At 72.3% G+C, this 55,542-nt stretch carries 52 protein-coding genes, 1 tRNA gene and 1 pseudogene (2 of these 54 running past the window's edge); 16 read left to right on the top strand and 38 right to left on the bottom strand.

Annotation, left to right across the window (positions count from 1 at the left end; translation table 11 throughout):
* The 3 genes in view from ACQSSQ_RS03550 to ACQSSQ_RS03540 are tightly spaced (at most 54 nt apart) and all read left to right on the top strand, a layout consistent with a single transcriptional unit that may run on beyond the window.
* A protein-coding gene (locus tag ACQSSQ_RS03550; RefSeq protein WP_431325655.1) for an LLM class flavin-dependent oxidoreductase crosses the window boundary here: on the top strand, positions 1-774 show its 3' portion. The gene continues 261 nt to the left of window position 1, outside the view; the window shows 774 of its 1,035 coding nt (coding positions 262-1,035); its start codon lies beyond the left edge, outside the window; the stop codon is at positions 772-774.
* Positions 774-1,265 carry a GNAT family N-acetyltransferase gene (locus ACQSSQ_RS03545; RefSeq protein WP_431325654.1) on the top strand — a complete coding sequence of 164 codons (492 nt, stop codon included), beginning with the start codon at positions 774-776 and terminating at the stop codon, positions 1,263-1,265. The genes ACQSSQ_RS03550 and ACQSSQ_RS03545 overlap by 1 nt, the downstream gene beginning before the upstream one ends.
* 54 nt (positions 1,266-1,319) lie before the next feature.
* Complete coding sequence (locus ACQSSQ_RS03540) at positions 1,320-2,615, top strand: glycosyltransferase (protein ID WP_431325653.1); 1,296 nt, start codon at positions 1,320-1,322, stop codon at positions 2,613-2,615.
* On the opposite strand, the gene ACQSSQ_RS03535 is transcribed toward ACQSSQ_RS03540, so the two are convergent.
* The gene (locus ACQSSQ_RS03535) at positions 2,612-3,217 is read right to left on the bottom strand and encodes a TetR/AcrR family transcriptional regulator (protein ID WP_431325652.1); all 606 of its coding nucleotides are present in this window, start codon (positions 3,215-3,217) and stop codon (positions 2,612-2,614) included. The genes ACQSSQ_RS03540 and ACQSSQ_RS03535 overlap by 4 nt on opposite strands.
* 94 nt (positions 3,218-3,311) lie before the next feature.
* Here ACQSSQ_RS03535 and ACQSSQ_RS03530 point away from each other — a divergent pair, with 94 nt between their 5' ends.
* A complete protein-coding gene (locus tag ACQSSQ_RS03530) occupies positions 3,312-4,355 on the top strand; it encodes a hypothetical protein (protein WP_431325651.1) in 1,044 nt (347 codons plus the stop codon).
* A gap of 13 nt (positions 4,356-4,368) precedes the next feature.
* Here the strand turns inward: ACQSSQ_RS03530 and ACQSSQ_RS03525 are convergent, their stop codons facing one another.
* Positions 4,369-4,725 (bottom strand): hypothetical protein, encoded by a 357-nt coding sequence (locus ACQSSQ_RS03525; RefSeq protein ID WP_431325650.1) that lies wholly within the window; start codon positions 4,723-4,725, stop codon positions 4,369-4,371.
* A 117-nt stretch (positions 4,726-4,842) separates the two neighbouring features.
* Between ACQSSQ_RS03525 and ACQSSQ_RS03520 the strand changes: the two genes are divergently transcribed.
* Positions 4,843-5,955: a sensor histidine kinase gene (locus ACQSSQ_RS03520; RefSeq protein WP_431325649.1), complete on the top strand. Its 1,113-nt coding sequence runs from the start codon at positions 4,843-4,845 to the stop codon at positions 5,953-5,955.
* A complete protein-coding gene (locus ACQSSQ_RS03515) occupies positions 5,952-6,626 on the top strand; it encodes a response regulator (protein ID WP_431325648.1) in 675 nt (224 codons plus the stop codon). Before ACQSSQ_RS03520 ends, ACQSSQ_RS03515 begins: the two co-directional genes overlap by 4 nt.
* 8 nt (positions 6,627-6,634) lie before the next feature.
* Here ACQSSQ_RS03515 and ACQSSQ_RS03510 read toward each other — a convergent pair.
* Both ACQSSQ_RS03510 and ACQSSQ_RS03505 read right to left on the bottom strand, forming a co-directional pair.
* A tRNA-Arg gene (locus ACQSSQ_RS03510) sits at positions 6,635-6,707 on the bottom strand.
* A gap of 26 nt (positions 6,708-6,733) precedes the next feature.
* Complete coding sequence (locus tag ACQSSQ_RS03505; RefSeq protein ID WP_431325647.1) at positions 6,734-7,303, bottom strand: protein-L-isoaspartate O-methyltransferase family protein; 570 nt, start codon at positions 7,301-7,303, stop codon at positions 6,734-6,736.
* A gap of 22 nt (positions 7,304-7,325) precedes the next feature.
* Here ACQSSQ_RS03505 and ACQSSQ_RS03500 point away from each other — a divergent pair, with 22 nt between their 5' ends.
* Entirely contained in the window at positions 7,326-7,670 is a 345-nt protein-coding gene (locus ACQSSQ_RS03500) for a hypothetical protein (RefSeq protein WP_431325646.1), read from the top strand.
* A gap of 1 nt (position 7,671) precedes the next feature.
* On the opposite strand, the gene ACQSSQ_RS03495 is transcribed toward ACQSSQ_RS03500, so the two are convergent.
* From ACQSSQ_RS03495 to ACQSSQ_RS03485, 3 genes are all read right to left on the bottom strand, one after another.
* A complete protein-coding gene (locus tag ACQSSQ_RS03495) occupies positions 7,672-8,253 on the bottom strand; it encodes a PGPGW domain-containing protein (protein ID WP_431325645.1) in 582 nt (193 codons plus the stop codon).
* 78 nt (positions 8,254-8,331) lie between these two features.
* Positions 8,332-10,677 (bottom strand): putative bifunctional diguanylate cyclase/phosphodiesterase, encoded by a 2,346-nt coding sequence (locus tag ACQSSQ_RS03490; protein ID WP_431325644.1) that lies wholly within the window; start codon positions 10,675-10,677, stop codon positions 8,332-8,334.
* 130 nt (positions 10,678-10,807) lie between these two features.
* Complete coding sequence (locus tag ACQSSQ_RS03485; RefSeq protein ID WP_431325643.1) at positions 10,808-11,509, bottom strand: iron-dependent transcriptional repressor DtxR; 702 nt, start codon at positions 11,507-11,509, stop codon at positions 10,808-10,810.
* Between the two features lie 55 nt (positions 11,510-11,564).
* Here ACQSSQ_RS03485 and ACQSSQ_RS03480 point away from each other — a divergent pair, with 55 nt between their 5' ends.
* From ACQSSQ_RS03480 to ACQSSQ_RS03470, 3 genes are all read left to right on the top strand, one after another.
* Positions 11,565-12,911 carry a cryptochrome/photolyase family protein gene (locus ACQSSQ_RS03480; protein WP_431325642.1) on the top strand — a complete coding sequence of 449 codons (1,347 nt, stop codon included), beginning with the start codon at positions 11,565-11,567 and terminating at the stop codon, positions 12,909-12,911.
* 43 nt (positions 12,912-12,954) lie between these two features.
* The gene (locus tag ACQSSQ_RS03475; RefSeq protein WP_431325641.1) at positions 12,955-13,686 is read left to right on the top strand and encodes a hypothetical protein; all 732 of its coding nucleotides are present in this window, start codon (positions 12,955-12,957) and stop codon (positions 13,684-13,686) included.
* A gap of 96 nt (positions 13,687-13,782) precedes the next feature.
* The gene (locus tag ACQSSQ_RS03470; RefSeq protein WP_431325640.1) at positions 13,783-15,399 is read left to right on the top strand and encodes a glycoside hydrolase family 13 protein; all 1,617 of its coding nucleotides are present in this window, start codon (positions 13,783-13,785) and stop codon (positions 15,397-15,399) included.
* Here ACQSSQ_RS03470 and ACQSSQ_RS03465 read toward each other — a convergent pair.
* The gene (locus ACQSSQ_RS03465) at positions 15,360-16,271 is read right to left on the bottom strand and encodes a hypothetical protein (protein WP_431325639.1); all 912 of its coding nucleotides are present in this window, start codon (positions 16,269-16,271) and stop codon (positions 15,360-15,362) included. The two genes, ACQSSQ_RS03470 and ACQSSQ_RS03465, sit on opposite strands and share 40 nt — an antisense overlap.
* Before the next feature lie 201 nt (positions 16,272-16,472).
* Between ACQSSQ_RS03465 and ACQSSQ_RS03460 the strand changes: the two genes are divergently transcribed.
* Positions 16,473-17,084 (top strand): PadR family transcriptional regulator, encoded by a 612-nt coding sequence (locus ACQSSQ_RS03460; RefSeq protein WP_431325638.1) that lies wholly within the window; start codon positions 16,473-16,475, stop codon positions 17,082-17,084.
* Here ACQSSQ_RS03460 and ACQSSQ_RS03455 read toward each other — a convergent pair whose 3' ends face one another.
* The gene (locus tag ACQSSQ_RS03455) at positions 17,085-18,353 is read right to left on the bottom strand and encodes an MFS transporter (RefSeq protein ID WP_431325637.1); all 1,269 of its coding nucleotides are present in this window, start codon (positions 18,351-18,353) and stop codon (positions 17,085-17,087) included.
* 310 nt (positions 18,354-18,663) lie between these two features.
* Here ACQSSQ_RS03455 and map point away from each other — a divergent pair, with 310 nt between their 5' ends.
* Complete coding sequence (map, locus tag ACQSSQ_RS03450) at positions 18,664-19,431, top strand: type I methionyl aminopeptidase (RefSeq protein WP_431325636.1); 768 nt, start codon at positions 18,664-18,666, stop codon at positions 19,429-19,431.
* Between the two features lies 1 nt (position 19,432).
* Here the strand turns inward: map and pdxH are convergent, their stop codons facing one another.
* Complete coding sequence (pdxH, locus tag ACQSSQ_RS03445; protein ID WP_431325635.1) at positions 19,433-20,074, bottom strand: pyridoxamine 5'-phosphate oxidase; 642 nt, start codon at positions 20,072-20,074, stop codon at positions 19,433-19,435.
* A 52-nt stretch (positions 20,075-20,126) separates the two neighbouring features.
* Between pdxH and ACQSSQ_RS03440 the strand changes: the two genes are divergently transcribed.
* The gene (locus tag ACQSSQ_RS03440) at positions 20,127-21,245 is read left to right on the top strand and encodes a citrate synthase 2 (protein ID WP_431325634.1); all 1,119 of its coding nucleotides are present in this window, start codon (positions 20,127-20,129) and stop codon (positions 21,243-21,245) included.
* A gap of 80 nt (positions 21,246-21,325) precedes the next feature.
* On the opposite strand, the gene ACQSSQ_RS03435 is transcribed toward ACQSSQ_RS03440, so the two are convergent.
* The 6 genes and pseudogenes from ACQSSQ_RS03435 to ACQSSQ_RS03410 all read right to left on the bottom strand — a co-directional run bounded on the left by ACQSSQ_RS03435 (position 21,326) and on the right by ACQSSQ_RS03410 (position 29,281).
* Positions 21,326-22,231: a DUF559 domain-containing protein gene (locus tag ACQSSQ_RS03435; RefSeq protein ID WP_431325633.1), complete on the bottom strand. Its 906-nt coding sequence runs from the start codon at positions 22,229-22,231 to the stop codon at positions 21,326-21,328.
* Between the two features lie 117 nt (positions 22,232-22,348).
* On the bottom strand, positions 22,349-23,338 hold the full coding sequence (gene meaB / locus ACQSSQ_RS03430; protein ID WP_431325632.1) for a methylmalonyl Co-A mutase-associated GTPase MeaB: 990 nt from the start codon (positions 23,336-23,338) through the stop codon (positions 22,349-22,351).
* Positions 23,338-25,425: pseudogene (gene scpA / locus ACQSSQ_RS03425) on the bottom strand (methylmalonyl-CoA mutase); the annotation flags it as partial. The gene meaB and the pseudogene scpA, both read right to left, overlap by 1 nt.
* 92 nt (positions 25,426-25,517) lie before the next feature.
* Positions 25,518-27,365: a methylmalonyl-CoA mutase family protein gene (locus ACQSSQ_RS03420; protein ID WP_431325631.1), complete on the bottom strand. Its 1,848-nt coding sequence runs from the start codon at positions 27,363-27,365 to the stop codon at positions 25,518-25,520.
* A gap of 84 nt (positions 27,366-27,449) precedes the next feature.
* Positions 27,450-28,274, bottom strand: coding sequence for an ABC transporter permease (locus ACQSSQ_RS03415; RefSeq protein WP_431325630.1), 825 nt, complete (start codon positions 28,272-28,274; stop codon positions 27,450-27,452).
* Positions 28,271-29,281, bottom strand: a complete 1,011-nt coding sequence (locus ACQSSQ_RS03410) for an ABC transporter ATP-binding protein (RefSeq protein WP_431325629.1) — start codon at positions 29,279-29,281, stop codon at positions 28,271-28,273. The genes ACQSSQ_RS03415 and ACQSSQ_RS03410 overlap by 4 nt, the downstream gene beginning before the upstream one ends.
* 56 nt (positions 29,282-29,337) lie before the next feature.
* Here ACQSSQ_RS03410 and ACQSSQ_RS03405 point away from each other — a divergent pair, with 56 nt between their 5' ends.
* Positions 29,338-30,189 (top strand): TetR/AcrR family transcriptional regulator, encoded by an 852-nt coding sequence (locus ACQSSQ_RS03405; protein WP_431325628.1) that lies wholly within the window; start codon positions 29,338-29,340, stop codon positions 30,187-30,189.
* Here the strand turns inward: ACQSSQ_RS03405 and ACQSSQ_RS03400 are convergent.
* The 5 genes from ACQSSQ_RS03400 to ACQSSQ_RS03380 form a co-directional block, all read right to left on the bottom strand.
* Positions 30,180-31,064 (bottom strand): alpha/beta fold hydrolase, encoded by an 885-nt coding sequence (locus ACQSSQ_RS03400; RefSeq protein WP_431325627.1) that lies wholly within the window; start codon positions 31,062-31,064, stop codon positions 30,180-30,182. The two genes, ACQSSQ_RS03405 and ACQSSQ_RS03400, sit on opposite strands and share 10 nt — an antisense overlap.
* A gap of 73 nt (positions 31,065-31,137) precedes the next feature.
* Positions 31,138-31,764: a response regulator transcription factor gene (locus ACQSSQ_RS03395; protein WP_431325626.1), complete on the bottom strand. Its 627-nt coding sequence runs from the start codon at positions 31,762-31,764 to the stop codon at positions 31,138-31,140.
* Entirely contained in the window at positions 31,761-32,900 is a 1,140-nt protein-coding gene (locus ACQSSQ_RS03390) for a sensor histidine kinase (RefSeq protein ID WP_431325625.1), read from the bottom strand. The genes ACQSSQ_RS03395 and ACQSSQ_RS03390 overlap by 4 nt, the downstream gene beginning before the upstream one ends.
* A 14-nt stretch (positions 32,901-32,914) precedes the next feature.
* Positions 32,915-33,694, bottom strand: a complete 780-nt coding sequence (locus ACQSSQ_RS03385; RefSeq protein ID WP_431325624.1) for an ABC transporter permease — start codon at positions 33,692-33,694, stop codon at positions 32,915-32,917.
* Positions 33,691-34,635: an ABC transporter ATP-binding protein gene (locus tag ACQSSQ_RS03380; protein WP_431325623.1), complete on the bottom strand. Its 945-nt coding sequence runs from the start codon at positions 34,633-34,635 to the stop codon at positions 33,691-33,693. Before ACQSSQ_RS03380 ends, ACQSSQ_RS03385 begins: the two co-directional genes overlap by 4 nt.
* Before the next feature lie 95 nt (positions 34,636-34,730).
* Here ACQSSQ_RS03380 and serC point away from each other — a divergent pair, with 95 nt between their 5' ends.
* The gene (serC, locus tag ACQSSQ_RS03375; protein ID WP_431325622.1) at positions 34,731-35,843 is read left to right on the top strand and encodes a phosphoserine transaminase; all 1,113 of its coding nucleotides are present in this window, start codon (positions 34,731-34,733) and stop codon (positions 35,841-35,843) included.
* Here serC and ACQSSQ_RS03370 read toward each other — a convergent pair.
* The 5 genes from ACQSSQ_RS03370 to ACQSSQ_RS03350 all read right to left on the bottom strand — a co-directional run bounded on the left by ACQSSQ_RS03370 (position 35,840) and on the right by ACQSSQ_RS03350 (position 40,998).
* A complete protein-coding gene (locus ACQSSQ_RS03370) occupies positions 35,840-36,739 on the bottom strand; it encodes a hypothetical protein (protein ID WP_431325621.1) in 900 nt (299 codons plus the stop codon). The two genes, serC and ACQSSQ_RS03370, sit on opposite strands and share 4 nt — an antisense overlap.
* 97 nt (positions 36,740-36,836) lie before the next feature.
* Positions 36,837-37,601 carry a maleylpyruvate isomerase family mycothiol-dependent enzyme gene (locus ACQSSQ_RS03365; RefSeq protein WP_431325620.1) on the bottom strand — a complete coding sequence of 255 codons (765 nt, stop codon included), beginning with the start codon at positions 37,599-37,601 and terminating at the stop codon, positions 36,837-36,839.
* A 53-nt stretch (positions 37,602-37,654) separates the two neighbouring features.
* Complete coding sequence (locus ACQSSQ_RS03360) at positions 37,655-39,028, bottom strand: MFS transporter (RefSeq protein ID WP_431325619.1); 1,374 nt, start codon at positions 39,026-39,028, stop codon at positions 37,655-37,657.
* On the bottom strand, positions 39,025-39,438 hold the full coding sequence (locus tag ACQSSQ_RS03355; protein WP_431325618.1) for a MarR family winged helix-turn-helix transcriptional regulator: 414 nt from the start codon (positions 39,436-39,438) through the stop codon (positions 39,025-39,027). The genes ACQSSQ_RS03360 and ACQSSQ_RS03355 overlap by 4 nt, the downstream gene beginning before the upstream one ends.
* 108 nt (positions 39,439-39,546) lie before the next feature.
* Positions 39,547-40,998: an NCS2 family permease gene (locus ACQSSQ_RS03350; protein ID WP_431325617.1), complete on the bottom strand. Its 1,452-nt coding sequence runs from the start codon at positions 40,996-40,998 to the stop codon at positions 39,547-39,549.
* A gap of 157 nt (positions 40,999-41,155) precedes the next feature.
* Here ACQSSQ_RS03350 and ACQSSQ_RS03345 point away from each other — a divergent pair, with 157 nt between their 5' ends.
* Positions 41,156-41,608 carry a DUF2530 domain-containing protein gene (locus tag ACQSSQ_RS03345; protein WP_431325616.1) on the top strand — a complete coding sequence of 151 codons (453 nt, stop codon included), beginning with the start codon at positions 41,156-41,158 and terminating at the stop codon, positions 41,606-41,608.
* 67 nt (positions 41,609-41,675) lie between these two features.
* Here ACQSSQ_RS03345 and ACQSSQ_RS03340 read toward each other — a convergent pair whose 3' ends face one another.
* The 12 genes from ACQSSQ_RS03340 to ACQSSQ_RS03285 form a co-directional block, all read right to left on the bottom strand.
* Complete coding sequence (locus ACQSSQ_RS03340; RefSeq protein WP_431325615.1) at positions 41,676-43,247, bottom strand: MFS transporter; 1,572 nt, start codon at positions 43,245-43,247, stop codon at positions 41,676-41,678.
* Positions 43,248-43,299: 52 nt separating this feature from the next.
* Positions 43,300-43,800 (bottom strand): MarR family winged helix-turn-helix transcriptional regulator, encoded by a 501-nt coding sequence (locus ACQSSQ_RS03335; protein WP_431325614.1) that lies wholly within the window; start codon positions 43,798-43,800, stop codon positions 43,300-43,302.
* Positions 43,801-43,930: 130 nt separating this feature from the next.
* Positions 43,931-44,746 (bottom strand): DUF3027 domain-containing protein, encoded by an 816-nt coding sequence (locus ACQSSQ_RS03330; RefSeq protein WP_431325613.1) that lies wholly within the window; start codon positions 44,744-44,746, stop codon positions 43,931-43,933.
* Positions 44,747-44,799: 53 nt separating this feature from the next.
* A complete protein-coding gene (locus ACQSSQ_RS03325; RefSeq protein ID WP_431325612.1) occupies positions 44,800-45,195 on the bottom strand; it encodes a cold-shock protein in 396 nt (131 codons plus the stop codon).
* A 56-nt stretch (positions 45,196-45,251) separates the two neighbouring features.
* Entirely contained in the window at positions 45,252-45,893 is a 642-nt protein-coding gene (locus tag ACQSSQ_RS03320; protein ID WP_431325611.1) for an HAD family hydrolase, read from the bottom strand.
* Positions 45,894-46,177: 284 nt separating this feature from the next.
* The gene (locus ACQSSQ_RS03315; RefSeq protein WP_431325610.1) at positions 46,178-48,793 is read right to left on the bottom strand and encodes an ABC transporter permease; all 2,616 of its coding nucleotides are present in this window, start codon (positions 48,791-48,793) and stop codon (positions 46,178-46,180) included.
* Entirely contained in the window at positions 48,790-49,524 is a 735-nt protein-coding gene (locus ACQSSQ_RS03310) for an ABC transporter ATP-binding protein (protein ID WP_431325609.1), read from the bottom strand. The genes ACQSSQ_RS03315 and ACQSSQ_RS03310 overlap by 4 nt, the downstream gene beginning before the upstream one ends.
* Positions 49,521-50,078, bottom strand: a complete 558-nt coding sequence (locus tag ACQSSQ_RS03305) for a PadR family transcriptional regulator (RefSeq protein ID WP_431325608.1) — start codon at positions 50,076-50,078, stop codon at positions 49,521-49,523. The genes ACQSSQ_RS03310 and ACQSSQ_RS03305 overlap by 4 nt, the downstream gene beginning before the upstream one ends.
* Positions 50,079-50,226: 148 nt before the next feature.
* Positions 50,227-52,563 (bottom strand): endopeptidase La, encoded by a 2,337-nt coding sequence (lon, locus tag ACQSSQ_RS03300; RefSeq protein ID WP_431325607.1) that lies wholly within the window; start codon positions 52,561-52,563, stop codon positions 50,227-50,229.
* A gap of 31 nt (positions 52,564-52,594) precedes the next feature.
* Complete coding sequence (locus ACQSSQ_RS03295) at positions 52,595-53,677, bottom strand: YihY/virulence factor BrkB family protein (protein ID WP_431325606.1); 1,083 nt, start codon at positions 53,675-53,677, stop codon at positions 52,595-52,597.
* 62 nt (positions 53,678-53,739) lie between these two features.
* Positions 53,740-55,401: an AMP-binding protein gene (locus tag ACQSSQ_RS03290; protein WP_431325605.1), complete on the bottom strand. Its 1,662-nt coding sequence runs from the start codon at positions 55,399-55,401 to the stop codon at positions 53,740-53,742.
* A gap of 21 nt (positions 55,402-55,422) precedes the next feature.
* On the bottom strand, positions 55,423-55,542 hold the 3' portion of the coding sequence (locus tag ACQSSQ_RS03285; RefSeq protein ID WP_431325604.1) for a VOC family protein. Its footprint extends 270 nt past the window's final position; only the last 120 of its 390 coding nucleotides appear in the window; its start codon lies off the right edge, out of view — the gene reads right to left on this strand; the stop codon is at positions 55,423-55,425.

Below are 55,542 nucleotides of genomic sequence, written 5' to 3'. Positions count from 1 at the left end.
TCCGACGACCCGATCCGGGTCTACGAGCGGTTCGCCACGCTCGACGCGCTCTCGAACGGGCGGGCGGAGGTCATCCTCGGCCGCGGGTCGTTCATCGAGTCCTTCGGGTTGTTCGGGTTCGACCTCGGCGACTACGAGGTCCTCTTCGACGAGAAGCTCGACCTGTTCGCGCACCTGCTGGAGGAGAAGCCGGTCACCTGGTCGGGCACGATCCGTCCGCCGCTGACCGACCAGCCCGTCTACCCGCCGACCGAGTCCGGGCGGCTGCGCGCGTGGATCGGCGTGGGCGGCACGCCGGCGTCGGTGGAGCGGGCGGTGCGCTACCGGATCCCGATGATGCTCGCCATCATCGGCGGTCCCCCGCTGCAGTTCGTCCCCTACGCCGACTACTACCGCCGCCGGCTCGAGGAGGAGGGCGTCGCGCCGCTCCCGGTGGGGATGCACTCGCCCGGCTACGTCGCCGAGACCGACGAGCAGGCACGCGAGGAGCTGCACGACCACTGGCTCGCCCAGCGCAACCAGATCGGCCGCGAGCGCGGGTGGCCGCCCGCGACCCGCAACGACTTCGCGCAGGCAGCCGGTCCGGACGGCCCGCTCTACGTCGGCTCTCCGGAGACGGTCGCCCGCAAGATCGCGCGCAACGCCGCCGCGCTCGGCGTGAGCCGGTTCGACCTGAAGTACGCCAACGGGGCGATGCGCCACGAGCAGCTGCTGCGGTGCATCGAGCTGTACGGCTCGCGGGTCGCACCGCTCGTGCACGACATGATGACCTGATGCAGGTCAGAGACGCCTCGACGGCAGACTGGGACCGGATCTGGCCGTTCTTCGAGGCGATCGTCCGTGCCGGGGACTCCTACGCCTACCCGCTCGACCTCGACAGCGACGCCGCCCGCGCGCTCTGGATGGAGCGGCCCCCGGGCCGTACGACGGTGGCGGTCGACGCCGACGGCACGGTCCTCGGCTCCGCCAAGATGGGACCCAACCGACCGGGACGCGGCGCGCACGTCGCCACCGCCAGCTTCATGGTCGACCCGGACGCGCGCAGGAGCGGAGTCGGGCGGGCGCTCGGCGAGGACATGATCGCCTGGGTCGGCGCGCAGGGCTTCCGCGGCATCCAGTTCAACGCCGTGGTCGAGACCAACACCGCGGCAGTCCGGCTCTGGCGCGACCTCGGGTTCGAGGTCGTCGGCACGGTCCCGGCCGCGTTCGACCACGCGACGCTCGGCCTGGTCGGGCTGCACGTCATGTACAAGCCTCTGGGGTAGGCCGTTCGCAAAGCCGGCTCTGCGGGCGGCGGTGCGGGCGTAGCGTGCGAGATCATGGCATCACTCGTCATCGGGACGGTGCCGATCCACGGGCACGTCACGCCGCTGCTGGCGGTCGCGCGATACTTCGTCGACCGGGGTGACCGCGTGCGGTTCATCACCGGCGCGCGATTCGCCGACGTGGTCGAGGCGACCGGCGCCGAGCACCTGCCGCTACCGCCGGACGCCGACTTCGACGACCGCCAGGACCTCCAGGACACCTATCCCGAACGCGCCCGGCTCAAGGGCGCCAAGGCGGTCGCGTTCGACATCGAGCACGTCTTCATCGCGCCGGGGCGCGGACAGCACGACGCCGTCATGGCGGCTCATGACGAGGAACGCGCCGACGTGGTGCTCACCGACCCGGCCTTCACCGGTGGCGCCCTCCTCTTGGGCCACCCGCTCGGTTCACGTCCTCCGCTCGTCGTGTGCGGAGTCGTCCCGCTCCCCATCGCGAGCCGTGACACCGCTCCGTTCGGCATGGGCCTCGCTCCCCTGCGTGGACCTGTCGGCCGCCTCCGCAACGCGGCGCTCAGGGTCGTCGCCGCCCGGACGGTGTTCCGACGGGCCGAGGAGGTGGCACAGCAGACCAACCGCGAGCTGCACGGACGGCCGCTGCCGTTCGCGGTGCTGGACTGGCCGCGCCACGCCGAGGCGATCGTGCAGTTCACCGTCCCAGAGTTCGAGTACCCGCGCTCCGACGCACCCGCGACGCTGCACTTCGCCGGCCCGATCTCGGCGAGCGGGTCACGCGCCCCCCTTCCGCCGTGGTGGGACGACCTCGACGGCTCCCGGCCTGTCGTGCACGTGACGCAGGGGACGATCGCCAACCGCGACTACCGCCAGGCCATCTCGCCGACCCTGGAAGCGCTCGCGGACAGCGACGTGCTGATCGTCGTGTCCACCGGCGGCCGGCCGCTCGACACGCTGCCGCCGCTGCCCGCGAACGCCCGCGCGGCGGAGTACCTCCCGTACGACGACCTGCTCCCACGGACGTCCGTGCTCGTGACCAACGGTGGCTACGGCGGCGTGCAGTACGCCCTGCGGTACGGCGTCCCGATCGTCACCAGCGGCGGCAAGGAGGACAAGCCGGAGGTCGCCGCGCGCGTCGCGTGGTCGGGAGTGGGCCGGAGGATCAGGTCGGAGACGCCGTCACCGGCCGCGGTCCGCAGGGCGGTCCTCGCCGTTCTCACCGAGCCCCGCTACCGCGAGGCAGCCCGGCACGTCGCTTCGCGCATGGCCGTCGCCGGCGGGATGAGCCAGCTCGCGCAGGTCGTCGACGACCTCGCGGGCGCCGGCGCGACCAGCTAGGTCGAGGCGGCCTGCGACAGGATCGCCTCGGCCGCCGCGAAGTAGGCCTCACGGTCGAAGCCGGCCACGAGCGCGGAGTGGACGATGTAGCCCTGGCACACCCCGACGTAAACCGGGTACTCCGCCACGGCCCGCGCCCGCGCCGCGTCCGCCTCCAGACCGCGCGCGGCGTACCAGGCCTCGAGGTAGTCCCGGAAGAGCCCGCCGATCTCCTGCAACCCCCCGGAGACCGTCTCGTGGAGCTGGGGGTCGAGCTGCGCGGTCGACCACACCTGGAGCACCATGCCGGGCTCCTGCGCCGCCACGTCGGACACGCTGCGCAGGAACTGCACGAGGAGCTCGCCCGGCGGCGTCACGGCCTCGCCGGCGCGGGCTGTCTCGAGCTCGGTGAACCGGCCGACGACGACGCTGCGCATGGCCTCGCGGACGAGCTCGTTCTTGTTGGCGTAGTAGCCGTAGATCGCCCCGGCCGACAGCCCGGACTCGCGGATGATGTCGGCCATCGAGGTCCCGGCGTACCCCTTGCGTCCGAAGCAGCGCAGGGCGGCTCTGACGATCTCCTCGCGGCGCGCGACCTTGTGCGCCTCCGACACCTTCGGCATGCCGCCCACCGTAAAACGAACGAACGTTCTTGACAAAGGGACGCGGCGGCGCGAACATCAAAGAACGATCATTCGTTTTTCTTTGGAGGCCACCATGCCCGCCACCACCCCCATCTCCGACGCCCGTGCGTGGGGCCGCGCGGCGGGCGCCGCCACCCTGGCCGCGTTCGTCGTCACCCTCGTGGTCGCCGCCTTCGTGTGGCCCGCGGCGACCACCACCCCGCACGACCTCCCGGTGGCCGTGACCGGACCGGCCGCAGCCGTCGACGGCGTGACCGCGACGCTCGCCGACTCCGCTCCGGGCCGCTTCGACCTCACGACCGTGGCCGACCGCGACGCCGCGGTCGAGGCGATCCGGCAGCGCGACGTCTACGGCGCGGTCGTGCTCGGCGCCGATCCCGAGGTGCTCACCGCCTCCGCCGCGAGCGGCCCGTCCCACCAGGCCATGACCCGCCTCGCCGACGAGCTCGGGACCGCGCTCGCCGCGCAGTCCGGGGCGGCGACGCCCGCACCCTCGGTGACCGTCACCGACGTCGCGGGCCTGTCGGCCGACGACCCCCAGGGCATCGGCATGACGGCGACCGCGTTCCCCCTCGTCATCGGCGGCATCGCCGGAGGCGTCGTGATCGCGCTCCTCGTCACCGGCCGCGCTCGGCGCCTGGCGTCCCTCGGTCTGTACGCCGTCCTGGCCGGCGCGTCGACGACCGCCGTGCTGCAGGGCTGGTTCGCGATCCTGCAGGGCAGCGCGCTCGAGAACGCCGCCGCGATCGGTCTCGCCTTCCTGGCCACGAGCGCCCTGCTGGTCGGCCTGTCGAGCGTCCTCGGCCGCGCCGGGATCGGCGTCGGCGCCCTGCTCACCCTGCTGGTCGCCAACCCGATCGCGTCCGCGGCGCAGCCCCCCGAGTTCCTCCCGGGCGCGTGGGGCGAGATCGGGCAGCTCTTCGTCCCGGGCGCCGCGGTCAGCCTGCTGCGGAGCCTGTCGTACTTCCCGGACGCCGACCTCGCGCAGCCCCTCCTGGTGCTGAGCGCATGGGCGGTCGTCGGGATCGCGCTCACGCTCGTCGGCCGACGCGGGGACGCCGCGCGCGACGCCGCCGCGCCGGCGGAGGAGCAGTCCCCCGCGTACGCCGCCGCGTGATCGGCGGTCGGACCTACGCCGTGCGCCCGCGCCGCGCCGCGCGTACGGCGTAGGCGCACGCGACCAGCCCGACCACACCGAGCACGAGCGCGACGATCTGGGTCGTCCAGTCGAAGGCCGTCTCGCGGGCGAAGAACGGGAGGAAGGCGAGCTCGATCGCCACGAGGACGGTGACGAGGACGACACCCCCCATGCCGGGGCGGCCGGCCCACCAGGCGCCGATCCCGAACAGCACGCCCATGAGCGCGGCGGCGAACGGGAAGTCCATCCACGCGGTGATCGCGAGCTCGAAGACGGCCCACGCGGCGGCGGCGGCCTGGACGGGGAGTCGGGGGTTGCGCTCGAGGACTGTCGCGGTGTTGTCGGTCATGGCACCAGCGTCTGCGCGGAGACGCCGGCGTCGCGTCTGCCGTACGGCCGAAACGGGCGACTCGATGTCTGCCGCAAGACGGACATCGCCCGCGGGAGACTGCCCTAGATTGCCGCTATGGCCCTCCGCCCCCAGGTGGTCGATCGGCTGCTGGCGACCGGCATCGGAGTCGCCGGCGTGGTCGAGGCCGTCACCGGCAGCCACGGCAGCCGGATCTGGCTGGGCGTCGCCGCCAGCACGATCCTCGCCGTCCCGCTCGTGTGGCGGCGGGTCGCGCCGCTGCTGCCGGTCTTGGCGCTGGCCGGGGTGTTCGTCACGGTCATCGAGGTCACCGGCGCGATCCCGACGTCGGCCGCGATGCTCGTGGTCTGGCTCGTCGCGTCCTACTCCGTGGCGGCGTTCGGCGACCTCCGGACCGCGCTCGCCGGCCTCGCGGTCTCGGTGGCGCTGCCGGTGGCGGCGGTGCTCATGGGAGCGCTCGAGGACGGGGAGCTGACCCCGGCGAACGTCGTCGTCCCCGTGGTGCCGTGGGCCGCGGGTCGCGCGATCCGCGGCTACCGCGCCCAGTCCGTGCGGCTCGCGGAGGCGACGCGCCGCCTCGAGGAGGAGCGTGAGGAGCGCGCCCGGAGCGCCGTCGCGCTCGAACGCGCCCGCGTCGCACGCGAGGTGCACGACGTCGTCGCGCACACCGTCAGCGCCATCGCCGTCCAGGCCGACGCCGCGGCTGCTGCACTGCCTGCCGACACCCGCACGGCGACGCAACGGCTCGAGCGCATCCAGGCAGCGGCCGCGGCGGCCGTCGACGACCTGCGCGCCGTGGTCGGGGAGCTGCGCGGCACCGACGGGGCCGTGTCCCCTCAGCCGGGGCTGCACGACCTGGCCGCGCTGGTCGAGCACGCCCGTGACGGCGGGCTCGACGTGGAGATCACCGTCGCCGTCGCGGGGCTGAGCGACGGCCGCGCGCTGGCGGTCTACCGGATCGTCCAGGAGGCGCTGACCAACGTCCGTCGTCACGCCGGCGCGAGCCGTGCGTCCGTCGAGGTCTCGGAGGTGGACCACGCGGTCCGGGTCCAGGTGTGCAACGACGGGGTCAGCTACGACGGGACGCGACCGGGCCACGGCCTGACCGGGATCCGCGAGCGGGCCGAGGCGTACGGGGGGTGCCTCCAGGTGGAGGCCGTCCCCGGCGGTACGCGGCTGGTGGCCGTGCTGCCGGAGCGGCCCCGATGATCCGGGTGGCCCTGGTCGACGACCAGGAGCTCGTCCGTGACGGGTTCCGCGCGATCCTCGACCTCGAGCCCGACATCGCCGTGGTGGGCGCGGCCGCCGACGGGGTGGAGGCGCTCGACGTCATCGCGACGAGCGCACCGGACGTCGTGCTCCTCGACGTCAGGATGCCGAGGCTCGGTGGCCTCGACGTCCTCCGCCACCTCAGGGAGTCGGGCTCGACGGTCAAGGTCCTGGTGCTCACGACGTTCGACCTCGACGAGGACGTCAGCCGCGCCTTCGCCGCCGGCGCGAGCGGCTTCCTCGTCAAGAGCTGCGGCCGCGCCACGCTGGTCGCCTCCGTACGCGCCGTCGCGACCGACGACGAGCTGGTCGCACCCCAGCTGACGCGGCGGCTGGTCGAACGTTTCGTCGCGACCACCGCGGACGTGACGCCGGACCCGCGGATCGAGACCCTGTCGGCGCGCGAGCGGGAGGTGCTCGCGCTGATCGCGACCGGGATGTCGAACGCGGAGATCGCCGAAGCACTGATCGTGTCGACGGGCACCGTGAAGACGTACGTGGCCCGGCTGCTGCCGAAGCTGGGAGCGCGCGACCGCCTCCAGGCAGCCGTCCTCGCCTACGAGCTCGGGCTGGTGCGCCCCGGCCGACGCGGAGCAGCCGACGCGCGGTGATGGAGAAGTGCCCCCGGCAGGATTCGAACCTGCGACACCCGCTTTAGGAGAGCGGTGCTCTATCCCCTGAGCTACGAGGGCGCACGGGGCAAGACTAGCGGGCGCGATCACCAGTCGAGCAGCGGCACGAACCGGTAGCCGCCGTGCTCGCTGACCGCGGTGCTCCCCTCCTCGTCGCGCACGACCCGCGTCATCCGGCCACGCACCGGGACGACCATCACGCCGCGCTCGCCGAGCTGGTCGACCAGCGGCGTCGGCAGGGAGCGCGCCTGGGCGGAGACGAGCACCCGGTCGTACGGCGCGTCGCTGGGCCACCCGAGGACGCCCCGCTCGGCGAGCTCCACGCGCGCGTGCACCAGACCGAGCGCGGCGAGGGCCGCCACCGCCCTCGTACGCAGCTGCGGCACGACCTCGACCCCGACGACCTCGCCCTCGGGCCCGACGAGACCGGCGAGCAGCGCGGTCGTCCACCCGGAGCCGGCCCCCACGTCGAGCACGCGCATCCCCGAACGCACGTCGAGGAGCCGCAGCATCGCCTCGACGGTCCGCGGCTGAGAGCTGGTCTGCCCCCACCCGATCGGCAGCGGCCCGTCGACCGCGGCGAAGCGCTTCTGGTCGTCGGGGAGGAAGTCCTCCCGACGGACCTGGCCCATCACCTCGCTCACCCTGTCCCCCATACGCTCCAGTATGGTTCGGGCCATGGACACGCTCCGCCTGATCCTGCTGGCGATCCATCTGCTCTCGTGGGCCTTCGTCGTCGGCGCCTGGGCGTCACGGCTGCGGACGCCGGTCCCGATCGCGAAGGGCGTCCCGCACGCCGCCGCCACGGCACTGCTCACCGGGCTCCTGCTCGTCGCCGTCCGTCAGATGGACGACCTCGAGGTCAACAACACCAAGATCGGCATCAAGCTGGTCGTGGCGCTGGCGGTGACCGTCCTGGCGTTCGTCGCCGACCGCAAGGGCGACCGTGCCCCGGTCTGGATGGCGCACGCCGTCGGCGGCCTCGCGGTCGTCAACGTGCTCATCGCCGTCCTCTGGCAGTAGCTCAGCCCCGCTCGAGCGGATCCGGGCCCGTCTGCTCGTCCTCCGCCTCGAGCGCCACCGCCTCGACCAGCTCGGGGTCGTGCAGCTCGGCCGCGAGCGGAGCACCGTCGACGAGGTCCCCCTCGGCGGGCGCCTGGTCGTCGTCGCGGCCGTAGCGGAAGCGCGCCATGCTGTAGCCGAGCAGGGCGAACGCGATCAGCGACGAGACCATCATGCTCAGCCCGGTCCCCCAGCCGCTGAACGGCAGCTTCGGCCCCAGCGGACCGACCTCGGGGACGTCGGGGCTCATCCACCAGATGAAGCCGAAGGCCATCACCGAGAGCGCCCCCAGCGCGCTGAGCGCGATCCGGGGCCACGTCGCCACCCCGTAGCGCGCCGCCTCGAACGCCTTCGCCTTGACGGGTTCGACCCGGCGCCCTGCCCACTCGTAGCGGTTGGACAGGATCGCGAGCCCGGCGAACATCATCAGCAGGCCCGGGCCCGGGAGCACCAGGGCGGCGATGCCGGTGACGATCAGCAGCCAGCCGAGCATCTCGATCCCCGTGGCGCGCAGCCACGACGCGAACCCGCGCACCGACGTCATGACCCTCCCTCGTCCCACGGCACCAGCATGCCAAAGCCGGCGAAATCGAGGGTGGACGACCGCCACGCAACCATCCCGTCACCGCCGCCGCATGGAGGCCGCCCGCGAGCGCTGCGCCGCCCAGCGCACCAGCGTCGCCGGGCTCATCGGCCCACCGAAGTAGTAGCCCTGGAAGGCGAGAGTCCTGCTGCGACCTGCCTTCAGCACAGCCAGCACGGCGTCGACCTGGGCCTGGCGCTCGATCCCCTCGACGACGGTCCGGAGATCCATCGCCGCCGCCATCTCGAGCATCGAGGCGAGGAACGCGGACTGGCCCTCGTCGGTGTCGACCTCGCGGGAGAAGATCCGGTCCAGCTTGAGCACCTGGACGGGCAGCCTCATCAACCGCTCGAGCGACGAGAACCCCACCCCGAAGTCGTCGACGGCCAGCACGGCGCCGCGGTCGATCAGGTCCTCCATCACCCGCGACGCGATCGCCTCCTCGCTGATCGACTCGGTCTCGGTGATCTCCAGCGTCAGCGGATGCGGAGCGAGGAGACCGACGGCGCGGTGGACGCGGGTCAGGAACTGCGGCGACCCGAGCTGACGTGCCGACAGGTTGACCGCGATCGCCGTGTCGGGCTCGAGGGCGTGGTCGAGCTGCTCCAGGTCGTCGCAGACCTGGTCGAGCACGAGCGCACCGATCGACTCGATGAGGTTGGCCTCCTCGGCGAGCGGGATGAACTCCTCCGGCGCGACGACCTCGCCGTCCTCGGTCCAGCGCGCGAGCGCCTCCACGGCGAGCAGGCGCTGGTCCTCGGCCGACACGATCGGCTGGTAGACGACGCGCAGCCGGCGCTCCTCGATGGCGCGTCGCAGCCGGTCGACCAGCTCCAGCGAGCGCACCCGCTCCTCTCCCATGGCGGCACGGTAGACGACCACCCGGTCACGCCCCTCTCTCTTGGCGACGTACATCGCGATGTCGGCGTTGCGCAGCAGCTCCGACGCCGACACGGGCTCCTCGTCGGTCGACGCGACGCCGATGCTGACGGTGATCTCGATGGTCCGGGTGTCCACGACGATCGGCCGGGAGACGGTCGTGCGGACCTGGGCCGCGACCTCGTGGGCATGCTCGAGCAGACCTGGGGATCCCGACGCCGGGGTCGTCACGAGGATCGCGAACTCGTCACCGCCCAGCCGCGCCACGTGCACGTCGTCGGGCAGCTCGGCAGCCAGCCTGCGGGCCACCTCGATCAGGGCGGCGTCGCCGCTGGCGTGACCGTACTGGTCGTTGACCTTCTTGAAGCCGTCGAGGTCGCAGAACAGGATCGCGCACGGCTGCGTCCTCGGGCCCTCGCCGGCGATGACCTCGTCGACGGTCGCGAGGAACACCGAACGGTTGCTCAGCTTGGTGAGCGCGTCTCGCTGGGCGTTGTCGACCAGGTCGCGGTTCATCCGCATCCGCGAGAGCGCCTCCTCGGCCTGCTGGGCGATCGACTCCAGCGCCTCGGTCCGTCCCAGCGTGCCGGCCTGCGGGCCGCCGTTGCCCTGGATGACGAGCCAGTAGACGTCGTCGCCGGAGATGAAGAGCCGCCAGAGGTCGTGCGGCTCCGGCAGCTCGGTCCGCAACCCGGAGCCGGGCGACTTGCCGAGCTGGCGCACGCCCGCGTCGAGGACCGCCAGCACCTGCCCCTCGGTCGAGGCCGAGTGCAGGGAGTTGGCCGTCTCGAAGAGCACGTTGAGGCGGCGAGCGGTCTCGCGCTCCCGCGTGAGCCCCTTGACCGCGGCGAGCACGATCACCAGCGCCGGCAGCACCGCGAGCAGCGCCCACGGCGACTCGGTCCGGTAGAGCAGCACCGACACGTAGCCCAGCGCGTTCACCCCGGCGTAGACCGCGTAGAGGGTGAGGATCTCGTACGCGCGTCCCGCGAGGCCCTCCTGGGCCGGCGGGGCGGCCACGTGGACGCGCAGCAGCGAGGCGCCCACGTCGACGAGGAACGCGAGGGTGAACGCGACGACGACGGCCGCGACCTCCACCGAGCCGAACGTGCCCGTGTCGAACGCCGAGACCACCGCGACCGCGACGCCGCCGGAGACGATCGCCAGCGCGGCGTCGAACAGGCGCGGCCCACGGGCCACCGGGACCATCTGGGCGAGCCCGATGCCGATGATCCACAGGGCGAGCGCCTGGGGCCACGGCAGCGTCAGCGCCAGGAGCACCAGCACGCACGACTCGATCCCGACGACGAGCCAGTCGTCGTACCGGTCGAGGTACAGCGGGGCGGAGCCGGCGAGGACGATCGCGGGGACGGCGAGCAGCCACCACGGGTCGAGGGACTCGTCCTCGACGAGGATCCCCACCACCGTGACCACGACGACGGCGGCCGCTGCGGCGACGACCGCAGCGGTCAGGAGCGCACGTGCCGGCGGCGGCGCTGCGTTCATCGACGTCCCCCCTGGTCGTCCGCCGACAGTGACGTCCGCCGACCTCCTGAGCACCATGCAACAACACCCGGGGTCGCGCCGCTTCGGAGTTGTCCTCCCCGCGGGTCGACCGTCGGGCGTCGCAGGGACGTCAGGGGCGCGACACGAAGATGTGGCTGGCAGCCTCGGCGTCGATCTCCGCGGTCTCCCCGCCCCGTGCGACCACGACCCCACCGTCGGGCGCGGCCGAGACGAGCACGTCGTTGCCGGGCAGGACCCCGACGCGGCGCAGGACCGACATCGCGGTCGTGTCCTTCTGGAGCTCCTCGCCGATGCGGCGCACGAGCAGGCGCGACGCGTCGCCGTTGGTCGACAGCGCGGCCGTCAGGTGCATGACGCCGGCGCCGAGGAACGCCTCGTCGGGAGCCTCGGCCTCGCCGAGCTCGCCGAGACCGGGGATCGGGGTGCCGTACGGGGACTCGGTCGGGTGCTCCAGCAGGTCGACGAGCTTGCGCTCGACCTGCTCGGAGATGACGTGCTCCCAACGGCACGCCTCCTCGTGGACGTACTCGATCTCGAGCCCGATCACGTCGGTGAGGAGCCGCTCGGCGAGGCGGTGCTTGCGCATGACCCGCGTCGCGAGGGCGCGTCCCTGGTCCGACAGCTCGAGGTGGCGGTCCCCCTCGACAGTGAGCAGCCCGTCGCGCTCCATCCGGGCGACGGTCTGGCTGACCGTCGGGCCGCTCTGGTGCAGCCGCTCGGCGATGCGTGCGCGGAGGGGGACGATCCCCTCCTCCTCGAGCTCGTAGATGGTCCGGAGGTACATCTCGGTGGTGTCGATCAGGTCGCTCACGTGCTCCATTGTTCCAGATCGGACGGACAGCTCGTGCACCGTCGATGATGGGCGGATGCCGACCTCGCTGATGTGGTTCCGCCGGGACCTGCGCCTCGGCGACAACCCCGCGCTCCGCGACGCCGTGGACGCCGGCGGGGACGGCGTCGTACCCCTCTTCGTCCTGGACCCGAGGCTGTGGGACGCGGCTCCGCCGGCCCGGCGCGCGTACCTCGCCGGGTCCTTGAGCGACCTCTCTGCGCGCCTGGGAGACGCCGGGCTCCACGTCGTCCGTGGCGACCCGGCCACGGAGGTCGTCCGGGCCGCGCGACAGGTGGGCGCGGCGAGCGTCCACGTGGCGGGCGACCACACGCCGTACGGACGCCGGCGCGACGCGGAGGTGGGCGAGGCGCTCGCCGCCCACGGCGTCCCGCTGGTGCGGACCGGGTCTCCGTACGCGGTCGCCCCGGGCCGGGTGACCAAGGGGGACGGGGGCCGCTACCGGGTGTTCACGCCGTACTACGCCGCCTGGCGGGCGCACGGCTGGCGCGATCCCGCGCCCGGGATCCGCGCCGTCCCCTGGCTGTCGCCCGGCGGCCGCACCCACCGGATCCCGGAGGTGGCGGTTCCGGACGGCCTGGCACTGCCGACCCCCGGTGAGGCGTCCGCGCGGCGACGATGGCGCGCCTTCGTCGCCGAGGACCTCGACGACTACGGGAGGCAGCGCGACCTGCCGGGCGAGGACCGGACCTCGCGGATGTCGGTGCACCTGCGCTGGGGCGAGATCCACCCGCGGACGCTCCTCGCCGACCTCGGCGCGGGCGCGGGGGCGGAGGCCTACCGGCGCGAGCTGGCGTTCCGCGAGTTCTACGCCGACGTGCTCGACCAGCGTCCGGACTCGGCGTGGGACTACTACGCGCCCGCGTTCGCGTCGATGCAGTACGACCGGCCCGGGGGCGACCTCGAGGCCTGGCAGCAGGGGCGTACGGGGATCCCGATCGTCGACGCAGGGATGCGCCAGCTCCTCGCCGAGGGCTGGATGCACAACCGCCTGCGGATGATCGTGGCGAGCTTCCTGGTGAAGGACCTCCACCTCGAGTGGCAGCACGGCGCACGCCACTTCGCCGCGCACCTGGTCGACTTCGACCTCGCGTCCAACCAGCACGGCTGGCAGTGGGTGGCCGGGTGCGGGACGGACGCGGCGCCGTACTTCCGGATCTTCAACCCTGTCGCGCAGGGCCGCAGGTTCGACCCGGACGGCACCTACGTACGCCGCTGGGTGCCCGAGCTCGCCGACGTCGCGGCACCGGCGGTGCACGAGCCGTGGCTCCTGCCGGACCCGCCGGCGGGCTACCCGCCGCCGCTGGTCGACCACGACGCCGAACGCCGCGAGGCCCTGCGCCGGTACGAGGCGATCCGCTGACACCGCGGTCCCTCGCGTCCGTCCGGCATGAGAGCGTGGCCGCATGAGCACCACGACGATCGCCCGGCAGTTCAACGGACCCGACCGCTCCGGCAACGGCGGCTACGTCGCGGGCCTGGTCGCCCGTCCCGTGGCCGAGGCCGCCGGTGGCGACGCCGTGACCTCGACCCTGCGGGTCCCACCGCCGCTGGAGGTCCCGCTCGACCTCGCCCTCGACGGCACCAGGTCGGTCCTGGCCGACGGTGCGACCGTCGTGGCGGAGGCGGCCCCGGGCGTGTTCGACGTCGACCCGGCGCCGTTCGTCGGCGAGGACCTCGCCCGCAAGGGTTACGAGGCGTACGCCGGTCGCGTCGAGCACCCGTTCCCGCACTGCTTCACCTGCGGCACGGCGCGGACGCCGGGCGACGGACTGCTGGTGTTCACCGGGCCGGTCGACGATCCCGCCTTCCCGGCGACGGTCGCGGCGACCTGGACGGCCCACGGCGCCTTCGCCGACGCCGACGGGCACCTCGGGCCGGAGGTCACCTGGGCGGCGATCGACTGCCCGGGCGGATGGGCTGCCGACATCGACGCGACGCCGATGGTCCTCGGCCGCATGACCGGGCAGATCTTGTCCCCGGTGAGTGCCGGCCGGGAGTACGTCGCGGTCGGCACCAAGCGGGGCGTCGACGGCCGCAAGCACCGCACCGGGACGGCGCTCTACACCCTCGACGGCACCCTCGTCGCCCGGGCGGAGCAGACCTGGATCGCGATCGACATCACCGACTTCCGCTGACGGCGCGCGTTTCCTCCGGCACCTAGACTGGAGGGGTCGTGCTCGCAACCGACGCGGGCCGCGGAGACGACCGCCGCCCTCCGGAGGAACCCACTCGTGACCTATTCCTCGGACTCCGTCGCGCCCTGGTGGCGCGACGCCGTCTGCTACCAGATCTACGTCCGCTCGTTCGCCGACGGCAACGGTGACGGGATCGGCGACCTCGCAGGGATCACGTCCCGGCTCGACTACCTCGAGAGCCTCAACGTCGATGCCCTCTGGCTGACGCCGTTCTACCGCTCACCGCAGGCCGACCACGGCTACGACGTCTCCGACTACCGCGACGTCGACCCGCTGTTCGGCACGCTCGCGGACTTCGACGAGATGCTCGCCGGGGCGCACGAGCGCGGGCTCAAGGTGATCGTGGACCTCGTCCCCAACCACACCGCCGCCGCCCACCCCTGGTTCGAGGAGGCCGTGGCGGCGGGACCCGGGAGTCCCGAGCGCGGGCGCTACATCTTCCGCGACGGCCGCGGCCCCGACGGCTCGCTGCCGCCCAACAACTGGCAGTCGGTCTTCGGCGGTCCCGCGTGGTCGCAGGTGCCCGACGGCCAGTGGTACCTCCACCTCTTCGACGCCAGCCAGCCCGACCTCAACTGGGACGACGCCGAGGTCGGCGACGAGTTCGAGTCGATCCTGCGGTTCTGGCTGGACCGGGGCGTCGACGGCTTCCGCGTCGACGTCGCGCACGGCCTGTTCAAGGCGTCCGGCCTACCCGACGTCGAAGGGATCGGCCCCGGCGGCGAGACCCTGGACGCCACGATGTCCCAGTGGGACCGCCCCTACTGGGACCAGCCCGGGGTGCACGACGTCTACCGTCGCTGGCGCAAGGTCCTCGACTCCTACCCCGGCGACCGGATGATGATCGGTGAGGCGTGGGTCGGCTCGGCCGAGTCGATGGCCCGCTACGTCCGCCCGGACGAGATGCACCAGGTCTTCAACTTCCACTGGCTCTCGACGCCGTTCTCGGCGCCCGCGCTGCGACGCGTCATCGACGAGTCGTACGCCGCCGTCGCCCCCGTGGGCGCCACCCCGACGTGGGTGCTCTCCAACCACGACGTCGTCCGCACGGTGACACACTACGGCGGAGGCGACCTCGGTCTCTCGCGCGCGAAGGCGTCGATGCTGACGATGCTCGCCCTCCCCGGGTCGGCCTACGTCTACCAGGGTGAGGAGCTCGGCCTGCCCCAGGTCGACGTCGCCCCGGAGGACCGGCAGGACCCGACGTGGCTGCGCGGCGGCGGCGTCGGCCGCGACGGCTGCCGGGTCCCGCTCCCGTGGTCGGGCTCGGAGCCGCCGTTCGGGTTCTCCCCCGGCGCTCCCGGCGAGGTACGCACGTGGCTCCCGCAGCCGGCATGGTTCCGCGACTACACGGTCGACCACGAGACGGGCGACCCGTACTCCACGCTCGCCTTCCTCCGCTACGCGGTGGCGCGCCGGAGGAGTCTCGTCGGGGAGCTGTCGCAGACGATCACGATGCTCGAGCGCGGCGACGACGTGGTGGCGTTCCGCCGCGACGGCGTCGACGGCGCCCCGGGTCTGGTGTGCGTCGTCAACTGCGGCACGACCGACCATGCCGTGGACGACCTCGGGGAGCCGGTCGTGCTCTCCGCCGCGCTCTCCGAGCACGGCGGTCAGCTCCTGCCGAACTCCGCGGCGTGGTTCCTCGCCTGACGCGCGTGTCGGACCACCTCGTCGAATCGCTCGAGGTTCCCCACGAAGTAGTCGCCCAGCCCCGCTGACGCTGCCCCCTGGACCGCCGTACGGCGGCGGAACCGGGCGGCGTCGAGGACCAGCACGGCGTCGGTGTCGCCCGAGCGGAGCACGCTGTGCTCGACCCGGAGCGGGCCGGCGAGGAGGCGCCGTCGGCCCTCTCGGGTGAGGTCGCGGTGCGAGAGCCCGGGACCGAGTCGGCCGAGCCCGGTCACGACGAGGTCCGCCCGCACCTCGGCGGCGGCGCGCTCGAGCTCCAGGGACCCGATCCGCTCGGGAAGCCGCACGTAGTCGGTGGGCAGCTCGTACTTGTCCCGCAGGACCGCCGCCAGGTCGGCGTCCGCACCCCGGACGCCCGGTCGTACCCGCTCGTCGGCTCGTCCCCCGACCACGAGCTTCGTGAGGGTGGCCCCGTTGAGCAGCGCGGCGAGCGTCGCGACGAGCAGCAGTGCTCCCGAGGACTGGCCGTGGCTCGCCACGACGAGCACCTTGCCCACCGAGTGACGCGGCGCCCCCCGAAGGGCCTGGACGGCGACCGCGGGCCACGCGTCGGTCGCGAGACGGGCGACGGCGTCGACGCTGGAGAGCAGGATCCGCTCCGCGGAGAACAACGACGACGGGATCGTGACGTACGGGGCCCGCACGTCGCGCGCCTTGCGGAGGATCCGGTCGACCGTGAGCGCCGACACCGGCTCCTCGACGGCCTCGGCGACGTCCTCGTCAGGTGGTGGTGTCGCCGCACGGAAGATGACCACGGTCTCCTCGGTGAACGTCCGGACCCGGTCGTACGCGAGGTGCGCGGCCTCGGAGCCGTCGTGGGCGATCACGTGCACCAGCGGCAGTCGAGGTTGCTCCCCTCCGGGCACCCGTGCCACCCCCTGGACTCACGCTCTCCTCATCGTAAGTCGCGTCACAGGGATCGGCCTGGGTTGCGTAACGATATATCGCGATCTATCATCGAGGTATCGCGAGATTCGATCGCGAGGTGACGGACACTCGCCACCACCCGACATACCGACGAAAGGACGCCCTTCATGCGTACCCCAGACTTCGATCCCCGAGAGACGTTCGACCCGACCTCCGGTCGACGACGGCCCCGCCCGGGCCGCCGCGACCCCCGAGGGCGCGGGCACGGCCGCGGACCCGGCATGGGTCCCGACTTCGGCCCCGGCTTCGGGCCCGGCTTCGGCGAGCGTCGCCGCGGCGGGGGCCGTGCCCGACGAGGTGCGGTGCGCCTCGCCGCGCTGTCGGTCATCGCCGAGAACCCGACCAACGGCTACGGCCTCATCAACGCCTTCGGTGAGCGCACCGACGGCAGGTGGCGCCCCAGCCCCGGATCCATCTACCCCGTGCTGCGGCGCCTGACCGAGGACGGTCTCGTCGAGCCCGTCGACGAGGAGGCCACGCAGTTCCGGATCACCGAGAGCGGCACCGCCTACCTCGCCGACCGCGCCGACGAGGTCGCGCAGGCGTGGGAGAGCACCCGTCCCGGCTCGCCGAGCCACGAGGAGCTGCACTCCAGCGCCCGCAAGCTCGTCCGGGCCGCACGGCAGCTCGCCGAGGACGGCTCGGACGACCAGCGCGAGCGGGCCACCGAGATCCTCGACGAGGCGCGCCGCAGGCTCTACGGCCTGCTGGCCGAGTGACTACGGACGCGGGTGACGTGCGTCGTAGGAGAGGAAGCCGCGCTGGAGAGCGACGGCGACCGACGCCCCCACGATGCACGCCACCCCGCCGTAGAGCATCGCCATCCCGGTCGTGGTGAGCTCGGCGACCGACCCGGCGAGGAAGTCGCCGAGGCGCGGACCGCCGGCCACCACGACCGTGAACACCCCCTGCAGCCGGCCGCGCAGCGCGTCCGGCGCCGCCTGCTGGAGCATCGTGCTCCGGTACGCCGAGCTCACCATGTCGGCCGAGCCGGAGAACGCCAGCATCGTGACCACGAGCCACATCACCCCGGGCGCACCGATCGCGCTCACCCCGGCCAGCGCGATCGACGCCCCGTACGCGAGGACGGCCACCAGGATCGCGACCCCGTGCCGGTGCACGCGGCTGATCCAGCCCGACAGCGCGAACGCGACCAGCGACCCGATCGCCGGCGCCGCCTGCAGCAGCCCGAGCGCTGACGGCCCGCCCGCGTAGACGGTCAGCGCCAGCGCCGGGAACAACGCCCGCGGCTGCGCGAGAACCATCGCGCACAGGTCGAGCACGAACGTCATCCGCAGGTTCGGCGCCCTGCGCAGCCACGTGATGCCTTCGACGACCGACCGGAACCCGGGCACGCCCGGCGGCGCGTCGAGCGGCGGGATCGACGGCAGCCGCACCAGCGCGTACACGGCCGCCGTGAACGTCACCAGGTCGATCGCGTACGTCGCGGCGACGCCCACCCAGGCGATCACGACACCGCCCAACAGCGGCCCGACGGTGAAGCCGAGGTTGAAGGCCGCCATCCCGAGCGCGTTCGCCGCGGGGAGCAGGTGTGCCGGGACCAGCCGCGGGATGATCGCGGAACGGGCCGGGTTGTTGACCGCGAAGAGGCCGGACTGGACGGCCACCACCCCGTACAGCAGTGCCACCGACTCGAGGTCCAGGAGCGCCTGGCCGAGGAGCACGGCGGTGCAGAGCCACAGACCCAGTGCCGTCACCAGCGCGACCTTGCGGCGGTCGAAGTGGTCGACGAGCGCTCCGCCGTACAGGCCGAGGACGACCAGCGGCACCAGCGCGACGATCCCCACGACGCCGACGGCGAAGGGCGAGCCGGTGATGACGAAGATCTGGTAGGCCACCGTGACGGTCGCCATCTGCTGCCCGAGCTGCGACACGGTCTGCCCGATCCACAGCCGGCGGTAGTCGGCCGACTCCTGCAGAGGGCGGATGTCGGTGAGGATCCGCCCGAGCCCTCGCCGTGCCGCCACGAACCGATTGTCCTCCGCAACCAGCCGCCGCTCCGGAAGGGGTCCAGATAATGGGTTGGCCCGCTTGACGAGCCGGCGTACCGTCGGGGGTACACGGGAAGGAGGTGGTCCGAAGAATGAGTGACTTCAGGACATGTGAGGTGGCTGCCAGCTAGCCACGGTGCCGGGGATCAACCGCACCGTGCGGCTAATCCCAGGCAGCCACCCGACCCGCGGGGGCCGAGACGATGTCCGCTCGGCACGCAACCCCGCGGGTCGTTCCTTTTCTCCGGCGCGGTCCCGCTGGTCAGCACCGCCGTACGCTGACCCCGTGATCGAGATCAAGACGCCTGCTCAGGTCGCCCGCATGCGCGAGGCGGGGCGCGTGGTCGCCCTGGCCCTGGCGGCGATGCGCGAGGCCGCCGCGGTGGGCGTCACCCCGCAGGATCTCGACACGGTCGCGGCGCGCGTGCTGACCGACGCGGGGGCGACGTCGCCGTTCCTCGACTACCACCCGCGCTGGGCCCCGGTCCCCTTCCCCGCAGTGTTGTGCGCGAGCGTGAACGACGCCGTCGTCCACGGCATCCCGGACGAGGTCCCGCTCGTCGACGGCGACGTCGTCAGCCTGGACTTCGGCGCGACGCTCGACGGCTGGACCGGCGACGCCGCGACCACGTTCGTCGTCGGCGACGGCGACCAGGGCGACCTCGATCTCGTCGCCACCACGGAGCGAGCCCTGAACGCCGGCATCGCGCAGGCGGTCCCGGGCAACAAGCTGGGCGACGTGGCCCACGCGATCGGCGCGGTCGCCCGCGAGGCCGGCTACGGCCTGCTCGCCGACCACGGCGGGCACGGCATCGGTCGCACCATGCACGAGCCTCCGCACGTCCCGAACGACGGTCGGCCGGGGCGCGGACTCACCCTGCGCGCGGGGCTCGTGATCGCGATCGAGCCGATGCTGATCGCCGGCGGCACCGACGAGTACGCCACCGACGCCGACGGATGGACGCTGCGGACCGCGGACGGCACCCGCGCCGCGCACGCCGAGCACACGGTCGCCATCACCGAGGACGGCCCGCAGATCCTGACCCTGGTCTGACCTACGGCGCCAGGCGCTCCCGCAGCCAGTGCCCGTCCACGGCGCGGAACCGGATGCGGTCGTGCATCCGCCCGACGCGCCCCTGCCAGAACTCCACGGACTCCAGCGACACGCGGTAGCCGCCCCACCACGGCGGACGCACGACCTCGTCCGGGAACGACGCCTCTGCCGCGTCGTACGCCCGCTCGAGCGCGACCCGGTCGGCGACCACGCGCGACTGGTCCGACGCGACGGCCCCGAGCTGGGACCCGCGCGGCCGCGACGCGAAGTAGGCGTCGCTCAGCTCGTCGTCGACCCGCGTCACCGTCCCCTCGATCCGCACCTGCCGCTGCAGGGGGTGCCACAGCAGGACCAGGGACGCGTGCGGGTTGACCTCGAGCTCCTCGCCCTTGCGCGACTCGCGGTTGGTGTAGAACACCGCACCGTCGCCGTCGAAGCCCTTCAGCAGAACGATCCGCACCGACGGTCTCGCCCCCGGTGTCGCCGTGGCCAGCGCCATCGCGTTGGGGTCGTGGATCCCGGACGCCACGGCCTCGTCGAACCACCTGCCGAAGAGGGCCACCGGGTCGTGCCCGGCCTCCGCCTCGCTCAGTCCGGCTGCCTCGTACTCCTCGCGCAGCGCGGCGATCGCGTGAGACTCCATGGACAGCACCCTACGAGACGCCGACGGGCAGATGAGGGGCACAATGACGGGCATGACTGACGTACCCGAGAAGGTGAAGGTCCACGAGGGCCTCGAAGGCGTCGTGGCCTTCGCCACCGAGATCGCCGAGCCGGACAAGGAAGGCTCCGCGCTGCGCTACCGCGGCGTCGACATCGAGGACCTGGTCGGCCGCGTGCCGTTCGAGAAGATCTGGGGCCTCCTGGTCGACGGCACGTACGAGCCGGGCCTGCCGCCCGCCGAGCCGTTCCCGATCCCGGTCCACTCCGGCGACATCCGTGTCGACGTCCAGAGCGCGATCGCGCTGACGGCGCCGGCGTGGGGGCTGCGCCAGCTGTACGACATCGAGCCCGAGCAGGCGCGCGACGACCTGGCCCGTACGGCGGTGATGGTGCTGTCGTACGTCGCCCAGGCCGCCCGCGGCATCGGCCAGCCGATGGTCCCGCAGTCCGAGATCGACAAGGCCAGCACGATCACCGAGCGGTTCCTCACCCGGTGGCGCGGCGAGGCTGACCCGGCGCACGTCAAGGCCATCGACGCGTACTGGGCCTCCGCGGCCGAGCACGGCATGAACGCCTCGACCTTCACCGCGCGCGTCATCGCCTCGACCGGGGCCGACGTGGCGGCGGCGCTCTCCGGAGCGGTCGGAGCGATGTCCGGGCCGCTGCACGGCGGTGCGCCGTCGCGCGTGCTGGGCATGATCGCTGACGTCGAGAAGACCGACGACGCACGCACCTACGTCAAGGGGCTGCTGGACTCCGGCGAGCGCCTGATGGGCTTCGGGCACCGCGTCTACCGCGCCGAGGACCCCCGCGCCCGCGTGCTGCGCCGTACCGCCCGCGAGCTGAACGCTCCCCGCTACGCGGTCGCCGAGGCGCTCGAGGAGGCGGCGCTCGCCGAGCTCCGTGAGCGTCGCCCCGACCGCGTGCTCGAGACCAACGTGGAGTTCTGGGCGGCGATCGTCCTCGACTTCGCCGAGATCCCGCCCCACATGTTCACCTCGATGTTCACCTGCGCCCGCACGGCCGGGTGGAGCGCGCACATCCTCGAGCAGAAGCGCACCGGCCGCCTGATCCGCCCGTCGGCGATCTACACCGGTCCCGCCTCGCGCAAGCCCGAGGACGTCGACGGCTGGAACCCCGCCTGGGCCTAGCCCGCCCCGCCCCAACCCGCCCCGCCCCACGATTCGACGCCTTGTCCACCTTCTCGGCACCCCGGGAGGTGGACAAGGCGTCACATCGTGGGGGTGCGGTCGAACCAGGTGGCCCACATGGCGTTGAACGCCGGCGCGGGCCCGTCGTACCCGCGCTCGCGCAGCGCCCGGTGGACCCGCCACGCCACCTGCCGGAGTCGCGGCAGGTCGTCGTCGAGCACGACGATCACGATCCACCCGTCGCGCTCGAGGTTCTCCCGACGCGTGCGGTCGTACGCCCGCTGCTTCCGCGAGCGCTCGTGCCACGCGCCGTCGTACTCCACGACGACGCGGTACGACCGGTAGACCAGGTCGCACCGTCCGAGGAACCGTCCCGCCCCGTCGACCAGCGTGAGGTTGACCTCTGGCTCGGGGAGACGCGCGAACACCAGCGCGAGGCGCACCAGGGTCTCCATCGGGCTCTCGGCGCCCTCGCGCACGAGCGCGAAGGCGCGGCGCGCCCGCAGGACACCGTCGATGTGGGTCCGCTCGAGATAGGCCTTCATGTCGTCGTACGACGTGTGCGCCGCGTGCAGGAGATGCTCCGCGGCCTGGACGAGCTCGACGACGCCGAGGATCGTCGCGCAGTCGACGTAGGTCCGGTCCGGGCCGAGGCACCGGACGCCATGACGGAACAGCACGTTGAGCAGTCCGCGGCGCCGGTGGAGCGTGATGCCGCGACGGCGTCGGTGGCGCGTCGTGTTCGTCGAGAAGTGGAGCGGGAACAGCCCGCGCAGCTCGAGGCCGTACAGCCTCAGTGCGGTGAGATGGCTCGCCGCGGCATCTGCGGGAAGCAGCAGGAGAGCCGCCTGGATCCAGCAGAGCAGATCAGGCTCCACGTCAGCAGCGACGTAGACGCCGCGGAAGAGGCGACGGAACCCCGGTCCCCCGAGCCGGCGGTCGGTGATGCCCGCTGAACGGGCCTGGGCGGCGGTGAACGGCGGCACCCCCGAAGGATGGCCAGGTCGACGCCCGCCCCGTCACGGTCGTCCACAGGGGTCCCCGCCGCCCCACGATTCGACGCCTTGTCCACCGTTCCGGCGCCGATCCACGTGGGCGAGGCGTCAAATCGGGGGGCGGGGAGGGTCGTCGTAGGCGGCGAGGATGGCGTCGGCGGCGTTCGTGGCCGGCATGTCGCCCGCCAGGACACCGGCACGCACCTCGTCGAGCACGGCGCGCACCGCGTCCGAGCGTCGCAGCCGCTGGTCGAGCTCGTCGCGCACCAGCGCCCACATGAACTCCAGCTGCTGCGCCGCTCGCTTGTCCCGCAGCCCCGTGGCTCCGAGGAACTCGCGGTGCCGCAGCACGCGCAGCCACACCGTGTCCACGTCGGTGCCCTCGAGCCCGGAGCACGTGAGCACCGGGGGCACCCACCCGGTCGTCCCCGCGTGCACGAGCCGGATCGCGCCCGCGAGGTCCTTGGCGGCGACCCGGGCCTCGGGCTCGCGGTCGCCGTCGGCCTTGTTGACCGCGATCACGTCGGCGATCTCGAGGATGCCCTTCTTGATGCCCTGCAGCTGGTCGCCGGTCCGCGCGAGCGTGAGGAAGAGGAAGGTGTCCACCATCCCCGCCACCGTGACCTCGGACTGGCCCACGCCGACCGTCTCGACCAGCACCACGTCGAACCCGGCGGCCTCGAGGACGAGGATCGCCTGGGTGGTCGCGCGTGCGACACCGCCGAGGGTGCCCGCCGACGGCGAGGGCCGGATGTACGCCCGGGGGTCGGCCGCGAGCTCAGGCATCCGCGTCTTGTCCCCGAGCACCGAGCCGCCGGTCCGTACCGACGACGGGTCGACGGCGAGCACGCCGACCTTGTGGTCGGTCCCGGTCAGGTGCGTCCCGAGCGCCTCGATGAACGTCGACTTCCCGACGCCAGGAACGCCCGAGATACCGACGCGCACCGCGCCACCGGCGCCCGGCGTCAGGACCGCGAGCAGCTCGCGAGCCGCGTGCCGGTGGTCCGGGCGACGCGACTCGACCAGCGTGATCGCGCGCGCGACCGCGGCGCGCTCCCCGGCCCGTACGCGCTCGGCGAGCTCCGCGACGTCGACCATCAGTGCTGCAGGGTCGTCCGGAGCTTGTCGAGCAGCTCCAGCGCCGACTCGGCGATGACGGTGCCCGGCAGGAACACCGAGGCCGCCCCCATCCCCTTCAGCGTCTCCACGTCGTCCGGAGGGATCACGCCGCCGACGACGATCAGCACGTCGGGGCGTCCCAGCTCGGCCAGCGCGTCACGCAGCGCAGGCACGAGCGTGAGGTGTCCGGCAGCCAGCGACGACACGCCCACGACGTGGACGTCGGCGTCGACCGCCTGCTGGGCCACCTCCTCCGGGGTGGAGAACAGCGGGCCCACGTCGACGTCGAACCCCATGTCGGCGAAGGCGGAGACGATGACCTTCTGGCCACGGTCGTGCCCGTCCTGGCCCATCTTGGCCACCAGGATGCGCGGGCGGCGCCCCTCCGCCTCCTCGAAGGCGTCGGTCGCCGCGATCACGCGCTCGACGTTGTCGGCCTTGCCCGCCTCGGATCGGTACACACCAGAGATCGTACGGATGACGGCCTTGTGGCGTCCGTACACCTTCTCGAGCGCGTCGGAGATCTCGCCGACCGTGGCCTTCGCGCGTGCTGCGTCGACCGCGAGCGCGAGCAGGTTGCCGTCGAGCGACCCGTCCTTGCTCGCCCCGCGCCCGGCGGACGCGGTGAGCGCGTCCAGGGTCCGGCGCACCTCGTCGGCGTCGCGCTCGGCGCGCAGCCGCTCGAGCTTGGCGACCTGCGCGGCGTACACCGCGCGGTTGTCGACCTTGAGGACCTCGAACGGCTCCTCGGAGTCGACCCGGTAGGTGTTGACGCCGATCACGGCCTGCTGGCCGGAGTCGATCCGCGCCTGCGTCCGGGCAGCGGCCTCCTCGACGCGCATCTTGGGGATGCCCGCCTCGATGGCCTTGGCCATGCCGCCGGCCTTCTCGACCTCCTCGATGTGCGCCCACGCGCGACGCGCGAGGTCGTGGGTGAGCCGCTCGACGTAGTACGAGCCACCCCACGGGTCGATCGTCGCTGTCGTCCCCGACTCCTGCTGGAGCAGGAGCTGTGTGTTGCGGGCGATGCGGGCGGAGAAGTCGGTCGGGAGCGCGATCGCCTCGTCGAGGGCGTTGGTGTGCAGCGACTGGGTGTGCCCCTGCGTCGCGGCCATCGCCTCGATCGCGGTGCGCTGCACGTTGTTGAAGACGTCCTGCGCCGTGAGGGACCAGCCCGAGGTCTGCGAGTGGGTCCGCAGCGAGGCCGACTTCGGGTTCGCAGGCTCGAACTCCGACACGAGCCGCGACCAGAGCGCACGCGCGGCGCGCATCTTGGCGACCTCCATGAAGAAGTTCATCCCGATCGCCCAGAAGAACGACAGCCGCGGCGCGAACGCGTCGATGTCGAGTCCCACGTCGAGGCCGGCGCGGATGTACTCCACGCCGTCGGCCAGCGTGTACGCGAGCTCGAGGTCGTTGGTCGCCCCGGCCTCCTGGATGTGGTAGCCGGAGATCGAGATCGAGTTGAACTTCGGCATCTTCTGCGCGGTGTAGGCGAAGATGTCGGAGATGATCCGCATCGACGGCGCCGGCGGGTAGATGTAGGTGTTGCGGACCATGAACTCCTTGAGGATGTCGTTCTGGATCGTCCCCGCGAGCTGCTCCGGCTTCACCCCCTGCTCCTCGGCCGCGACGATGTAGAGCGCGAGCACCGGGAGCACCGCGCCGTTCATCGTCATCGAGACGCTCATCTTGTCCAGCGGGATGCCCTCGAACAGCGTGCGCGTGTCGTAGATCGAGTCGATCGCGACCCCGGCCATGCCGACGTCGCCGACGACGCGCGGGTTGTCGGAGTCGTAGCCGCGGTGGGTCGCGAGGTCGAAGGCGACCGACAGCCCCTTCTGACCCGCTGCGAGGTTGCGCCGGTAGAAGGCGTTCGACTCCTCGGCGGTCGAGAAGCCCGCGTACTGGCGGACCGTCCACGGCTGCGTCGTGTACATCGTCGGGTACGGCCCGCGCAGGAACGGCGCCAGACCCGGGTAGGTGTCGAGCGCGTCGAGGCCCTCGAGGTCCGCGGCGGTGTAGAGCGGCGCGACGTCGATGCCCTCGGGCGCGGCCCACGGCTCGGCACCGTCGACGCTGCGGTCGTACGCGGCGCGGTCCGCGGCGTACGGCTGCTCGGGATCGAGGGGCAGCCCGGAGAAGGAATCGGGGATGCTCATGCGTCTGCTCCGTTCTCGCCGGCGGTCGCTCCGGCCGCGCGCGCGGCGCCGAGGTGGCCGCGCGTCTCGTGCAGGAAGGCCAGCGCGTCGACGCCCATGGCCGCGGTGGCGTCCGCCTCGACGCCCTCGACGGGCTTCCCGGCCAGGATCACCCACTGGGCCCCGGCCTCGCGGAGGGCGGCGACGAGGTCGGCGCCCCACTCCCTGTACGCGCTGTCCGGGCCGGCGAGGCACACCACGGGCGCGCCGTCGTACGAGGCCAGGACTCCGTCGACGCCGGTCGTGGGGCCGGCCGCCACCGTCTCGATGCCGCCTGCGGCAAGCAGGTTCGCGATGAAGGTGACCCGTGCGGTGTGGGCCGAGATGGGGCCCATCGTCGCCAGGAAGACCGGGGTCGCGACCGGGTTGTCGCGCAGCGCCTCGAACGCCGCGCCGTAGCGCTGCACCGGCTCGGCGCCCTCGGGGTACGGGGTGCGCTCGGGCAGCACCTCGCGCAGGTTCGGGAACTCCGAGAGCCCGGTGAGCGGGCGCTTGCGCTGGGCGACCTGGTGCTCGCGCTCGCGGGCGACCGCCCGGTGCCGGGCGACCAGGGAGCCGTCCTCGATCGCGTCGACGACGCCGCCTGCGTCCTCGATCCGGCCCAGCTCCTCCCACGCCGCGCGGGCGAGGTCGTCGGTGAGGCGCTCGACCGCGTACGCGCCGCCCGCCGGGTCGGTCACGGCGCCGACGTGCGACTCCGCGACGAGCAGGGAGGAGGTGTTGCGGGCGATCCGGCGGCTGAAGGCGTCCGGCAGGCCGAGGGGGGCGTCGAAGGGCAGCACCGTCACCGAGGAGGCGCCGCCGACGCCGGCCGCGAACGCCGCGACGGTGGTCCGCAGCATGTTGACCCACGGGTCGTACTTGCTGAGCATCACGCGCGACGTCACCGCGTGCTGGACCTGTCCGCGCGCGACGTCGGCGGCACCGGAGAGCTCGGCGAGCCGGTTCCAGGCGCGGCGGGCGGCACGGAGCTTCGCGATGGTCGTGAACTGCTCGTCGGTCGCGGCGAACCGGAACTCGACGAGCGCGAGCGCGTCGTCGACCGGGAACCCTGCCGCATCGAGGAGGCGCAGGTACGCCGCCCCGACCGCGAGCGCGTAGCCCACCTCCTGCGCGTCGGAGGCCCCTCCGTCGTGGGCCGCGGTCGCGTCGACGACGAACGCGGCGATCCCGCGCTCGGACGCCTTGCGGGCAGCCTCGACCACGACCGTCTCGAGGACCATCGCGCTGGTGTAGCCGCGCAGGGCGGCACCGATCGGGTCGAGACCCAGGTTCGTGCCGGGGGCGGGGGTGACGGCCCGCTCGTCGAGGTAGCGGCAGAACGCGTCGGCCGCACCCATCGCGTCGGAACGGGCCTCCAGGACGACCGGGGCGAGATCCACGAACACCCGGTCGAGCACGGTGGCGAGCGCCGCCGGGTCGATCGCCTCGGGACCCAGCCGCAGCCACACGGAGGTGGCGCCGTTCTCCAGGTCGGTCAGGATCGCCTCGGCCGTCTTGGCGGCGTCGGGGTCCTCGTGCAGGACGCGCACGTCCCACGAGCCGTCGTCGCGGCGGGCCCGCGTCCCGCGGACGTACGGCGCCTGGCCGGGGAGGCCGGGGTCGGGGAGGTCCGCGACGAGCTCGGGGGTGCCGAGCGGCGTGACCGCGATGTCGTCGAGGGTGCGGGTCGCCAACGCCTCCCACACCGCGGCGTCGGGCTGGTCGTCCGACAGCCGTCCGGACTTGCGGAGGACGGCCGCCGCGGACTTCTCCCACGCTTCGCGGGAGGAGGACGCGTCGCCGTTCAACGACAACTGGCTCATGCTGCGCATCGTACGGATGACGCTCGTGTTACAGCCACCCGCCGGGGCGCGGTGTGACGTACCGCACCCCCGCGGGCGGACGGGTCAGATCGTGCGCTTGACCTTCCAGATCCCGACCCACAGGCCGACGGCGCAGGTCGCGAGCGCGGCGAGCAGGCCCCAGGCGACGGTGGAGTCCCACATCGTCCCGGCGAACAGCGTCCGCTCGGCGTCGACGATGTAGGTCAGCGGGTTGAACTTCGACACCGCCTGCATCCACTCCGGCCCCGCCTCGAGCGGCAGCATCATGCCCGCGAGGAGCAGGAGCGGGAAGATCAGCGACTGCTGGACCCCCCAGAACACCCACTCGCGGTTCTTCGACGCCAGGCCCAGCGCGTACGACAGGGAGCCGAGCCCGATGCCGAAGATGCCGAGGATGAGCAGCCCGAGGAGCACGTGCGCCGGGTAGAACGCGAGCCCGAACGGGATCGCGACGACCGTGATCAGCAGCGCCTGCACCACCAGCGGCGCGAACTCCTTCAGAGCGCGGCCGACCAGGATCGACGAGCGGTCCAGCGGGGTGGCGAGGATCCGCTCGTACGCGCCGGTCATCAGCTCGTACAGCAGGTTGCCGCCGACCATGCCGGTCCCGAAGATCGCGATCATCACGAGCACGCCGGGAAGGAACCACTGGAGGGCGGACTCGCCGTCGATGGACCCCTCCCCCAGCATTCCGTCGAGCAGCGGTCCGAACAGGCCCAGGAAGACCAGCGGCTGCAGCAGGGAGAAGATCAGCGTGAACGGGTCCCGCAGCACCACGAGGATCTCGCGCACGAAGACGGCCGAGGTGTCGTGGACCCACTTGGCGACGCGGCTGCGCTGCGGGAGCGGGCTCGCGACGGGCGTCAGGGTCTCGGCGGTGGTGGTCATGCTGCCTCCTCGCGCAGGCTCCGGCCGGTCAGGTTCAGGAAGACGTCGTCCAGGGACGCCTGCTTGACGTCCGCCGAGCCCACGGTCACGCCGACCGCGTCGAGCGAGCGCAGGACGCCGGGGACGAGGTCCGGGCCGTGGTTCGTCGCGAGGACCAGCCGCACCGACCCGTCCGGGTCGACGTGGTCCTCGACGCGGCTGACGTCGTCGGGGAGCACCGAGCGGGCCTTCTCCACGACGACGGCGGCGGTGTCGTCGCCGAGGTCGAGCCCGAGCGTCACGACGTCGTCGGCGAAGTCCCGCTTGAGCGCGGTCGGCGTCGCGTCGGCGATGACCGTGCCGTGGTCGATGAGGACGATGCGCTCAGCCATCGAGTCGGCCTCGTCCAGGTAGTGCGTGGTGAGCAGCATGGTCATGTTGTTCTCGACCCGCAGCCGCATGATGTGTTCCCACAGGTTGGCCCGCGCGTGCGGGTCGAGGCCGGTGGTGGGCTCGTCGAGGAACAGCAGCGTCGGGTGGTTCATCAGTCCCATGGCGACGTCGAGCCTGCGTCGCTGGCCGCCGGAGAGCGAGAGGACGGTGCGCTTCTCCATGCCGGAGAGCTCGAGCGCCACGAGCAGGTCGCCCGCCCGCTGCTTGGCCACGTCGGCGGGCACCGAGTAGAAGCGGCCCTGGTTCTGCAGCTCGTCGCCGACCCGGTAGGAGTAGCCACCGGCGTTGCCCTGCCCGATGTAGCCGATCCGGGCGCGCACCTCGGCCGGGTCGCGGACCACGTCGTACCCGGCGACGGTCGCGGTGCCGGCCGTCGGCTTGAGGAGGGAGGTGAGCATCCGGAGGGTGGTGGACTTGCCCGCACCGTTGGGGCCGAGGAACGCGACCAGCTCCCCGTCGGCGACGTCGAGGTCGACCGCCTTGACGGCCTCGACGACCTCCTTCTTCCGCGTGAACGTCTTCGTGAGACCTCGCGCGGCGACCATACTTGTCGTACGGCGTACTGAATCTGTCATGAGCACAACGGTACGCTGTACGATAAAAAGAGGCAAGTCCCTTTCGAGGAGGACGGATGGACGACGCGGATGCACCCGTCGAGGCAGCAGCGGCCCGACCACCGTCGCGTGACCGGTTCGCTCCCCTGTGGGAGCCGCCGGCGGTCTCGCGGCGCGGTCGCCCGCCCCGGGTCAGCCGTGACCAGGTCGTCGACGCCGCCGTCGCGATCGCCGACAGCGACGGGCTCGACGCCGTCTCGATGAGGACGGTCGCCCGGTCGCTCGACGTCGGGGCCATGACGCTCTACTCCCACGTCCCCGGCCGCGACGAGCTCGTCGACGCCATGGTCGACCGGGCGTACGCCGACCTCGCGCTCCCCGACCACGACCTCCCGTGGCGTCCCGCGCTCGAGCAGTACGCCCGCGGCTACTGGACGCTGCTGCGCGCCCACCCGTGGCTGCTCGACCTCAACACGTGGCGCCTGCCCCTGGCCCCGCACGTCTTCGACGCCGAGGAGGCCGCGTACCGCATCCTGCTCGACACCGGCCTGTCCGGCACCCGCGTCGTCGAGACCGTCCGGATCGTCAACAGCACGGTCGCCGGGTTCGCGCGCGCGGCCGCGGCGGAGGACGCCGACGCGCAGGCGCACGGCACCGACTACGCGAGCTACTGGGAGGCGTCGGCCGACTTCTGGGAGCACCTCTTCGACCCCGACCGCTACCCGTCGATGACCCGGTTGTGGAGCGTCGGCGCCTTCGACAGCTCGTCGATGCCCTTCGACCTGCACATCTCCGGCCTCCTCGACACGCTCGCGCTCCTGATCGACCGCGCGCAGGCCGAGGGGCCGGCGCACATCCCGTCGTACGAGGAGTGCATGGCCGGGTACGACGAGCGGGTCGCGGAGGAGCTGCACCCGCCTCAGGACTGACCGTCGAGCACCTCGCGCAGCGTCTTGGCGAACGCCTCGGGCTCGCCGGTCTGCCCGTACTCGCCTCCCATGAAGCCCCCGTGGTCCCCGGGGAACACGGTCGGGGGTGTGCCGAGCACCTCGCCCAGGGCGTACGTCGCCCGCGAGGCGAGCTGGCCCTCGGACCCCGCGCCGACGGCGAGGACCACGCGCGTGGGCGCCGAGCGGATCGCGTCGGTGTCCTGCTCGTAGTGGGTGCAGGAGAGCAGGTTCTGCCCCAGCAGCACGTCGTCCCGCGAGCCGTCGTCCTCGGTCGGCAGCCCGAACTGCTCCGGGCTCGGCGCCGGGGCTGCGACGAAGTCCTCCGGGACGGGGCCCTCGTGGGAGACGAGGAGGATGAACTTCACCATCGCCGGTCCGGTGCCCTCGGCGAGGTAGAGGCGGTGGATGCCCTCGGTGGCGGCGAGCGCCTGCTCGCGGTCCGCGACCAGCGGGGCGAGCGGCGGCTCGTGCGCGACCAGGGTGCGGACGTCCCCCGGGTGCTGCGCGACGAGTGCCAGCGCGTTGATCGCGCCGCCGCTGGTCGCGAACGCGTCGACGGGCCCGCCGATCTCCGCGATGATCCGGTGGAGGTCGTCAGCGTGCTCCTCGGGCGTCGACTCCGTCGCGGGGTCGCCCTTCGTGCTGCGCTCGGCGCCGCGCGGGTCGTACGTCACCACCGTGCGGTCGGGGAAGTGACGGGCCAGCGTGCCGAACCCCGAGGCGGCCATCGGCGAGCCGAACAGGAGCAGCGGCGGAGCCGTGGCGCCGGCCGACGGACGCACGTCGTACGCCAGCTCGGCGCCGGGCACGGCGAGGCGGTGGGTCTCGGGCTGTGTCGTCTCGGGCTGCGTCATGGCGTCTCCTCGTCGGTGGTTCCTCACCCCTCCGACCGGGCCGGTCCGCGGAACTCATCGCTGTGCCTGCAGGTCACTCGTCTCCCAGCAGCCAGCCGTTCTCCACCGCGACGCGGACGGCCTCCGCGCGGGTACGCGCCGCCGTCTTGCCGATCGCGCTCGACAGGTGGTTGCGCACGGTGCCCTCGGAGAGGGAGAGCGCCTTGGCGATGTCGGCGACCGTCCCGCCGTCTCGGGCGGCACGCAGGACGTCGGTCTCGCGCTCGGTCAGGGGCGAGTCCCCGTACGCCAGGGAGTCGGCGGCGAGCGCCGGGTCGACGACCCGCAGTCCCGCGTGCACCCGGCGCACGGCGTCGGCGAGCTGGCGTGCCGGCGTGTCCTTGACGACGAAGCCGGACGCTCCAGCCGCCAGCGCGCGCCGGAGGTAGCCCGGGCGCCCGAACGTCGTCACCATGAGGACGCGGCAGGCGGGGAGGGCCTCGCGGAGCGCGGCAGCCGCGGCGACGCCGTCCATGCCGGGCATCTCCACGTCCAGCAGGGCGACGTCCGCGTCGTGCCGGGTCGCCGCGGTCACCACCTCGGTCCCGTCCCCCACCTCGGCCACGACCTGGAGGTCCGGCTCCAGGTCCAGGAGGGCGGCGAGCGCTCCGCGGACCAGCGCCTGGTCGTCCGCGAGCAGGATCTTGATCGGCTCGGTCACGAGACCTCCTCTTCCGTCCGCCCGGACGGCACCACGACCGCCACCGCCGTACCCTCCCCACCGAGCCCGGGACCGACCACGAGGGTGGCGCCGGCCGCGGCGGCACGCTGGCGGAGGCCGACCATGCCACTTCCCCCGGTGAGGTCGGACACGATGCCGCGCCCGTCGTCGGCCACGGAGACGCCGTCGGCGCCGAGGCTGACGACGCACCGCGACGCGCCGCTGTGGCGGATGACGTTCGTGACGCCCTCACGGACGGTCCACGCGAACAGCTCGCGCCACCGCGTCGGGACCTCGTCGGCCACGGTCGGGAGATCGGCGTCGATTCCCGCGGACCGCAGCGCCGACCGCGCGGCGGCGATCTCCCCGGGCAGCGACACGCCCCGCACGTCGCGGACGGTCGCGCGGACGTCCCTCAGGGCGTCGCGCGTCAGGCTGCGCACGTCGGCGAGCTCGGCACGCGTGCGTTCGGGATCGACGTCGAGCATCCGCTCGGCGAGCTCGGCCTTCACCGAGATCACGGTCAGCGAGTGGCCGAGGATGTCGTGCAGGTCGCGCGCGATCCGGGCGCGCTCCTCCTCGAGCCGCGCGTCCCCGAGCTCGCGCTCCGCCGCCACGAGCGCGCGCTGCCGGGTGATCGCCGCGCGGAGGAAGAAGACCGCCATCGCGGCGAGGATCAGGGCGAAGCCGTTGCCGTCGTCGGACCACCCCGGCACCACGCGGGTGGAGACCTCGACGACGACCAGCAGGACCGCGACCCAGCCCCACGCCCACCGCGGTGGCAGCGTGCTCATCGCCGCCGCGGCGACGAAGACGAGCGAGGTCAGCGCCTTGTCGCCCGCGCCCGGGATCATCGCGACCGTGCACGCCAGCAGCGTCAGCAGCCACGGCCACGTCTCCCAGCGGGGCCCGCGCGCGTCGAGGTCCACGAAGCGGCGGTTGCGCCCGATGAGCATCAGGTACGTCGTGACGAAGACAGCGACCGCCAGCAGCCCCAGGACCCGCTGCCACCCCTCCGACCCGGTGATCGCGACGACCGGCGACCACAGGTAGACGAGCCAGACCCCGGCGGCGACGAACCGCCACCACGGCGGCCCCGGAGCGGGGCCGCCGTGGGGGGCCTGCGGTGGCGTCACACCGCTCAGCGTATTCACACCCGGGCCGTGTCCCGCCGGAACCGCCACACCGCGCCGGCGGCGAACACGACGACCCACACGAGCACGTTCAGCGCCGCGACCCACAGGTTGCCGTGGTCGCCGAGCGGCGCGCGGACGATCTCCGCCGCGCCGTACACCGGGGTGAACGTCGCGATCGTCGAGAAGACGTCCCCGAGCTGGTCGACCGGCACGAAGAGGCCGCCGGCGAACGACAGCACCGCCAGCACCGGACCGAGCACCTGCATGACGTTCTCGCTCGGCAGCAGGTAGCCCATGAACAGCCCGAAGGCGGCGAAGACCAGCGAGCAGACCCACGCGAGCAGCGCGCAGGCGAGCGTCCGGTCCCACGGCAGGCTCGCCCCGGACAGCCGTCCGACGACGTTGACCACGACCACCGACGCCCCGCCGAGCACCATCGCGACGCAGACCTTGACCGCGACGTACGCAACGGGGTCGAGCGGCGAGAGCCGCAGCTGCCGGCTCCACCCCAGCGCACGCTCGGTCGCCACCATCGCGCCTCCGCTGGTCGCCGCCACCATCGCGCCGTACAGCGCGAGGCTCACCATCACGTACGCCGTCACGTTGCCGGCTCCGGCCGACTCGTCCCGGTAGCTGCTGCTGGTGCCGAAGAGGAGGAAGAAGGCCGCCGGCATCACGAGCGTGAAGATCACGGTGCGCCGGTTGCGCAGCATCCGCCGCAGCTCCAGCCGCAGGAAGGTGGGCGAGAAGCCGCCCAGCCGCGGGACGCGGCGATCGAGGGCGGTGGTGCTCATGCGAGCGCTCCTTCGGTGGTACGGCGGGGGTCGGTGGTGAGAGCGACGAAAGCATCCTCCAGGTTCCGCGACGTGATCTCGACGTCCCGGGCGGCCGTGCTCGTGAGCAGGAAGCGGGCGACCGCGTCGCTGTCGTGGGCGCGAACCGACACGACGTCACCGCGGACCTCGACCGACTCCACCCCGGGGATCCGTGCGAGGGCCGTGCTGTCCGCCCCCGGGAGGGTCGCGCGCACCAGGCGTCCCGACGCGAGCGCCTTGATCTCGGCAGGAGTGCCGTCCGCGACGACCCGGCCGTGCCTCACCAGCACGATGCGGTCGGCGTACGCGTCGGCCTCCTCGAGGTAGTGCGTTGCGAAGAGCGTGGTCCGGCCGCGCACGGCGTCGGCGCGGATCGCGGCCCAGAAGTCCCGGCGGCCCTCCACGTCCATCCCGGTCGTCGGCTCGTCGAGGATCATGAGGTCCGGGTCGGGCAGCAGCGCCATCGCGAAGCGGAGCCGCTGCTGCTGGCCACCGGAGCACTTCCCGACCAGCCGGCCGCGGACGTCGGCGATCCCGGCGCGTTCGAGGACCTCCTCGACCGGGCGCGAGGACGGGTGCAGGCTCGCGACGAGCTCGACCGTCTCGCCCACGGTGTAGTCCTTCAGCAGGCCGCCGGTCTGCATCACCGCCGACACGGCGCCGCGAGCGATCGCCGCCCGCGGCGCCATCCCGTACACGCGGACCGATCCTGCGTCGGGCGACGCGAGGCCGAGGACCATGTCGATGGTGGTCGTCTTGCCGGCGCCGTTGGGTCCGAGGAACGCGACGACCTCCCCCGGCCGGACGGTGAGAGAGAGGTGGTCCACGGCCGTGACGGCGCCGCCTGCGGACGCGAACGTCTTCACGACGTCGTCGAGGAGCACCGCGGGGGCGCTCGCCGGGTCAGGGTTCTTCGTCATGTCCACGATCCTCGTCCGCGCCGGCTCCGCGGCCCTGCGCCGATCGTCACGACCTCGCCCTGACATCTGTCACGCCCGCCGTGAAGAATGAGCGCGTGCAGATCCCGAAGAAGCTCCTCCCGTCCGACGGCCGGTTCGGCTCCGGCCCGTCCAAGATCCCTCACGAGGCCGCGCAGGCCCTCGCCGCCTCCTCCGTGCTCGGGACCTCGCACCGCCAGGCCCCCGTCCGCGAGCTCGTCGGGTCCGTCCGCGCCCAGATGCGCGCCCTCTTCTCGCTCCCCGACGACTACGAGGTCGTGCTCGGGATCGGAGGTTCGACCGCGTTCTTCGACGCGGCAACGTTCGGCCTCGTCCGCAGCCGCAGCCAGCACCTCTCGTTCGGCGAGTTCGGCGCGAAGTTCGCCAAGGCCGCGGCAAGCGCCCCGTTCCTCGGCGACCCGACCGTCATCACGAGCGAGCCCGGGACCCACCCCGACCCGGTCGCCGAGGAAGGCGTCGACGTCTACGCGTGGACGCACAACGAGACGTCGACCGGCGTGATGGCTCCTGTCCGCCGCGTCGAGGGCGCGGACGCCGACGCGCTCATGGTCATCGACGGCACCTCGGCCGCCGGTGCGCTCCCGCTCGACGTCACCCAGAGCGACGTCTACTTCTTCGCGCCGCAGAAGGCGCTCGCGTCCGACGCCGGCCTGTGGTTCACCCTCATGTCGCCCGCGGCGCTGGCCCGCGTCGAGGAGATCACGGCGTCCGAGCGGTGGATCCCGGCCTTCTTCGACCTGTCCAGCGCGCTCGACAACTCGCGCAAGGACCAGACCTACAACACGCCGCCCCTCGCGTCGCTGTTCTGGATCGACCACCAGCTGCGCTGGATCCTCGACAACGGCGGCCTGGCCTGGTCGGTCGCGCGCTGCGAGGACTCGTCGTCACGGCTGTACGGCTGGGCGGAGCAGTCGTCGTACGCGACGCCGTTCGTCTCCGACCCCGGCAAGCAGTCCTCGACCGTCGTCACGATCGACCTGGAGGGCGTCGACGCGAAGGCCGTCTCGGCGCAGCTGCGCGACAACGGGATCGTCGACGTCGACGGCTACCGAGGGCTCGGCCGCAACCAGCTCCGGATCGCGACGTTCCCCGCGATCGAGCCGGACGACGTGTCGCTCCTGACGCAGTGCCTGGACTACGTGGTCGAGCGGTTGGACGACGGCCGCTAGTCGAGGTCGATGACGCCGCTCGCAGGGGCGAGCATCGCGGCGCGCTGGTCCTCGGGAAGCGTCAGCCGACCGATCGGCGACGGGAGGCCCTCGCTACCGATGAGGACCGACGTGCCGTCGGGCTCGCTCGCGAGCGACTCGCTCTGACGGGTCTCGGGGATGGTGGCCGACCACGTCTCCTTCCACGTCTGAGCGTCGAGGACGTGGACGCCGAGGTAGGTCCGCAGCACGACGCGGGCCCCGTCGGGGAGGTAGTCGCCGTCGGTGACGATCGCCGGGATCTCCGCCTCCGCGACCGGCTCGGCCTCGTTGACCTCGGTGGTGCTGAGCGACGAGGGGAGCCGGTAGAGCTGTCCGCCGAGCAGGCCCTTGGAGACGATGTACATCCCGTCGCCGGTCGGGTCGGCGAGCAGTGCCTCGGCGTCGGTGTTGCCGTCGGCGTAGCGGACGCGGTAGCGCGTCGGCTTGAGCTGCTTGTCCCCGATCACCGGCTCGTCGAGCGCGTACAGCGACACCGTCGACCGGATGGCGTCATTGTCACCGATGTCCGCGACCCACAGCGTCCCGTCCCGGTCGATCGCGAGCGCCTCGGGGTCGACGATCCTGTGCCCGACCAGCCGCGTCGACCCGACGACCTCGCCGGTCGCGATCTCGACCGCGTAGACGGTCGGCTCGTGACCGGAGTCGTTGATCGTGTACGCGAGGGCGGGATCGCGCCTGCTGACGACCAGCGCGCTCGACTCGGGGACCCGCGCGTCGGTGATCGTGCTCACCGGCTCCACCTGCGGCTCGGCGTCCGCCGCCCGCGCCTGCCGGGCCAGGGCGGTGACCAGCACGATGACGAGCAGGATCACGAGGAGCCCGGGGATCAGGGCCCTGCGGTGTCGCGGGTTCATGGACTCGGGGTCACTCCTGCTCGTGCTCGGCTCACTGCCCCCGACGGACGACAATATCTCCTCGGCGTGGGCGGAGTACACCCACGCGCACGGGTTGTCAGGCGCCGGCTTCGGCGAAGCGTCCTGCCAGCTCCTCGACGAGCTCCTTGCGCCCGTCCAGGACCAGCCCCGTCGCCGGGCCGCGGCCCCACAGCCAGAGGTAGAGGTCGTGCGGGTCACCGTCCAAGGTGAGCTCGGCGACGCCCTCCTCCCCACGGGTAACGCGCACCTCCGTCCGGGACATGTCGAGCGTCCACTCCCGCCCACCGGTGGCACGCACCCGCACCACCGCGTCGACCGGGTACGCCGTCTCGTCCTCCTCGTCCCACCACGGGCCGCCGACGAGGACGGTCAGGAACTCGTCGATGCCGTCGAGCGCCACCTCGTCCTCCACCCGCGTGACAGGGGCGTCCACGGCCTGCTCCGCGTCGACGCGGTGCATGGTCGCCTCCAGGGCCATCCGCCGGAACCAAAAACCGTTGGACTGGTCGTCGGGGTTCCACGTGTAGCGGACCTGCCGCGGGCCGCGCTGCTGGAGCTCGGCGAGCAGCGTCGCGGCCTCCTCGGTCAGCAGGCGGCGTACGTCGGTGGTGTCCAGCCCGCTGATCGGCCACGGGGGCTCGCTCGCGGTCCGCATCGACTCGACCTTGTGCCGGAAGACCCGTGCGACGTGCTCGAGCAGGTCGCGCACCGTCCAGCCGGGACAGCTCGGGACCGCCGCGTCGAGGTCGTCGGCGACCTCGAGCATCCTGTCCACCTCCGTGCGGATGACCGCGAGGTAGAGGTCCCACGGGAGCCGGTTCTCGACATCGGTCGGCGCCATGCCTCCCAGCGTGCCACGCTCGCCGGCCGGGACCAGGGTTTCTCGCGTGCTGGTCAAGCCTCTGCCCGCGCCACGGCGGGAGCGCCGGCCTCCCCGGCGTCCAGGCGACCCGCCTCGTCGAGCGCCTCCACCGCGTCGGTCGTCCGGACCGCGGCGCGAGGATCGCGCGGGACGACCGCGAGCCGCGGGCGTCGACGCAGGTCGAGCTGCAGGTGCAGCCCCGCCCGCAGGAGGTAGAACGCCGTGGCGGACACGATGCCGGCGCCGGCGACGACGCCGCCGAGGATCAGGGTCCACCGGGCGCCGAAGGTCTCGCCGATCCACCCGATCACCGGGGCACCGAGCGGCGTCCCGCCCATGAACACCATCAGGTAGAGCGCGGCGACCCGCCCGCGCATCTGCGGGGTCACGGTCAGCTGGATGTAGGCGTTGGCGGCGGTGATCATCGTCAGCGCGCTCAGACCGAGCAGCGGGAGCACGATCGCGAACGCGAGGTAGGTCGGCATCAGCCCGGAGGCCACCTCGACGGTCACGAAGACCATCGCGGCACCGACGACGAGGCGACGCGTGGGCCGCTCGCGCCGCGCGGCGAGCAGGGCGCCGGCGAGCGAGCCGATCGCCATCACCGAGCCGAGGATGCCGTACTCCGTCGCGCCCTTGCCGAAGACCTCGGTGGCCATCAGCGCGGACGTCATCTGGAAGTTCATCCCGAACGTGCCCACGAAGAACACCGTGGTCAGGATGAGGACGAGGTCCGGGCGGGAGCGGACGTAGCGGACACCGGCACGGACCGCGCCCTTGCCGCGCGAGGCCGGTGTGGCCGGACGCAGCTCCCTGACCCGCAGCGCCACCAGCGACATGAACACCGCGAAGTAGCTGACGGCGTTGAGGAGGATCACCCAGCCGGTCGCGACGACGCCCGAGCCGAGCGCGGCGATCATCACGCCCGCGACCGCCGGGCCGATCATCCGGCCGGAGTTGAACGAGGCGCTGTTGAGGCCGACCGCGTTGGCGAGGTCCTCCTTGCCGACCATCTCGACGACGAAGGACTGTCGCGCCGGAGCGTCGAAGGCCGTGCCGACACCGAAGAGGAAGGCCAGGACGTAGACGTGCCACGCCTGAGCGACGCCCGTGATCGCGAGGACGCCGAGCACGGCCGCGGGGACCGCCATCGCGACCTGCGTGACCATGAGGACGCGGCGCTTGGGGAAGCGGTCCGCGACCACGCCCGCGAGCGGGGAGAACAGCAGCGCCGGGAGCAGCTGCAGGCCCGTCGTGATGCCGAGCGCCGTACCGCTGCCGGTGAGGGCGAGCACGAGCCAGTCCTGGGCGACGCGCTGCATCCAGGTGCCGATGTTGGAGACGAGGGCCCCGGAGGCGTAGACGCGGTAGTTGCGGACGGAGAGCGAGCGGAAGGTGGGGCTCACTCGCTCACCACCAGCTTCTCGAGAAGCATGGTGGCGTCGCGGAGCACGGTGCGCTCCTCGGTGGTGAGGGCGGCGAGGCGGGAGGCGAGCCACGAGTCACGGCGGGCACGCTCGGCGTCGAGGATCGCGATGCCGTCGTCGCTGATGGAGACGACGACCTGGCGGCGGTCGGACGGGTGCGTCGCGCGGTCGGCGAGCCCCTTCTCGACGAGGCAGTTGACGGTGCGGGTGATGGACGGGGGCTGGACGTGCTCGAGCGAGGCGATGGCTCCTGGTGTCAACGGCCCGTGCTTGCGCAACGTCCCGAGCACGCTCATCTGGTTGGGCGTGAGGTCGGAGTGGCGCTCCTGACGGAGCCGGCGGTTGAGACGGGCCACCGACGTCGCGAGCTTCTGGGCGTCGGTAGGCATACGACCATGGTAGGTCGTTGCCGGTGTTAATTAAAGCTGTTAACGAATGGCGCCGGTCACCCGGCTCGGCGGGCCCGCCTCGGAGGACGGGCCGCCGGCCGGCGAGGGTCAGCTGACCCAGCGCGTGATCGGGTCGATCGCGAAGTAGACGAGGAACATCGCGGCGACCACCCACATCAACGGGTGCACCTGGCGGGCCTTGCCGCGGGCCACCTTGATGACCACGTACGACAGGAAGCCCGCACCGATGCCGACGCTGATCGAGTAGGTGAACGGCATCAGCGCGATCGTGAGGAACGCCGGGATCGCGAGCTCGATGTCCTTCCACGGGATGTCGATGACCTGCTGCATCATCAGGAAGCCGACGAGGACGAGCGCCGGGACCGCGGCCTCGTTCGGGATGTGCGCGACCACCGGCGAGAAGATCGTCGCCAGCAGGAACAGCACGCCGGTGACGATCGCCGACAGACCGGTGCGCGCGCCGTCGCCGACGCCCGAGGCCGACTCGACGTACGCGGTGTTGCTCGAGACGCTCGCGGCACCGCCGGCGACCGCGCCCAGCGAGTCGACGATGAGGATCCGCTGCGCGCCCTCGGGGGTGCCGTCCTCGTCGTTGAGGCCGGCCTCGGCCCCGATCGCGGTCATCGTCCCCATCGTGTCGAAGAAGTCCGCCAGGAGGAGGGTGAAGACGAACAGCACGGTCGTGACGACGCCGACCTGCTCGAACGAGCCGAGCAGCGAGAAGTTGCCGAGCAGCGAGAAGTCCGGCATGTCCACGAACGAGTCCGGGATGCTCGGGACGTTGAGGTTCCAGCCCTTGGACGTCGGGTCGCCGTTGGACGCGCCCGTGTCGGTGATGGCCTCGACGACGACGGCGATGACGGTCGTCGCGATGATGCCGAGCAGGATCGCGCCGCGCACACCACGGGCGTACAGCGCGATCATGATGACGAGCCCGACGCAGAAGACGAGGACCGGCCAGCCCGAGAGGCTGCCCCCGACGCCCAGCCCGATGGGAGGCGAGGCGTTGCCCGTGGTCCGGACGACGCCGGCGTTGACGAGGCCGACGAGTGCGATGAAGAGCCCGATCCCGACCGAGATCGCGGTCTTGATCGGCAGCGGCACCGCGTCGAAGACCGCCTTGCGGAAGCCGGTGAGGACGAGGACCAGGATGATGAGGCCCTCGAGGACCACGAGGCCCATCGCGTCGGCCCACGTCATCTGGCTGGCGATCGAGTAGGCGACGAAGGCGTTGAGGCCGAGCCCGGCCGCCATCGCGAGCGGGAAGTTGGCCACCGCGCCCATCAGGATGCTCATCACGCCCGCGACCAGCGCCGTACCAGCGGCGACGAGGGCGAACGCCTGGGCCTGGGAGCCGCCGCCGAGGTAGTTGCCGTCCACGTCCTGCACGCCGGCGATGATGATCGGGTTCAGCACGATGATGTAGGCCATCGTGAAGAAGGTGACGACTCCACCGCGGATCTCGCGGCCGACACTGGATCCTCGTTGCGAGATCTTGAAGAACCGGTCCAAGGATCCGGTTGCGGTCTGGGTGGACATGAGGCTCCTGACGGTACGAAGTAGGACGGTTCCCCCAGGGGAGTACTGTATGGGCGTGGCGGCAGGCAAGCGAAAGCTCACTTCGGACTCGACCCCGAGGCGTGGCCGTGGTCACAGTGACAGCCGTCGCGCCGGGAGTCGCAAGGCAGATCGTGCCGTGCCCGAGGAGCGCCCCGCAACCGGACGTCGCGCCGGTCAGGTCGTCTCTCCCGTCCCGCCCGAGCCCGCTCCCCCGGCCGCACCCGAGCCCGAGCCGGCGTCGACCGACGCGGTGGCACCCGAGCCCGCGGCTCCTCGACGCCGCACCCACGGGCTCGACCGGCCCGAGGTCACCGAGCTCGAGATCGGCAGCACCGTCCACCGCGTGGTCCCCGACCCCAAGCCGCTCGACATCGACGGCATCCGCACGATGACCGTCGGGTCGATCGTGTGGCTCGCGGCGCTGCTCGCACTGCTCCCGTTCCTCGGCACCCTGCAGCGCAACGGCGACGTGTGGTGGCTGTGGACCTGCCTCGCGGGCTTCGGCCTCGGGCTCCTCGGCGTCGAGTACTGCCGCCGCCGCAAGGCCGCCCTCGAGTCCGACGACGACGAGGCCGAGTCCGCGCGCTGAGCCCACCCGCGTACGACGAGGGGCCCTTCCCGATCGGGAAGGGCCCCTCGCTGCGTCTCCGCTCCGGTCAGCGCGCGCCGACCGGCTCCGCGAGCTCGTCGCTCTCGTCGGCGTCGTGCTTGCGCACCGTCGTCCGCAGCGGGACCTCCTTGATGAAGATCACCGCGACGAGGGCGATCACCGCGACGGCCGCGGCAACGAGGAAGATCTCGCCGGTCGCGTCACCGTACGAGGTGCGCACCAGGTCGGCGATCGGCTTCGGCATGCCCGCGAGGTCGAGCGTCCCGCCACCGCCGCTCTCGCCCGCCGGGATGCCCAGCTTCACCAGGCCGCTGGAGATCTTGTCGGTGACGCTCGAGGCGAGGATCGCTCCGAGGACCGAGACACCGACCGCGCCGCCGAGCGAGCGGAAGAACGCCACGGCGCCGGAGGTCGCCCCGACCTCGGTGATGTCGACGGTGTTCTGGACGGCGAGGACGAGGTTCTGCATGAGCATGCCCATGCCGAGGCCCATCATCACCATGAAGATCCACAGGTGCCACAGCGGCGTCGCGTGGTCGATGCTGCCGAGCAGCCCGAGTCCCGCGATGAGCAGGGCGGCCCCGGCGACCAGGAAGCCCTTCCACCGGCCGTACCGGACGATCAGGTTGCCCGAGCCGACCGTGCCGACGAGCGAGCCGATCATCATCGGGATCGTGATCAGGCCGGCCTGGGTGGGGGTGTAGCCGCGTGCGACCTGGAGGTACTGGCCGAGGAAGACAGAGCTTCCGAAGAGCGCGATACCGACCGCGATGCTCGCGATGATCGCCAGGGCCGTCGTCCGGTCCCGGAACACGCGCAGCGGCACCAGCGGCTCGGCGACCTTGGACTCGACCATGACGAACGCGATCGACGCGATGACCGTGCCGCCGACGAACAGCGCGCTCTGCCACGACACCCACGCGAACGAGTCGCCGGCGAAGGTCACCCACAGCAGCGGGAGGCTGGCCGCGATCGCGATCAGCACGGCGCCGACGTAGTCGACCTTGACGTCCTTCACGAGGGTCGGGAGCTTGAGGTAGCGCTGGAGCATGAAGAGGCTGAGGACGGCGAAGGGCACGCAGACGAAGAAGGTCCAGCGCCAGCCGAGGGCGGAGTCGACGATCACGCCGCCGACGAGGGGACCGCTCACGGTCGCGAGCGTCATCACGCCACCCATGTAGCCGCTGTAGCGACCCCGCTCCCGCGGCGGGATGATCGAGCCGATGATCGCCTGCGCCAGCGCGGTCAGGCCACCCATCGCGAGACCCTGCAGCCCGCGCGCGACGAGCAGGGTCGGGACGTTCGGCGAGAAGCCGGCCATCACGGACCCGACGACGAAGGTGATGATCGCGATCTGGATCAGCAGCTTCTTGTTGAGCAGGTCGGACAGCTTCGCCCAGATCGGCGTCGAGACGGTCATCGCCAGGAGCGAGGTCGTCACGACCCACGTGTACTGCGCCTGGGTGCCGTCGAGGTCGCCGATGATCGTCGGCAGGGCGTTGGCGACGATCGTCGAGCTCAGCATGCCGGTGAAGAGCGCGGCGAGGACGCCGATCATCACTTCCATGATCGTGCGGTGGTCGAGCTCCTCCGAGCTCTGGGGTGGAGCGGTGGTCACGAGGTGAGGTCCTCTCGTCGTACGGAAGGTGGTGCAGGTCTGGGGACGGCGCTCACGGCGCCACGAGCGACTCCGGCGCGGCGACCGGCCGTCCGTGCGCGTCGACGTGCTGGTCGAGCTCGTAGGCGACCCGGTCTGCGAACTCGCTGATCAGGTCGGCCATGCGTGAGGCCTCGACGTCGTCCCAGTCGGAGAACATGGCAAGGAACACGTCCGCGTAGCGCCGGGTGACCGCTTCCAGCCGCTCGCGGCCGACGTCGGAGAGCCGGATCAGTCCGACCCGCGCGTCTGCCGGGTCGGAGCGCCGCTCCACGAGCCCGTCGTGCTCGAGGCTGGCGATCTGGCGGCTGATGACCGAGGCGGTGACGCACTGGGCCTCGGCGAGGTCGCTCATCCGCTGCTCACCGTGGCGCTCCAGACGGCGCAGCACGGTGAGGTCGTTGCGTCGCAGACCGACCTCGAGGCGTTCCCAGCGGTGGTTGGACGAACGGAGCGCCCGGCCGAGCTTGCCCAGGACGCCGACCATCCGCTCCGCGGTCTCCTTGGTGAGCATGCGCACTCATCCCTTGCATAGTTGGTTTTGCAATGCAACTATATGTCCAATGCTTGCCGAACACAACTAATCAGAGGTGATGCGCGTCACCCAGGAACAGCGGCGGCGACGACCCCGAGCCGGAGCGGCGTCAGACGGGCTCGACGTCGCTGACGTCGTCGACCGTGACGGTGTCGTGCACCGGCGCGGAGACGCCTCGCGACGGCTGCTTCACCCGCGCCTCGGAGTGCGCGCCGCACCCGTGGTCGAAGGAGACCACCGACCCGTCGTCGTTGGCCATCGCGTTGGCGCAGACCCCGAACAGCGTGCCGAGCGGCGGAGACAGCCAGACCATGAACCCGCACGTGCGGCAGCGGCCAGGAGCCTGCTGCGCCATCGGGGTGTCGGGGCCGCGCTCACCGTCGTACCAGCGCTGCGCGGCGGCGTCCCGACCGAAGAGCGACAGGACCTCGTTGCGCCCCAGACCGACCTCGGCCGCCACGGGACGGACGGACGTGGGATCGATCTCGGCGTCGACGGCGTCGTCGCCGACGAACCATGCCGGCGCCAGCCGCGGGTCGTCCTCCTCGGGAGGAAGCATGTCGCCGGGGCTCATGTCGCCGGACCGCACGCGGTCCTTGTACGGCGTCCAGTCGGGCGAGACGATCGCGTCGTCGCCCGGCAGGAGCACGACCTCGTCGACCGTGACCTTCTTCTGCCGCGGAGCGCGCGCAACCGTGACCGACCAGTGCCAGCCTCGGTAGCCGGGCAGGGTCGTCGTGAAGACGTGGGTCACCACCCGGTCGCCCTCGGCCCGTGCGCCGAGGTGCTCACCGACCTGCTCCTCCCCCACCTCGTCGACCAGCGCCGCACGGGCGACGTCGACCGCTGCCGCGGCGACGGCGTCCAGCTTGGGCGCGCGCCCGGAGGTCGCTCGCACGCTCGTGGCACGGCTGGAGGCAGGCATGCGGCCATTCTTCCGTACGAGGCAAGTCCCGACCAGGCCGGGTCCACGCCCCGTCAGGGGGCGAGCTCGTCGGCCAGCGCACGCAGCAGGGCGGCCGTCTGCTTGGCCGTCCTGCCCTCGGGGAAGCGTCCGGCACGGAAGGTGCCCTCGACCTGGTCGAGCAGGCGGATGGTGTCCTCGACGATGACCACCATGTCCTCCGGCGGCTTGCGGCGCGCCTTCGCCTGCTGCTTGGCGACCGACGGCGTCGGGTCCATCACCCGCACCTGGAGCGCCTGGTCGCCCCGCCGGCCCGCCGCGATCCCGAACTCGACCCGCGTGCCGGGCTTCAGCGTGGTCACTCCCGCCGGCAGCGCGTCCGCGCGCACGAAGACGTCCTCACCGCCCTCGCGGCTCAGGAACCCGAACCCCTTGTCGGAGTCGTACCACTTGACCTTGCCAACGGGCACGGCTTGACCTCACCTTCGTCGCGGGCGGCGGCTCGCCGCAGGGACAACGCCCAAGCCTAGGCCACGACGCGGGGTGGCCACACCGCGTCCAGGACCCCGGGAATCTCGGCGAGCGAGGTGACCACGCGGACGGCGCCGGCGGCCTCCAGCTCCTCAGGGCTCGACGGCCCGGTCGTGACCGCGACGCCCGGGATCTCGGCGAGCACGGCGGCCTCCATGTCGTGGACGTGGTCACCGACGTACGCGACCGCGCCGAGCTCGCGCAGCGCGTCCGCCTTGCCCGTACGCCAGGCACGCCCGCGCACCTCGTCCGCGTGGAGCCCCAGGTGGTCCAGGTGCCGGCCGGCGTCAGGAGCGTTCTTGGCCGTGATCACGGCGACACGACCGCCGCGGTCGCGGACCGCGGCGAAGGCCTCGGCAGCGCCAGGAAGGAGGGTGATGCGCTCGATCGCGATCTGGGGGTAGAGCGAGCGGTAGAGATCGGCCATCGCCGGCACGTCGGCGTGCGGGAACCAGTGGCCCAGCTCCATCTCCACCGGAGGTCCGAGCCGGGACACGACGAGATCGGAGTCGATGTCCGCGCCGGTGCGCGCGGAGAGCTCGTCGTAGACGGCCTTGATCCCGGGACGAGAGTCGATCAGCGTCATGTCCAGGTCGAAGCCGACGAGCGGGGAGGTCCCGAGATCAGTGGTGGGCACTCCCGCAGGCTACGCGGTCTGACCGCGGCCTCACGACGAGGACTTGACCTCCCTCGTGACCCGCTCGACGCCGCCAGCGGCGGCCCGCCGGAGTGCGACCAGCTGCGCGATGCGCAGCCGAGCGGCCCTTCTCTGTCGTTCTGCAAGATCGATGTGCGACATCAGTGCCCCCTACACCTCGTGTCGTACCTTGTGCTCACTGTAGACGCGACAGGTACTCAGATTGTTTCCGTTCCTGGGTAACGGTTGCGTAACAGTGCGTGACAGGCTAGGAACCCGGCGCGTCATTGCGCCAGCCTTCGCGTGAGCGGCACCCGACCCCGGGTGACCAGCGCGGACGCCCCCGCGGCGATCAACGGGACGACCAGGACGATCGTCGCGAGGACCCCCCACGGGATGTCGATGATCGGGCCGTCGCCCGTGCCGTCGAGCGCTCCCCACCGGTCCGAGGTGAGCGGCCAGGTCGCCGCCAGGCCGGGCGCGAAGCCCACCACGACGCCCAGCGCCGCCCCGAGGATGCCCAGGACCACCGCTTGTGCCGCGGCGACGGCACGGCGGGTCCGCGGCCCTGCTCCGACGGCGGCGAGCGTCGCGAAGTCGGGGCGTGCGTCGGCGAGCGCGAGCCCGGTCGCGGTCAGCGTCCCGATCAGGACCGCGAGGCCACCCGCACCGATCAGGAGGAGCAGCTGCACGGTGAACGTCTCCTGGAAGCCGCGCTCGGTCCAGATGCCCTGGTCCCCGGGCAGCTCCTTCAGCGCCGCGCGGACGTCGCGGAGCTGCTGCGTACTCAGGGTCCCGCCAGCGATCGCCTGGCTGCGCTGGTACGGGATGGCGTGGGCCTGCGCGCTCTGCGGGCTGATCACCGCCTGCCCGACCCGCGGCTCGGGACCCTGAGGCACCGCCCCCATCGTGAGGTCCGCCGCCACCGCGTCGAAGGACACGGTGCGTGGCTCGGAGGACGCGCCGTCGCGGGTCTCCTCCGCCACCGCGATCCCGACCCTCCCCTGCCCGTCGAGAGCGGCCGGGTTCGCGACCAGCGCGTCACCGGAGCGCAGCCGCTCGCTCTGCTGCGGAGTCAGCTCGACCCCCCACGCCGCGAGCTCCTCGGGCGTCGCGACCGCGACCTGGGCGATCGACCACCCGTCCCACGCCTCGGTGTCGAGCGAGACGTCGATCCAGCCCGCTCCGTCGCTGTCACCGCTCTGCCCGCCGCTGCCGAGTGGCGTGAACGGGACGCCTGCGGCCGTGCCGGCCACCTCGGCCGCGTCGACATCGCCGCCCGGCTGGCTGAGCACGGTCGTCCCGAGCGGATAGGTGAACGTGTACGCCTGACGGCTCTGCTCGAAGTCGCTCGCACTGGCAATCGCGAGCGCGGTGAGACCGGCGACCGTCGCCATCACGGCGGCGACCGCAGGGGTGCTGCGCGAGCGCTGACGGGCGGTGTCGCGCACCGCCAGACGCAGGGCGAGCGGGAGTCGGGTCCCGACCCGCCCGACGGCGCCGATCACGAGCGGCGTGAGGAAGACGGCGCCGAGCACGATCGCGACCGTCGCGCCCGCGACGGCGACCTCTCCTCCCGGCTGGACACCAGCGGTGAAGCAGACCCCGAGCCCGACCACGACGAGGGCGGCTCCGACGAGCGGCCACCCGTGGCGCTGCCCGGGCGCCGTCCTCCGTGCGACGAGCGCGGCGGTGACGTCCTGGCCTGCGACCTGGCGAGCGGGCACCAGCGCGGCCAGCAGGGAGGCGACGACTCCGAGGACCACGGCGGCGGCGACCGCCGGCCACATGACGTCGTACGGCCCGAACGGCTCGTCCGCCCAGCGGGTGATCCCCGCCATCACGAGCGGCGCCACCCCGAGACCGAGCGCGGCGCCGACCAGCGATGATCCGACGCCGAGCACCGCGGCCTGGGCGAGCACGGTACGGCGCACGTCCGCGGGCGATCCACCGGCCGCCGCGACGAGGGCGAGGTCACGACGCTGACGGCGCACCCCGACGGCGAACGCAGGGCCGGCGAGCAGGACGACCTGGAGCACGATCGCGGTGACCACGATGACGAGCACTGCACGCTCGGTACCGTCACCCCCGTCCCACTCGTCCAGGTCGTACTGCTCCGACGCCGGCGGCGGGTTCTCCAGGACGTGCCTCGACGTCGCCCAGAACCCCGCGGCGTTGAGGCGCTGGACGTCGTCCCAGGTGACCGGGGCGTCGCGGACGATCAGGAAGTCGGTCGTCGTCTCCGGGTCTGCGACCCCCGGGAGGGTGCCGGGAAGCGCGACGACGCCCAGCGCGTCGGGGTACGGCCCGACGCTCCCGAACGTCCCCACGCCCACGACCGAGACGTCGCGTCCACCGAGGGTCACGGTGTCGCCGACCTCGACGTCGAGCCGCTCGCGCAACCGCGGGGTGACCACCACCTCGCCCGAGGCTTCGGGAACGTGCCCGTCCGAGAGGTCCAGCAGCGCGGCGGCCGCAGGCTCCCGGGTGTCGACCTCCAGCACCTCCTGCGGCTTGTCGAGGGCGAGACGGCGCCAGGACGAGCGGACCTCGAGGACGTCGGCGCCGGGCAGCAGCGCGCCCACCGCGCGCGCATCGGGCTCGGGCAGGGGCTCGGTGTCCGATCCGTCGAGGAACGTGCCCCCGTCCATCCCGTCCGGCGACTGCTGCACGGCACCGCCGCCCTGCCACGAGACCCGCGCGGCCGCTCCGCCCAGCTCGGCCGGCATGTTCTCGAGCGCCGAGATCTCGGAGCCGGCGTAGACGGTCGACAGCAGCACTGCCAACATCACCGGCGTCCCCACCATCACGGCGACCAGAGCGCTGCGTCCCTTCGACCGGCGGACGTCACGACGTGCCATGCGCAGCGCGAGCCGCCACCGGGCCACGGCGCCGCTCATGCGCGCGCCACCGCGCCGCCGACCGTCGCGGACGTCTCGCCCGCGTCCACGACGAGGCCGTCGCGGAGGAAGACGACGCGATCGGCCCACGCCGCGTGGCGTGCCTCGTGGGTCACCAGGAGGCCGGCTGCCCCGGCGTCGACGCGGCGCCGCAGGACGGCGAGCACCTCCTCGCCGGTCTCCGAGTCGAGGGCGCCCGTGGGCTCGTCGGCCAGCAGGACACGCCGCGGACCGACGAGGGCGCGAGCGATCGCGACCCGCTGCTGCTGACCGCCCGACATGTCGTCCGGGAACCGGTCGGCGAGCTGCGGCGTGCCGACCTCCTCGAGCGCGCGGAGCGCCTCGACCCGCGCGTCGCGAGCGCGGACGCCGTCGAGCTCCAGCGGCAGCGCGACGTTCTCGGCCGCGGTGAGGGCCGGGATGAGGTTGAGGTCCTGGAAGACGTACCCGAGCGCGCGCCGGCGGACGCGGGCGAGCTCCGTCCTGCCGTAGGAGTCGAGCGAGACCCCCTCGACCACGACCTCGCCGGCGGTGGGCGCGTCCAGGCCGCCCGCCAGGTTGAGCAGCGTCGACTTGCCGGATCCCGAGGGACCCATCACGGCGACGAGCTCACCGGCCCGGAGGACAAGGTCGACCCCGCGCAGGGCGTGGACGGCCGCGGCGCCGTCGCCGTGCGTGCGGTGCACGGCGCGCAGCTCGAGCAGGATCTCCGGCTGCCGGGGTGCGGTCATCGGTCGGTCTCCTCTACGGCGGTGGGGGTCGTACGACGGCGGCTGCGGCGGATCCTCGACTCCATGTGGTCGAGCCAGCGCACCTGTGCCTCGGTCGCGAAGATCGATCGCTCCAGCACCAGCTCGCGAGCGAGGTCGTCCTTGTCGACGGCGTTCCGCTTGGCGCGGGTCAGGACCTGGAGGTGCCGCATCGAGTCGGCCCGTTGGGTCTGGACCACCGAGGCGACGTCGACGTCGGGGAGGCTCACGCCGAGGGCGACCTTGATCGTCAGCTCGTCGCGGGGCTCGTGGTCAGGCGAGACCGACGAGGCGAACCACTCCCCCACGGCGGTCCGCCCGTGCGTGGTGAGCCGGTAGGTGATCCGCCCCTCGTCGTCGGCGTCGCCCTCCGGCTCGACGAGCCCGTCGCGCTGCAGACGGCCGAGGGTCGTGTAGACCTGCCCGACGTTCAGAGGCCAGGTGCCAGCGGTGCGGTCCTCGAACTCCGAGCGCAGCTGGGCCCCGTACATCGGCTGCTGCGACAACAGCGCGAGCAGCCCCTGCCGGATCGACATCCGCCCCCCCTATACCGAGTATTCATCCAGGTAGAGAGATGTATACCCGGTATGGGCCTGCGCTGGCAACCTCAACGCAAGGGCCCCACCGTGGAATCACGGTGGGGCCCTTGGCCGTGCGGTGGGAGCACCGCGAGCGCGACCGGTGTCAGGCGGCTCGGGTAGCGGCCTCCACGGCCGGCTCCAGCGCCTGGGCCACGATCTCGGCCACGTCCGTCATCGGACGGACGTCGATCGCCTCGAGGACCTCGGCCGGGACGTCGTCCAGGTCAGGCTCGTTGCGGTGCGGCACGAACACGGTCGTGAGTCCCGCCCGCTGCGCGGCGAGCAGCTTCTGCTTCACCCCGCCGATCGGGAGGACCCGACCGTTGAGCGTGACCTCGCCGGTCATGCCGACCTCGGAGCGGACCGGGCGTCCGGTCGCCGCCGAGACCAGGGCGGTCACCATCGTGACGCCCGCGGACGGGCCGTCCTTCGGGATTGCGCCGGCCGGCACGTGGATGTGGACGTGGCGGTCGAAGAACGCCGGGTCGACGCCCAGCGCGTCGGCGTGGGAGCGGACGTAGGAGTGCGCGATCTGCGCCGACTCCTTCATCACGTCGCCGAGCTGGCCGGTGAGCGTGATGCCCGGCTTGCCATCGGTCGGCGTCGCCTCGATGAAGAGGACGTCGCCGCCGAACCCGGTCACCGCCAGGCCGGTCGCCACGCCCGGCACCGCCGTACGCTCGTCGGACTCGGGCGTGAACCGCGGGCGGCCGAGGAACTCCTTCAGGTCAGGCTCGTCGACGACGACCGTGTCCTGCCCCGTCGCACCGGCGAGCTTCGTCGCGACCTTGCGGAGGATCTTCGCGAGGAGCCGCTCGAGCTGCCGGACGCCGGGCTCACGGGTGTAGTCCGCGACGATCTTGGCCAGCGCCGCGTCGGTCAGCCGGACCTCGTCAGCGTCCAGCGCCGCGCGCTCCAGCTGGCGGGGCCAGAGGAAGTCGCGCGCGATGGCTGCCTTGTCGTCGGCCGTGTAGCCGTCGAGCGTGACGAGCTCCATCCGGTCGAGCAGCGCCTGCGGGATCTGCTCGACGACGTTGGCCGTCGCCAGGAACAGCACGTCCGACAGGTCGAGGTCGAGATCCAGGTAGTGGTCGCGGAACGTGTGGTTCTGCGCCGGGTCCAGGACCTCGAGCAGGGCAGCGGCCGGGTCGCCCCGGAAGTCGGCACCGAGCTTGTCGACCTCGTCGAGCAGGACGACGGGGTTCATCGAGCCCGCCTCGTTGACCGCACGGACGATCCGACCGGGCAGTGCACCGACGTAGGTACGACGGTGGCCGCGGATCTCGGCCTCGTCGCGCACACCGCCGAGGGCGACGCGCACGAACTTCCTGCCGAGCGCGCGGGCGACCGACTCGCCGAGCGACGTCTTGCCGACACCGGGAGGGCCGGCGAGCACCATCACGGCGCCCGAGCCGCGTCCCCCGACGACCTGCAGGCCGCGCTGCGCACGGCGCGAGCGGACGGCCAGGTACTCGACGATGCGGTCCTTCACGTCGTCGAGACCGTGGTGGTCGGCGTCCAGCACCGCGCGAGCGCCGGCGACGTCGTCGTTGTCCTCGGTCTTCACGTTCCACGGGATGTCGAGGACGGTGTCGAGCCACGTGCGGAGGTAGCCCGTCTCCGGGTTCTGCTCCGACGAGCGCTCGAGCTTGTCGACCTCGCGCAGCGCCGCCGTACGGACGTCGTCGGGCAGGTCCGCCGCCTCGACGCGCTCGCGGTAGGAGTCGGCACCGTCGGGCTCGTCCTCGCCGAGCTCCTTGCGGATGGCGGCGAGCTGCTGGCGCAGCAGGAACTCGCGCTGGGTCTTGTCCATGCCCTCGCGGACGTCCTCGGCGATCTTCTCCGCGACGTCGGCCTCGGCGATGTGGTCCTTGATCCAGCCGGCCACGAGCTCGAGGCGCTCGGCCGTGCTCGGCGTCTCGAGGAGCTGGCGCTTCTGGACGTCGGTCAGGTACGGTGCCCAGCCGGCGAGGTCGGCGAGCTGGGACGGGTCGGTGACCTGGTTGACCTGGTCGACGACCTGCCAGGCGTCACGACGCTGCAGGTTGGCGATCACCAGGGACTTGTACTCCTTGGCGAGCTCGCGGACGTGGTCGTCGACGACGCCCTCGTCGACCTCCTCGGCCTCCACCCACAGGGCGGCGCCGGGGCCGGTCACGCCGGTGCCGATGCGGGCGCGGCGGTGGGCCTTGAGGACGGCGGCGGGCTCGCCGGTCTGGGTGCGCCCGATCTGCAGGATCTCGGCCACCACGCCGTACGAGGCGTAGCGGTCCTCGAGCCGCGGGGCGACGAGAAGTCGGTCTCCGGAGCTGGCGCGCGCGGCGTCCACCGCAGCGCGAGCAGCCTCGTCGAGCTCGATCGGCACGACCATCCCCGGGAGGAGGACGGGCTCGGTCAGGAACAGGACGGGCAGCTGCTGGGGGGCGTGTGCCTCTGTCATGAGCAACCTTTCAAAGTTGAGCGTGCCCTACTCAACTTCGATGAGGCTCCGCTTGTTCCCCTGGTGCGGCCGATTCCGTTCGCCCCGGGCGAACAGGCCCGGAGTGGTGCTCGGGATGGGGCGGCAGCTCGACCGGCGTCCTGGCCTCGGGCCGCCCGAACATCACCCGGATCGACTCGAAACCCTTGTGACGCTGGGCCTTCGCGTAGTCCGAGTAGGCGCGCTGGTCGGCCTTGGTGAGGTTCACGTTGTCGGTGAACGGCGTGAGGAGCGCCCGCGGGTAGAGCCGCTTGGTCCGGACGACGTTGATCTGCACGCCGATCATCGCCATCACCGCGCCGATGTAGATCAGGCCCATCATCCCGAGGACCACGGCGAAGATCTGGTTGAGGTTGCTGGAGCGGGCGATCACGTGCTGGACGTACGCCGTGCCGGCCAGCTGCAGCCCCTGCCACAGGATCGCGACCGCGAACGCTCCCGGCGCCGCCGCGCGGAAGCTGTGCTTGCGGGCGGAGGCCAGGAGGAAGAGCACGGTGAACGCGAGGCCGCTCAGGATCAGGGTCCCGCCACGCGCCAGCCACCCGGCCCACCGGTGCTCGTCGGAGAACCACGGGTTGGTCGACAGAAAACCGGTGAGACCCGCGATCGTCAGCAGGGCGAACCCGGCGAAGCCGAGCATCAGCAGGCTCCGGCCCCGGCCGAGGAACGGGTTGGGACGCGAGTTGCGCGGCACCGCCCAGGCGACGTTCATCGCGTACTGCGACGACTGCCCGAGACCGAGGACGCCGTAGACCGCGACCAGGGCGCCGAAGACCACCGCGGTCGCCGAGCCGTGCAGACCCTCGGTGCTCTCGATCTGGTCGCTGATGATCGGGAAGCTCCCGATCGCGGTGTCGAGCAGCTGCTCGCGCAGGGCCTCGTCGTTCTGGAGGAAGAAGCCGAGGATGCTCGAGCCGATGAGCATCAGGGGGAAGATCGCCACGAAGGCGTAGTAGGTGACGGCGGCCGCGATGTAGTTGCTCGAGTCGTCGAAGAACTTGTAGGTGACCGCGATGGGGAACCCGACGAACGGGTGGGCCCGCTGGTAGCGGTCGATCCGCTCGACGACTGACACCCCGCAAAACTACCTGTTGCAGGGACCGCATGGGTTGACAACACTCCCCGGCCGCCGGTAGCTCACGCGGTCGGGCCGATCCCCAACGCGTCGAGCCCCAGAAGATCGACCGAGCGCTCCCGCATCTCGACCTTGCGGATCTTGCCGGTCACCGTCATCGGGAACTCGTCGACGACCACGACGTAGCGCGGGATCTTGTGGCGCGCGAGGCGTCCGGTGCAGAACTCCCGCACCCGCTCGGCGTCGAGCGGCGCGGCTCCCTCGCGCAGGCGCACCCACGCGCAGAGCTCCTCGCCGTAGCGCTCGTCGGGCACCCCGACGACGGACACGTCCGCGACGTCGGGGTGGGTGTAGAGGAACTCCTCGATCTCGCGGGGGTAGAGGTTCTCACCGCCGCGGATCACCATGTCCTTGATCCGGCCGACGATGTTCGCGTAGCCGTCGTCGCGCATCACGGCGAGGTCGCCGGTGTGCATCCAGCGGGCGGAGTCGATCGCGGCGGCGGTCTTCTCGGGCTCTCCCCAGTAGCCGAGCATCACCGAGTAGCCACGCGTGCACAGCTCGCCGGCCTCCCCGCGCGGCACCGTGAGGCCGGTCAGCGGGTCGATCACCTTCACCTCGACGTGCGGGTGAACCCTCCCGACGGTCTCGGTGCGGCGCTCGACGTCGTCGTCGGGCCGGGTCTGCATCGACACCGGCGACGTCTCCGTCATGCCGTAGGCGATCGAGACCTCGGTCATGTGCATCTCGCTGATGCAGCGCTTCATGACCTCGACCGGGCACGGGGAGCCCGCCATGATCCCGGTCCGCAGGGACGAGAGGTCGTACGAGGAGAAGCCCGGGAGGTCCTGCTCGGCGATGAACATGGTCGGGACGCCGTACAGGGCCGTGCAGCGCTCGTCCTGGACCGCCTGCAGCGTGGCGGCGGGTTCGAAGGTCGGCGCCGGGTAGACGATCGTCGCGCCGTGCGTCGTGCAGCCGAGGTTGCCCATCACCATCCCGAAGCAGTGGTAGAGCGGGACCGGGATGCAGAGGCGGTCCTGCTCGGTGAACCCGATCGTCTCGGTCGTGAGGTAGCCGTTGTTGAGGATGTTGTGGTGGCTGAGGGTGGCGCCCTTCGGGAACCCGGTCGTGCCGGACGTGTACTGGATGTTGATCGGGTCGTCCGGCCCCAGCTCGTCCATCCGCGCCGCCACCGCGCCCTCGGGCTGTCCCGCGCCCGCGGTGACGAGCTGCTCCCAGGAGTCCGTGCCGATCTCGACGACGTCGGTGAGCGCCGCGCACTCCGGACGGACCGCCTGGACCATCGCGCGGTAGTCGCTGTCCTTGTACGCGACCGCGGTCACGAGCATGCGCATGCCGGACTGGTTCACGACGTAGGCGAGCTCGTGGGTCCGGTAGGCGGGGTTGACGTTCACGAGAATGGCGCCGACCTTCGCGGTCGCGTACTGCAGCAGCGTCCACTCCGCGCACGTCGGCGACCAGATGCCGACCCGGTCGCCCTTCGCGATGCCGCGCGCGAGCAGGCCCCGGGCGAGCGCGTCGACGTCGGCGTCGAGCTCGGCGTACGTCCAGCGTCTCCCGGTCCAGACCTCGACCAGCGCCTCGCGGTCCCCGAACCGCGCCACCGCCCGCTCGAGGTTGGCGCCGATCGTGTCGCCGAGGAGGGGGGCGGCTCCGGTGCCGGAGGCGTACGAGGGCAGGTGGGGTGTGACCGGCGTCATACCGGCGAGTCTAGGCGCGCGTCAGTCGCACGTGCAGAGGCAGAACGGGTGCCCGGCCGGGTCGGCGTAGACCCGGAAGCCCCGCACCTTCTCCTCGCCCGGAGCGGGCGGCTCGACGGGCTGGAGCGGCGTCGCGCCGAG

The organism is Mumia spirodelae, from assembly GCF_050632745.1.
Classification (GTDB): Bacteria; Actinomycetota; Actinomycetes; order Propionibacteriales; family Nocardioidaceae; genus Mumia.
The sequence above is the reverse complement of the archived record's forward strand: the minus strand, read 5'-3'. Positions and strand labels throughout refer to the sequence as shown.

Excerpts from the sequence above, each read along its gene's own strand:
- ACQSSQ_RS03545 (WP_431325654.1), top strand. The coding sequence starts at position 774 with ATGCAGGTCAGAGACGCCTCGACGGCAGACTGGGACCGGATCTGGCCG.
- ACQSSQ_RS03540 (WP_431325653.1), top strand. The coding sequence starts at position 1,320 with ATGGCATCACTCGTCATCGGGACGGTGCCGATCCACGGGCACGTCACG.
- ACQSSQ_RS03535 (WP_431325652.1), bottom strand. The coding sequence starts at position 3,217 with ATGCCGAAGGTGTCGGAGGCGCACAAGGTCGCGCGCCGCGAGGAGATC.
- ACQSSQ_RS03530 (WP_431325651.1), top strand. The coding sequence starts at position 3,312 with ATGCCCGCCACCACCCCCATCTCCGACGCCCGTGCGTGGGGCCGCGCG.
- ACQSSQ_RS03525 (WP_431325650.1), bottom strand. The coding sequence starts at position 4,725 with ATGACCGACAACACCGCGACAGTCCTCGAGCGCAACCCCCGACTCCCC.
- ACQSSQ_RS03520 (WP_431325649.1), top strand. The coding sequence starts at position 4,843 with ATGGCCCTCCGCCCCCAGGTGGTCGATCGGCTGCTGGCGACCGGCATC.
- ACQSSQ_RS03515 (WP_431325648.1), top strand. The coding sequence starts at position 5,952 with ATGATCCGGGTGGCCCTGGTCGACGACCAGGAGCTCGTCCGTGACGGG.
- ACQSSQ_RS03505 (WP_431325647.1), bottom strand. The coding sequence starts at position 7,303 with ATGGGGGACAGGGTGAGCGAGGTGATGGGCCAGGTCCGTCGGGAGGAC.
- ACQSSQ_RS03500 (WP_431325646.1), top strand. The coding sequence starts at position 7,326 with ATGGACACGCTCCGCCTGATCCTGCTGGCGATCCATCTGCTCTCGTGG.
- ACQSSQ_RS03495 (WP_431325645.1), bottom strand. The coding sequence starts at position 8,253 with ATGACGTCGGTGCGCGGGTTCGCGTCGTGGCTGCGCGCCACGGGGATC.
- ACQSSQ_RS03490 (WP_431325644.1), bottom strand. The coding sequence starts at position 10,677 with ATGAACGCAGCGCCGCCGCCGGCACGTGCGCTCCTGACCGCTGCGGTC.
- ACQSSQ_RS03480 (WP_431325642.1), top strand. The coding sequence starts at position 11,565 with ATGCCGACCTCGCTGATGTGGTTCCGCCGGGACCTGCGCCTCGGCGAC.
- ACQSSQ_RS03475 (WP_431325641.1), top strand. The coding sequence starts at position 12,955 with ATGAGCACCACGACGATCGCCCGGCAGTTCAACGGACCCGACCGCTCC.
- ACQSSQ_RS03460 (WP_431325638.1), top strand. The coding sequence starts at position 16,473 with ATGCGTACCCCAGACTTCGATCCCCGAGAGACGTTCGACCCGACCTCC.
- pdxH (WP_431325635.1), bottom strand. The coding sequence starts at position 20,074 with ATGGAGTCTCACGCGATCGCCGCGCTGCGCGAGGAGTACGAGGCAGCC.
- ACQSSQ_RS03440 (WP_431325634.1), top strand. The coding sequence starts at position 20,127 with ATGACTGACGTACCCGAGAAGGTGAAGGTCCACGAGGGCCTCGAAGGC.
- meaB (WP_431325632.1), bottom strand. The coding sequence starts at position 23,338 with ATGGTCGACGTCGCGGAGCTCGCCGAGCGCGTACGGGCCGGGGAGCGC.
- ACQSSQ_RS03420 (WP_431325631.1), bottom strand. The coding sequence starts at position 27,365 with ATGAGCCAGTTGTCGTTGAACGGCGACGCGTCCTCCTCCCGCGAAGCG.
- ACQSSQ_RS03415 (WP_431325630.1), bottom strand. The coding sequence starts at position 28,274 with ATGACCACCACCGCCGAGACCCTGACGCCCGTCGCGAGCCCGCTCCCG.
- ACQSSQ_RS03410 (WP_431325629.1), bottom strand. The coding sequence starts at position 29,281 with ATGACAGATTCAGTACGCCGTACGACAAGTATGGTCGCCGCGCGAGGT.
- ACQSSQ_RS03405 (WP_431325628.1), top strand. The coding sequence starts at position 29,338 with ATGGACGACGCGGATGCACCCGTCGAGGCAGCAGCGGCCCGACCACCG.
- ACQSSQ_RS03400 (WP_431325627.1), bottom strand. The coding sequence starts at position 31,064 with ATGACGCAGCCCGAGACGACACAGCCCGAGACCCACCGCCTCGCCGTG.
- ACQSSQ_RS03385 (WP_431325624.1), bottom strand. The coding sequence starts at position 33,694 with ATGAGCACCACCGCCCTCGATCGCCGCGTCCCGCGGCTGGGCGGCTTC.
- ACQSSQ_RS03380 (WP_431325623.1), bottom strand. The coding sequence starts at position 34,635 with ATGACGAAGAACCCTGACCCGGCGAGCGCCCCCGCGGTGCTCCTCGAC.
- ACQSSQ_RS03370 (WP_431325621.1), bottom strand. The coding sequence starts at position 36,739 with ATGAACCCGCGACACCGCAGGGCCCTGATCCCCGGGCTCCTCGTGATC.
- ACQSSQ_RS03365 (WP_431325620.1), bottom strand. The coding sequence starts at position 37,601 with ATGGCGCCGACCGATGTCGAGAACCGGCTCCCGTGGGACCTCTACCTC.
- ACQSSQ_RS03355 (WP_431325618.1), bottom strand. The coding sequence starts at position 39,438 with ATGCCTACCGACGCCCAGAAGCTCGCGACGTCGGTGGCCCGTCTCAAC.
- ACQSSQ_RS03350 (WP_431325617.1), bottom strand. The coding sequence starts at position 40,998 with ATGTCCACCCAGACCGCAACCGGATCCTTGGACCGGTTCTTCAAGATC.
- ACQSSQ_RS03335 (WP_431325614.1), bottom strand. The coding sequence starts at position 43,800 with ATGCTCACCAAGGAGACCGCGGAGCGGATGGTCGGCGTCCTGGGCAAG.
- ACQSSQ_RS03330 (WP_431325613.1), bottom strand. The coding sequence starts at position 44,746 with ATGCCTGCCTCCAGCCGTGCCACGAGCGTGCGAGCGACCTCCGGGCGC.
- ACQSSQ_RS03315 (WP_431325610.1), bottom strand. The coding sequence starts at position 48,793 with ATGAGCGGCGCCGTGGCCCGGTGGCGGCTCGCGCTGCGCATGGCACGT.
- ACQSSQ_RS03310 (WP_431325609.1), bottom strand. The coding sequence starts at position 49,524 with ATGACCGCACCCCGGCAGCCGGAGATCCTGCTCGAGCTGCGCGCCGTG.
- ACQSSQ_RS03305 (WP_431325608.1), bottom strand. The coding sequence starts at position 50,078 with ATGTCGATCCGGCAGGGGCTGCTCGCGCTGTTGTCGCAGCAGCCGATG.
- lon (WP_431325607.1), bottom strand. The coding sequence starts at position 52,563 with ATGACAGAGGCACACGCCCCCCAGCAGCTGCCCGTCCTGTTCCTGACC.
- ACQSSQ_RS03290 (WP_431325605.1), bottom strand. The coding sequence starts at position 55,401 with ATGACGCCGGTCACACCCCACCTGCCCTCGTACGCCTCCGGCACCGGA.